A 45930-nucleotide genomic window follows, 5' to 3' on the forward strand; every position below is an offset into this window, starting at 1 on the left:
GCGGCGATCCGACTTGCTCGCGAAGGCGGCCTGTCAGCCGACCAATTTCTTTCGAATGTACCCAGCCCAACTGTGGGAGCGGGCTTGCCCGCGAAGACTGCCTGCCAGCCGACCAATTACTCACAGGTATACTCAATCCAATTGTGCGAGCCTGACAGCCGACGATTCTTTTACGGCTGCACTGGCAATCGTAGCTCCGCACACAACCCGCCACCCTCACGATTGCTCAAGGTCAACGACCCACCAATCGCTATCGCCAGTTGCTGGGCAATCGCCAGCCCCAGTCCGGTGCCGCCGGTGCTGCGGTTGCGGGAGTTTTCCACGCGGTAGAACGGTTCCATCACTTGCTTGAGTTCTTCCTCGGCAATCCCCGGGCCACGATCGAGGATCTTGATCGACAGGTCGCCATCGGCCCGTTTTTCCACCCGCAACTCGGCAGCACCGGCAAACTTCAATGCATTGTCCGTCAGGTTGACCAACACCCGGCGCAAGGCGTGGGGACGAGTGTCGATGACGGCCGCACTCTTGCCGGTGAGCTGAACGCCCTTGCCCATGTCCTGGTAGTCGAACACCAGGCTGTCGAGGAACGAGTCGAGGTCGGTGCGGCGGCTTTCTTCGGTGGCGCCGTGGATGCTGCGGGCGTAGGCCACTCCTTCGCGCACCAGGTGTTCCATCTCGCCCAGGTCGTTCCACAGTTTGTCTTTCTCGCTGGAGTCGTCCATGAACTCGGCGCGCAGTTTCATGCGGGTGATCGGGGTTTGCAGGTCGTGGGAGATCGCCGCGAGCAATTGCATGCGTTCCTTCAGGTACGCCGCGATGCGTGCCTGCATCGAGTTGAAGGCCTTGGCAGCGTGGGCGACTTCGGTCGGGCCTTTTTCGTCCAGGAGCACGGGATGGGCGTTGGGGTCCAGGGTTTCGACGGCACCGGCGAGGCGGGTGAGGGGGCGGATGGCAATTCTGACCGCCAGCCAGGAGCAGGCCAGCATCAGCGCCAGTTGCCCGAGCAACACGATGGGCAGCCAGGGCGACAACGGCACCATCGCCGGGCGGACGTCGATGGTCAGCGGGCTGCCATCGGCCAGGTTCAAGTGCACTTGAAAATGTTTTTTCGGCCCGGGGATGTCGGTAAAGGTCATCGGGTAATCGTGGCCGATGGCGTCCTTGATCGAGGCAATGGCAATGGGTGCATCGGGCATGTCGGTGCGGATGGGCGTGCCCGGCGACCCCTCGTTGAGCATGTAACTGTAATTGCGCCGCTCCAGTTGTTTGAGCCAGGCGGCTCGTTCATCGGCGGGCAAGCGGTCGAGGATGGCAACGGAGGTGGAAACGTCGGTTTCCAGGTTGCCGAGCATGGTGTTTTTCGAGGATTCGTAGCGTTCGTAGTACTGCGCGCCGAAGGACAGCGCCTGGGCGAGGATCAGGCCGATCAGGAAAATCAGCGACAGCCGCGAGGCCAGGGTCCGCGGCCAATGCAGCGCCAGGGTCATGATTGATCGCCCAGGATTTCCACCGGCAGGGAAAACACATAGCCTTCGCTGCGCACGGTCTTGATGTAGGCCGGCTCGCGGGCGTCGTCGAGCAAGCGCTGGCGCAGGCGACTGACCAAAAGATCGATGGAGCGGTCGAACAGGTCGGCGTCGCGGCCCTGGGTCAGGTTGAGCAATTGATCGCGGTTGAGCACCCGTTGCGGATGGTCGAGAAACACCCGCAGCAATCGATATTCGGCGCCGCTCAGGGCGACCATGGTGCCGTCTTCATCGAGCAGGTGACGGGCCGAAGTGTCCAGGCGCCAGCGCCCAAAGGCCAGCAGGCGGCTGGCCTCGGTCACCACCAGATTCGGCGGCAGCATGCGGGTGCGTCGCAGCACCGCGTTGATCCGCGCCAGCAGTTCACGGGCGGCGAATGGCTTGACCAGGTAGTCGTCGGCGCCCATTTCCAGGCCGAGGATGCGATCGGTTTCATCGTTGCGGGCGGTGAGCATCAGTACTGGCGTGGCCTTGTGCTTGCCGGCGCGCAATTCGCGGCAGAGCAGCAGGCCATCGTCCCCCGGCATCATGATGTCCAGCACGATCAGGTCCACCGGGGTGGTTTCCAGAAAAGCGCGCATCTGCCGTCCATCCGCCACGACCGTGGTGCGCAGGCCGTTCTTCTTCAGGTAGTTGCCAACCAGTTCGCGGATTTCGCGGTCATCGTCAACGATGAGGATGTGATCAACGTGATCCATTGGGCCAAACCTCTGGTAAATGGGGAATGCCACACAGTCTATCGAGCCTGGGCGGGCTCGCCTGCCGCCCTTTGTATTGCAGTGTATCTGGCTTGCCTGCGGATACACACGAAGGCAAAAAAGCCGATTTTCAGGGGTTTTGTATTGCTCTGTATCTGCGCCCGGTTCTGATACGTACCGATTGATTCACGCCCATTCCCGACACAGACGAGATACCTCACAGGCTTTTAATAGGTTCCATCGAGGCAAGCCAGACCGCCTCGGATCAACCAACGATCAACCTGTTGAAACCTTGAGGAACTCGCCATGAACACCAAGGCCATCTACGCCGCCTGCCTGTTTGCCGCCCTGAACATCTGCACTCTGTCGGCCCGTGCCGAAGCCGATGTTGCGCCTAAAACCTACACCTATGGCACCCAACTTGACATCAGGAAAGTGGTGTCGCTGACCGAAGACGCTACGCCTTCCTGCGGCGTGGTGAATGCGCGGCTGACGTACCTCGACGCCCAGTCGAAAACCCAGGTGCTGGATTACCGCAAATTCGCCGACAACTGCAACTCGGAAAACTGAGTGTTGCGATCAACCACCGCTGAATCCATTTGAGACAGGAAGGACATCATGAACAACGTTTCCCGCTTTTTGACCGCCATCGCCTTTTCCGTCGCCGGTGCGGCAGCCCATGCCAACGCCGTTGTCGAGCAAAGCGCCTGCGCCAGCAACACCTGCTTCCAGCTCACGCCAGTGGCAGAGAAGGGCACCAATGGCTTCCTTGCGCAAGACGGTTCCAGCCGCACGCCGCAAGGGCAGATGCTCGCCGAGAACGGTTCCAGCCGCACGCCTCAGGGGCAGTTGCTGGATGAACAGACAGCTTGAAAACACCCCAATCCACTGTGGGAGCTGGCTTGCCAGCGAAGGCGGCCTTGCAGGTGACATCTCTATTGAATGTACCGGCCTCTTCGTCGGAACGCCGCCCGGAACAAGCCCGCTCCCACGTTGATTGTGTGTCGCCCTCTGATTTGTCTTAGGTGATCCCATGTTACTCATCGCTTTCCTGGGCGGCATATTGACCGTCCTCAGCCCGTGCATCCTGCCGGTCGTGCCCTTCCTGTTTGCCGGGGCCGACCGTACACGCTCCTCGATCCTGCTCACCCTCGGCGGCATGGTCCTGACCTTTGCCCTGGTCTCCAGCCTGGCCGTGGTCAGCAGCGAATGGGTGATCCAGGCCAGCAACACCGGCCGCCACGTAGCGCTGCTGGTGATGGTGCTGTTCGCCCTGTCGCTGATTTCCGCCCGGGTCGGCGACTGGCTGGCGCGCCCCTTCGTGTTGCTGGGCAATCGCATCGACCCGAACTCGCGCAAGATGTCCGGGCCGCTGGCGTCGATCATGATCGGTGTCGCCACCGGGCTGCTCTGGGCACCCTGCGCCGGGCCGATCCTCGGGGTGATCCTCACCAGCGCCATGCTGCAAGGGGCGAACGCCGGCACCAGTCTGCTGCTGGTGGCCTATGGTGCGGGCAGTGCGTTGTCCCTGGGCACCCTGATCTTTGCCGGGCGCGGCCTGGTCAATCGCTTGAAACCGTCGATTCCGGTCACCGGCTGGTTGCGCCGTGGCGCCGGGGTTGCGGTGCTGTCCGGTGCTGCGGTGATTGCAACGGGGGCCAATGACCTGTTGCTGGCCAACACGTCCTCGGAAGGTGTCAGCAGCGTGGAGAAAGGCGTGTTGGAAACCGTGCCGAAAGTCGTCGATTACCTGGTCAGCAAGGTCAAGGCCGACAGCACCATGGGCGATACCCAAGGCGCCATGCCGTCGCTGTCCGGCGCGGTGGAATGGCTCAACTCACCGACACTGACCAACGAAGCCCTGAAAGGCAAAGTGGTGCTGGTGGACTTCTGGACCTTCGACTGCATCAACTGCAAGCACACCCTGCCGTACGTGAAGGACTGGGCGAAGAAGTATGAAAAGGACGGACTGGTGGTGATCGGCGTGCACACACCCGAATACGGCTTTGAGCGCATCATCGACAACGTCAAGGCCAAGGTGAAGGAATACGGCATCACCTACCCGGTGGCGATCGACAACAACTACGCGATCTGGCGCAACTTCGACAACCAGTACTGGCCGGCGCACTACATCATCGATGCCAAGGGGCAGGTGCGTTACACCCACTTCGGTGAAGGCAGCTACGACACGCAGGAGAAAGTGATTCAGCAGTTGCTGGAGGAGGCCAAGGCCGGCGCGCCGGCGGCGTAACCCGCTCGATCAATGGCTCACAGGTCTTGCCTCGTGGGCCATGGTTTTTTTCTCCTGACCGCGCCGCCATGCCGCCGGTGGCGCACCGTACTCGCGACGGAAGGCCCGGCTGAAGGCGGTATCGGTCTGGTATCCCACTTCTTCGGCGATGCGCGTCAATGAGCTGTTGCTGCTGCGTAACAGGTTGGCGGCGAGCAACATCCGCCATTGCGTCAGGTACTGCATCGGCGACACCCCCACCAGTTGCTGGAAGCGTTCGGCCAACACCGATCGTGAGGTGCTGGCGGTGCGCGCCAATTCGTCCAGCGTCCAGGCGTGGCAGGGTTTTTTGTGCAAGGCGTTGAGGGCGGCACCGACGATGCGGTCACGTACGCCGGCCAGCCAGCCGGTGCGACCTTCGCCCTGTTCGTTCATGTACAGGCGCAACACTTCGATGAACAGCACTTCGGCGAGTTTGGCCAATACCCCTTCGCCGCCAGGGCGGGGCGAGCGGGCTTCGGCGAGGGCATAGCGCACGGAGGACTCCAGCCAGATACCGGCATCCGAGCCGCGCACATTGACCCGCACCACGGCCGGCAAACCCTTGAGCAATATGCCCGCCAGGCGCGTGTCGCACGCCAGGTAACCGCACACCAACCGGGTGACCGCGCCACCTCCGCCATAGCTCAATTGCCGGGGGCGGCGCGCCAGCACCGCGTCCAGTCGCGCACCCGTGGCCGGGGGCAATCCGGGATGTGAGCACATGCGATGGGCATCGCCCTGGGGGAAAATCACCACGTCGCCCGCACTCAGCAGCAGCGGCGGGTCATCGCCCAATTCCACGTAGCACTCGCCCTCGGTGATCAGGTGAAAGATCACCACCCGTTCCGCATCGGGCTCCAGAAACGGCGCGGCGGTGTCGGCGCTGGGCGACTGGTAGCACCAGGGCGCGGTGAACCGGGCGTTGATGAAGATCGCGCCGACCAGGTGCACGACGCGCAGGGTCTGTGACAGAGCGTCCATTGGGGTTTCCCCGTGGGAGGTTCCTGATTGTGAGCGCGCCTGCGCGCTACGTGAAATCTCCGGACGATCGGGCAGGCTTGGCCGACGATCGGACAGGACGCCAGCGCCCGTCAGGACGATAGTTTGTCTACGGGGCCAATACCGGCCCTGCCATCCAGAACAAGAAAAGAGAGGTTGCCATGCCGAAGTTCGTGATTGAGCGCGAGATCCAGGGCGCCGGAGCATTGTCGGACAGGGATTTGAAAGCCGCTTCGCTAAAGTCCTGCCAGGCGTTGCGTGAGTTGCCAGAGGTGCAGTGGCTGCAGAGCTATGTCACCGGTGACAAACTCTACTGTGTGTACATCTCGCCGAACGAGGAGCAGATCAGGGAGCACGCCAGGATCAGTGGTTTTCCCGCCAACCGCATTTCCCAGGTCATGAACGTCATCGATCCGACGACGGCGGAGTAACCGCGACCGGCCCCGACTCGTGTTTCAACCCAGAGACCGTCTCCATGAGTACACCCATTGATCTGACTGCCTTGAAAAACCGCCAGATGGCCTCCTGGGCCAGCGGTGACTACGCCGTGATCGGCACCACCTTGCAGATCGTCGGCGAGCAACTGGCCGAAGCCTGCGACCTGTTGTGCGATGAGCGCGTACTCGACGTTGCCGCTGGCAACGGCAATGCGACCCTTGCGGCGGCACGCCGTGGCTGCCAGGTGACGTCCACCGACTATGTCGCCGCCTTGCTCGAACGCGGAGAAGAACGGGCCCGGGCAGAACGCCTGAAGGTCTCCTTCCAGGTCGCCGATGCCGAAGCCTTGCCCTTTGCCGACGGCAGTTTTAACGCCGTGCTGTCGACCTTCGGCGTGATGTTCACACCGGACCAGCCAAAAGCCGCCGCGGAGCTGGCGCGGGTTTGTCGCCCGGGCGGGCGGATCGGCCTGGCCAATTGGACCCCGGAAGGATTCGTCGGCCAGATGTTCAGGACTCTGGGTCAGCACCTGCCACCCCCTCCGGGTGCGAGTCCGCCATCACGTTGGGGCAGCGAAGCCTGGTTGCACGAGCATTTTGACGAGCGGGAATTTCTGCTGCAGGTGACGCGTCGCACGTTCAATTTCCGCTATCGCTCGGCGGCGCATTTCATCGACACCTTCCGCCAGTGGTACGGGCCGGTGCACAAGGCCTTCGCCGCACTGCCGCCGGACGGCGCCCAAGCCCTGGAGTCGGACCTGACCGAGCTGATCAACCGGATGAACCGGGCAGGCGAAAAGTCGCTGGTGGTGCCGAGTGAATACCTGGAGGTGGTGATCACGCGGCGTTAAGCGATAACAATGCAAAACCCTGTGGTGGTCTTGGCATCTAAATCACTTCGGCGCCGCGGGCTTGCAGCAACTCGCGCAACACTGACCGATGACAATGCGCTTCATCCTCGCAATAACAGCCCACGGCCAGGGACGTCTGATGGGACAACGCGGCCAGAAGGTCCAGCAACTGACTGGCAGCGGGCTCGCTCATCTCGGCCTTGAACTTGCGCCGGAACACCTCCCAGGCCTTGGCATCTTGCGCAGCCTTGGCCTCGGCCACCAGCTGCGCACTGGGCGACAGCAGCGGCTGCCAGACATCGTAAAAATCCCGACGGGCGAATTCGGCTTTCGGTACGCCACGGGGAGGGCGGCGTACTGTGCCCAGACGCAATCCTTCGTTGGGTCGACGGGGTGAGCCGAGTTGAACGATATGGACCGCCATGGCTACTTGAGCCTCGATTCGTCGAACCACTCCAGCGCCGTGCGCCACAGGCAGATGCCCAGAAAGTACGCCGACATCAACAGCCACAGCCCCATCACCAACGGGTTGATCAGCGGATGGTTGAGCACCAGCGACAAACTGCACAGCAACCAGATGGCCGTCACCGCAATGTTGATCGGCATGAACCGGCGCACGCGGAACGGGTGCAGGAATTTCATCCGGGTCACGGTCAGCAGGGCCAGGCCGATGACCGTGAAGAAAGTGATCCACGGAGACGGGGCGATGATGTACAGGCACAGGGCGACCACGTTCCAGGCGGCGGGGAAACCCTGGAAGTAGTTGTCGGTGCTCTTCATGTTGACGTTGCAGAAGCAGAACAGCGACGACACCAGAATCAGCGACACGCTCAGCAGCAAGGTGTAGTCCGGCAACGGGATGTAGCGGTAGATGAACAGTGCCGGGATAAACACGTACGTCAGGTAGTCGATCACCAGGTCGAGGATCGAGCCATCGAAGCTTGGCAACACCGACTGCACGTTGACCTTGCGTGCCAGCGCACCGTCCAGTCCATCGACGATCAGGGCGACACCCAGCCACAGCAGGCAATGGGTCGGCTGGTTATCCAGAAGGGAAAGGGTGGCGAGGAAAGCGGTGACCACGCCAGTGGCGGTAAAGCCATGGGCGCCCCATGCTTTGAGCCTGGCGATGTACAGGGTTGAAATCACGGGGGCGTTCTCCAGTGAATGAAGCAAGCCAGTTGTCGCCCCGCGTACGGGGCGGTGGCAAACCGGGTCGGGTTGCAGGTATCGACCGGGTATCCGGGAATAAGGTTCACCACCTATGAATCTTAGCTGCGCCGCAAAGAAATACCCCGGAGCAATCCGCAGTAGTGCAGGCGGGTCAGCCCAACGGTGCTGGCACATTCGCTTGCGGGGGCTATCGTTGCCTGACTGGATAAACGCCCTTCAAGAGGACAACCGGCATGAACACCAGCGATCTGCTCGAACAATTACTGCGCGCCGGCCAGGGCTCGATGGCGCAACAGGGGGGCGCTGGCGCGTCGGCCCAGGGCGGGCTCGGCGATCTGGGTGGATTGCTCGGCGGCTTGTTGGGCGGTGGTGCTGGTGCTGGTGCTGGTGCAGGTGGTGGTGGCGCAGGGTTGGGCGGTTTGCTCGGTGGTTTGCTGGGTGGCGGTTCGCCGATGGGCGGTGCAGCGCAAAGCCGCTCCGGTGGCGGCACCAATTATGCGGCACTGGCGTCCCTGGGCATGATGGCGTTCCAGGCGTACCAGGCCTGGCAACGCAGCCAGGCGTCGGCTCCGCAGGAAGCGCCACGGACCGTGGACTTGCTGGCCGGCCCGGAGGCCGAAGAGCACAGCCATGGGATCTTGCGGGCATTGATTGCGGCGGCCAAGGCCGATGGCCGCATCGATGAATCCGAAAAGCAGCTGATCAGCACTGAAATCGGCCGTCACACCGACGATCCGCAATTGCAGCAATGGCTGGACGACGAGGTTGCCAAGCCACTGGACGCCAAAGAAGTCGCGCAATCGGCCACCGACCCCGGTATGGCCTCGGAGATGTACCTGGCCAGTGTGATGCTGGTGGACGACCAGCAGGACGCCGAGCGCAACTATCTGGATGAACTGGCCGCGGCGTTGCAGATCGAGCCGGAACTGCAATTGCATCTGGAGCGGCAGGCCAAGGGCAGTGCGGCCTGAATCGCCTTGGGCAACACAAACGTGGGGATGAAGGAGTACTGCAAGGGTCAGGAAGGAACTCCAAGTGGCGAGGGCGCAAGCTCCCTCGCCACAAGGGTGTGTTACTTGAGGAACGCCTGGAAGTCGGTACCCAGTTTGTCGATCGCCGCCTTGAAGTCCTTGGCGGTAATCTTCTGGCTTTCATTTTTCAGGGTAGTGCCAAATACCTTGCGCACCACTTTGGCCACGGTCTGATTGCTCTTCGCGTCGATGAACTCGGCTTCGATGAACAAGGTGGTGTCCTGGTCACGGTGACCGGTAGCAGCCTGTGTTGCCCCGACTACGGCCGCGATGGGAACTACTTCATACCACTTCATGCCTTCGTTCTCGGCGTTCACCCCGGTAATCGCCGCGCGCATGATCAGGGGTCGGGAACCCGCCGGAGCCGCTGAGGAGGACGACACTACACGGTACCTCTGACCCAGCGTGGCCTTGGCCTTGTTGGTCATGTAGTTCTGAATGTCGGTCAGCGTCTGCTGGTTGACCCGCTCATCGGGTTTGGGCGCCGGGTACAGCTCCAGCTTGTTGAACACCACGGTGTCATACGCATTCGGGTTCCACGAAGGGCTGACCCAGCGCATCGCGGTGCCACCGCTCGGCGTTTCGACTTCCTGCAGGTTGTTGTAGTTGGACAGGAAGCCTGAGTACTGTTCCTTCTCAGTCACTTTCGAGGTGCAACCGCCTAGCAACAGACTTGCCAGCGCAGCGCCGACCAGCAGTTTTCGGGACAGATTCATAGTGGTGTCTACTCCTTGGATAAAATCGTCGTTCTTTCGTTTACAAGACATCAAAATCGCCAGGTCATATTCCCGCTCAGGGCTTGAATCCAGGCATTGTCGAATTCACCGGAAATCTGATTGCCCGATACGGACTTGGCCTGGTCAACCGGCATGTCGCCGAGCCAGACCATGGCCCAACTGACGTTGATATCGGTGTCCTGGTTCAGAGCATAGGTGGCTCCTGTTGCAATGCGCCAGGATTCGTTCATCGGCACGATCACGCTGCGGTTGCTGTCCGACACGGCACTGCTGTCGTACGCCACACCAACGTTCCACAGCCATTGCTCGGTGGCCTGGTATTGCGCACCCAGGGACAGGTGCCAGGTGTCCTTGAAGCCGGCGTCGACCGTTGTCGATTGCGCACCCACCGCGGTGGTGTCGACCTGTACCCCGATGTCACCGAATTCCGACCAGTCCTGCCAGTTGACTGAGGCCAGCAAGGCCCATTGCCGGTCCAGTTGCTGGAACAGACTCAGGGTGACGGTTTGCGGCACCTTCATGTCCAGTTCGGTCTTGGTGTTGTTGACGCGCTCGAGCAGTCGGCCATCGCCTTTTACATCCAGGCGGTCCTCGAAGTCCAGATCGACCTGGCTGGTGTAGGTCAGGCCAATGCGCGTGCCGGCTTGCGGGGCGTAGATCACGCCCACGTTGGCGCCATAGCCCCAGGTGCCGTCCTTGTATTTGTACTGGCCGTCGGTGCGGTCGGTGAAACCGAAGGGGGAGCGGTCGATGGCTGTTTGCGCCTGCAACATGCCGTACATGGCCTTGACGCCGAGGCCGACCGACCACTGCTCGTTGAAGCGATAAGCCACGCTCGGTACCAGCGACAGGCCGAGCAGGCTGGAGTTCTGCGCGAAGTAACGACCGGACCAGTCGTTGTCGTAGTTGACCGCCAACCCGAAGTCGCCGTACTGGCCGAAACCGACGCTCCAGTGCTCGTCCAGTTCATGGCTGATGAAAAAGCTGCCGCCGGGAATCGGGTCGAGGGCGTTGCCACTGCCGCTGCCCGAGGTGTTGGTGCCAGCGTCGCGGTCGAAGCTCAAATCACCGTACAGCACCTGCAAGCCGGCGGTGATTTGCGTACCTGGCAGGTAGCTCATGCCCGCCGGGTTGCTGGCGATGGTCGAGGGGCCTTGGGCGCGGGCGGCGGCACCGGCGTTGGCCAGGCCGGCGTTATCGGTGCCGATTTCGTAAAGCATGATGCCGCCGGCCCAGGCTGGCTGGCAGCAAAGGGCGAGTAGCGTACAGGCGGGTAGGGCCAGTGTGCTTGTGCGCATGTAACTACCTCAGCAAATGTCCATTTCGAATGTGGGTGGCCTGTGCCGGCCACCCATGATTTCGGCTGTTTACTTGGCCATGGCTGCCCGGGCCGCTTCGATCTTGGCCTTGACCGCATCAAGGTTGAAGCTCGCGCCTTTCTGCATCGGCGGAAACTCCACGGCTGTTTCGGCCAGTTTGACCACTTGTTGCTGCACAAACACATAACGCCAGAACTGGAACTTGAACCACTCGAAATACTCCAGCGAACCATTGGCCGCCATGTTCTCCGGCCATCCGGCACGTTCGAACGGATCGAGGCGCAGGTTAGTCAGGATCGGCATGTCCAGCGTGACCTTGGCCCCCAGCCAGCCCCCGGGCTGATCGATGAAGCGGTACTTGAAGTCATCGATGCGGATCGCACCCAGGGCGCTCTCTCCAAAGTAGAAGATTTCATGCCGGTTCGACGGACCTTTTCCGGTGATCATTGGAGTTTGATCATAGCCGTCCAGGTGAACTTTGTAGGTGGTGTCGCCCAATTGTTTGCCTTTGAGCAGCTCTGCCGTGATGTTCGGGTTGCCCGCCGCTGCGACCAGGGTAGGGAACCAGTCCATGCCGGACATGATGCCGTTGGCGACCTGGTTGGCCGGTACCTTGCCCGGCCAGCGAATGATCGCCGGCGCCCGGAAGCCACCTTCCATCACCGTGCCTTTGCCCATGGCGAACGGGGTGGTGCCGCCGTCCGGCCAGGTGAAGTTTTCCGCACCATTGTCGGTGGTGAAAATGACGATGGTGTTGTCGTCCATGCCGTCTTTTTTCAGTTTCGCCATGACTTCGCCGACGATGTCATCGAGCTGCGCCATGCCGGCTTCCTGTTCCGACCAGCCATTTTGCGCATTGCGCATGGCTTCGTACTTGTCGGACAGGTGCGTGACGATGTGCATGCGGGTGGGGTTGAGCCAGACGAAGAACGGTTTGTTGTCCTGCTTGGCCTTGTCGATGAACGAGAAGGCCTTGTCGCGAATTTCGTCGTCGACGGTTTTCATCCGCTCCGGATAGAGCGTGCCGGCATCTTCGATTTTTTGCTTGCCGACCTTGCCCCAGCGCGGCATCACGGTCGTGTCATCGGTGGTGGTGGCCCAGCTGTGGACCATGTTGCGTGGGCCAACGGTGGCGAGCAGTTCTTGCGGATAGTTGGGGTGCGCCGGGTCTTCCATGGCGTCGAGGTGATAGAGGTAGCCGAAGAATTCGTCGAAACCGTGGACGGTGGGCAGGAACTGGTTCAGGTCGCCCAGGTGGTTCTTGCCGAACTGGCCGGTGGCATACCCCATGGCCTTGAGAGCGGTCGCGATGGTGACGGCTTCGGCGGGAATACCCACGGGCGAGCCGGCCTGGCCGACGGTGGTCATGCCGGTGCGAATCGGTAGTTCGCCGGTGATGAAGTTGGCGCGTCCGGCGGTGCAACTGGCTTCGGCGTAGTAATCGGTGAAACGCATGCCTTCATTCGCCAGTTGGTCGAGGTTGGGGGTTCTGCCGGCCATCATGCCCTGGTTGTAGACACCGATATTGGACCAGCCGATATCGTCGCCCATGATCACCAGGATGTTGGGGGCTTTGTCGGCGGCCAGAGCCTGACCGGGAAACGCCATTGCGGACAGCAACAGGGGGACCGCAAACATCGAGGATAAGGTTGTCCGGTTCATGTCGAGCTCCTGCGTTCTTGCGTGGGTACAACGAGACGAGCCCCCAACTGCCGTTGAAATTCGTTACCCCCCGCGAAGAGCGTAGGTTTGAATGGCGAAATATCCAGTAATGGACAGTCAGTAAGTTAGTGTTTCAGGCACTTTGCTGCGAAATGGCTTCACGCAAACGGCGCTGTAAGAGAGGAAGGCATCCGCCGGGATTACCAGCGAAACATGGGCAGCGGCCGCAGCGGCGAGCGGAGCAATTGCCGGGCTGAAAGCTTCATCAGCATCGAGTGAAAGCCGTGATCGGGAAAGGTCGACTGCACGGTTTTGATGAGGTTTCGGGGCAGGCCGAAGCGAACCAGGCCCAGGGACACATCCACCAGATCGGCCCGGCGGAAGGGTTCGACGCTGTTGGCGTAGGCGCCGTGATACCGGCGCAGCTTGTGGTGCTCGAGTATCAACGCACTGACTTCATCTTGCAGTTGCGGGCGTTGTCGGCTGTCGAGATATTCAGTGGCCAGTGCAATGGACGGCGGCAGGTAGTCAAGGGTGTCATCGGTCCAGATACCCAGGTCATGAAACGCCGCTGCGATCTGTACGGCATCCGAGGGCAAGCCTTCGGTACCGCTGAGGGCCGCATGGAAATTCAGCACCCGGTAAATGTGGTTGCGGTAGCCCTGAAGGTCGGCGCCGATGGCCAGGGCGAACGAGGTGAGGATCTCGTCGGTGAGGGGGAATTCGAGAATGGGCTTCATCAGGCGTCACGCAACAGGTCGTTGGCATTGAGCAGCTCGTAGGCGATCTCCGGGCGCTTTTCCATGGCACGGCGAATGGCGGCCGGGATGTTGGCGCGGGTCTTGCGGCACAGCCCCGGCAGTTCGCCGATCTGGATGCCGATGCCGCGCATGGTGCGCACCTCATTGAAGCCGGGGGCGATGTCCACGCGGATGCCCAACTGTTCGAGCATACGCCGTTGCAGGTGCTCCAGATCGCTCAGGCTTTGCAGGTTTTCCAGGCGTTCGATCAGGCGTTTTTCTTCGTTGCGGGTCAGAAACAGAATGCGCAGGTCCGCCCCTGGTGTTTCCAGCAATGGGTCACGCCCGCAGTCGCAGGCGCCGGGCGGGCAGGGTGAGCGAATCGCAGCGGTGGTGGTCATGGGGATCAATCATAGAGCGCTGTGATCGAGTTTGCCCATAGGGATTTTGGGGGGAGATGCAATGCAATGTGGGAGCGGGCTTGCTCGCGAAGGCGTCCTGTCAATCGGCAATTGCACCGACTGACACTACGCCTTCGCGAGCAAGCCCGCTCCCACATGGGTACTGCGTTTAATGAAAGTCTCGCTTACCTCACTTCAAGACCAGCATCCGATAAACGCCGTCTTCGACTTCAATCCCGTGGGTGTCATGGGTGAAGCCGGGGAAGGATTTGTCGAAGGCTTCCAGTGCCTTGAGATACGCCAGCAACGGACCGTCCGCAGGGCCTGCGTTCTCACCCGGCATCAGCAACGGGATGCCTGGTGGATACGGTACGATACCGGTTGCGGCGAGACGCCCGGCGGCTTCGTTGAGCGTCACCAGCTCGATGTCGTTGCGCACCAGTTTTTCGTAGGCCTCCACCGGGCTGAACTCGGCTTTTGGCAGGGTGCCGAAGGCCTGGGACATGTTGGCGGTGGTCTTGTGTTTCTTCATGGCGGCGAAGATTTCGTCGGCCAGATCCTTCAGGCCCATGCCGGCATAACGTTGCTGGTTGGCGTTGTACAGGTCGGGCAGGCACAGCTCGAGCTCGGCGTTGTCGTCGTAGTCACGCTTGAAGTCGAGCAGGGCGTTGAGCAGCGTGCCCCACTTGCCTTTGGTAATGCCGATGGAGAACAGGAACAGGATGGTGAAGTCGGTGGTTTTCTCGACCACGATACCCTGACGGCCCAGGTACGCCGTGACCACGCAAGCGGGGATGCCGGAGGCGAGCAGGCTGCCGTCGTCGCCCATGCCCGGGCTGAGCACCGAGACCTTGATCGGGTCGAGCATGCAGTAGCCGTCTTCGATGTCGCCGAAGCCGTGCCATACCGCGTTAGGGTGCAGGACCCAGCAGTTCGGGTCGGTCTTGAGCGTGGCCGGGTCGACCTCATGGAACGGCACGGTCGCTGCGCCAACCTGTACGGTCGGCGGCTGCCAGCAGGTGAAGAACCAGTCGTTCTTGCCCAGCATCTCGTTGTGCATGCGCGAGAGAACCTGGCGGAAGCTGATGGCTTCTTCAATCGACTCGTTGGTGAGGATCTGTCCGCTCGGTGCTTCCATCATCGCCGAGCTGACGTCGCAGGACGCCATGATCGCGTAGTTCGGCGAGGTCGAGGCGTGCATCATGTACGACTCGTTGAAGCGCGCATGTTCGATCGGGTTACGGCCGTTACGCACGTGGATCATCGAGGCCTGGGACAGGGCGGCCAACAACTTGTGGGTCGACTGGGTGGCGAACACGGTCGGCTTGGACTTGTCGTGATCGGCGGGGTTGCCGTGCATGGCATGGCGTCCGCTGTACAGCGGGTTGAAACGCGCATAACCGTACCAGGCTTCGTCGAAGTGCAGACGGTCCACGCTTTCGCCCAACAGCTCTTCGACGCGGGTGACGTTGTAGGTCAGGCCGTCGTAGGTGGAGTTGGTGACGATGGCGTGCACCGGCGTCGGGTCGATGCCTTGCTTGACCAGCGGGTTGTCGGCGATGGCGGCTTTCACGCCTTCGGCGCTCAGGGTCTGCGGCAGGATCGGGCCGATGATGCCGTAGCGGTTGCGGGTCGGCACCAGGTAGGTCGGAATCGCCCCGGACAGGGTCATCGCATGCTCGGCGGACTTGTGGCAATTGCGGTCGCACAGGGCGATCTGGTTGCGCGTGACGCTGGCCATGAGGATGACGCGGTTGGACATCGACGAGCCGTTGGTCACGTAATACGTGCGGTGGGCGCCGAAGACCTTGGCGGCATAACGTTCGCCCTGGCCGATAGGGCCGCTGTGATCGAGCAGGGAGCCCAGTTCGCCGACCGAGATCGACAGGTCGGAACGCAGCAGGTTCTCGCCGAAGAACTCGTAGAAAGCCCGGCCTGCGGTGCTCTTCAGGAACGCGGTGCCGCCGGCATGGCCTGGGGTGTGCCAGGAGTATTCATAGTTGCGGGCGAACTTCACCAGTGCGCCGAACATCGGCGGCAGGGCGGCCTGGCGATAGCGCTCGATGGCCGCCAGGATGCGCCCGCTGAGGAAGCGGGAGGTGTCTTCGGGCAGCCAGATGAAGTCGTCGGCGTGTTGCATGACCAGCAACGGAATGCTCGACGCGGTGGTACGGTCGCTGATCAGGAACACTGGTACGCGGGTGTTGCGCTCACGCAGTTTGACCAGCAGTTTGGTGCAGTCGGCGTGGCCTTCGCTGGTGTCCATTTCCCAGCGGATGAGCACGCATTGAATGGCAGGGTCCGAGCGCAGGATCGAAGCGGCATCGGTGAGGCTTTCCGAGGCCAGTACGCTGACACCACGGCCCTCTACGTCATGGACCAGTTGATCCAGGGCGCGGCCAAACACCGTTCGCTTGTCCGGCGGACTGCTGACCAGTAGCGCCAGCATGCCCAGCGAGTGTTTATATTCCGTCATGCTTGAACCTCCATAGTGGTTTTATTCAGACTGTTCACCGGCACTGGCACGGCAGTGAGGTGCTGCGCGCTGACGGTTTGCGTCGGTACGCTGTTGTTGAGCGCTTCGAGACGGATCAGGCGGTTGTTGACGAAACCGAACAGGGTGTAGCCGACGATCGTGGCCACGCCGCCCAGCATCAGGGCCTGCTCACCGGAACTGTAAAGCGCCAGGTAGCTGTAGGCCGCCGCGATCAGGGCAATGACGTTGGTCGCCAGTGCCTTGCCTTCCGGCACGTTGGAGACTTTCTGCATGGTCATCAGCGCGGCCATGGACAGGATGTACGGCACCAGGTTGGTGACCACCGCGAGGTTGACCAGGGTGTCGAACTGTTTGCTCAGGTCCGGGCTGATGGTAAGCAGGGCCAGCGCGGTCTGTGCCGCCAGCAGCACCAGCATGCCGACAATCGGCGTTCCCGCTTTGTTGCCCTTGGCGAAGATCGACAGGAAGTAACCGGTGTCCGCCGAGCTTTTGTACACCTGGGCGATGGTGAACTGCCAACCCAGCAGCGAGCCGATGCAGGCGAGCACCATGGCCGCCATCACGATGTCGCCGACCATTGGGGTGAACATCTTGGCGAACACCAGGCCGAACGGCGCGGTGGACGCAACCAGTTCTTCGTTGCCGACGATACCGAAGATGACGTTGGTGGAGACGATGTAGATCACCGCCGCCCCCAAGGTGCCGCCCAGCACGGCAATCGGTACGTTGCGCTCAGGGTTTTCCACCGCGTCGGTGTTGGCACAAGCCGATTCCAGACCGAGGAAGGCCCACAGGGTAATTGCCACCGAGGCGCCTGCTGCTTCGAACCAGCCCTTGTCGTGGGGGTTCCAGCCGGCGGCGTAGACACTGCTGTCGAACCAGAACCAGCCCACCGTGGAGACCAGCACCACCGGTGCAATCACCCCCCAGACCGTCACCGCGCCGATACGGCCGGTAATGCTGGCACCGCCAAAGTTGGCGAAGGTGGTGATCCACAACAGGGCAATAGTGGCCAGGCCTACTTGCAGCGAATCAAGTTTTATCCCGAACAACACCTGTATATAGCCGACCGCGGTAATACTGATCGCAACGTTGGCAATCAACAGCGAGAGGCCATAGGTGTAGTTGGTGATGTAGTTACCGGCTTTACCGAAGGTGTATTCGGCGTAACCGCCCATGCCACCGGTCTTGCGGCTGAGCATCCCGCATCGCGCAAAGGCGTAGGCCAGAGCGAGGGAACCGGTGGCCGTTATCAGCCAGGAGAGGATCGAAATTGCACCGACTTCCGCGAGTTTCGTCGGTAGCAGGATAATTCCTGAGCCCAACATGTTGACGGCGGTCAACATAGTCAGTTGCCCCACACTCATTTTCTTTGCGACTGACATTCCGTTGCCTCACTTAGTTGGCGATTGAGAGTCTTAGCTATAGCAAAGGATTGAAAACTCGCAAGAAATGGCCTCAGCCATCTCGTTTTTTGCACTCATTTGCAAAAAAGGCACGATGCTGGCCCCCAAGTTTAAAAATCCCCCGCAAAATTAGTTCATTTTCAACTAGTTAGATAGGTCAAGATGCGCAAGATATGGATCGCGTTAATTCCGCTAGTTGTTGCGGGTATCACCAATTCGACGCAAGCCAAAGAACTGGCCACCCAGGATCAATATATGTGCAGTTGGGGTGCTGGCACCGCTGCAAGGGCGCAGGAACTCAAGCTTTCAGGGGTTTCTCTGTACGCCGCGCGGCAGAAAATCCAGGCCTACAAGTTCGCCAAAACATGGATGCGCATGATGGCACTTGGTATTACAGAACAAACTTATGACAGTTCGTCGCGATTGAAACCGACTGCTGTGCGGCAAAGCTTTTATGAGGACTGCGTCAGGTACAAGTTGGCGCGTAAATAAGGAAGAAGCGGACGCCGGTCGGATTAACCGCGGTGTGGGGCTGCGACGTCTATATTGATTGACCATCCCAGCGACCCGATGGGGTGCAAAACCGGTTTCTTACAACTCAATCAGGAGGTCACCATGAGCCAGATCGATAAAGTGTTGTACACCGCCCAAACCCACACCACCGGCGGGCGTGACGGCGCGTCCCGCAGTTCCGACGGGATCCTCGATGTAAAGCTTTCATCGCCAGGCGCGGGCGGTGGCGGTACCAACCCCGAGCAACTGTTCGCTGCCGGGTGGTCAGCCTGTTTCATTGGCGCCATGCAGGTGGCAGCCAGGGAAATGAAAGTGGCGTTGCCCAAGGATGTGGCCGTCGATGCCGAAGTTGATTTGGGCACCAATGAAGGCGGCTACCTGCTGCAGGCGCGGCTCAATGTCAGTCTGCCGGGGCTGGACCGTGAAACTGCGCAGAAAGTCGTCGACACCGGGCACCAGTACTGCCCGTACTCGAAAGCCACGCGCAACAACATCAACGTCGTGCTCAAGCTTGTTTGAGTTGACGTTAATCTAAAAAAGATCGCAGCCTGCGGCAGCTCCTACACCGATTTTGCAGGAGCTGCCGCAGGCTGCGATCTTTTTGCTGTTGCGAGGAAAATCAATTCATCTTGCTGTGATCATGCGCCATGTTGCCGTGATCCATGGTGCCAATCGCCTTGGCAACGGCTTCAACCTGGATCGACTCTTTCTCGCCCTTGGCGTCTTCGACGGTCAGGGTCAGCGGCACCTTGTCGCCTTCCTTGATCTGGCCCGTCAGGTTCATGAGCATGATGTGGTAGCCATTGGGGTCCAGGCTCACCGCTTTACCAGCCGGCAGTGCCACGGCGTCCACCTGCTGCATTTTCATCACGTCGTCTTTCATGCTCATTTCATGAATCTGCACCAGCCCGGCAACCGGCGTTTGCACGCTCAGCAATTTGCTGTCGCTACTGGCGGTGACGGTCATGAAGGCGCCGCTCGACGGCTGGCCGGCCACGGTGGCGCGGACCCAGGCGTCGTCGACCCGGGTTTGTGCCGATACCTGAAGGGCCAGGCCGATCAGGGACAGGCCCAGTGCCAGTTGCCTGCAACCTTGCACGAAGCGGTTTTTAGCCTGCGGGGCATTCATTTCAGCAAACCTCCATCACGGTGAGCAGGTCTTCTGCGCACTCTTTGGCCGTCAGGGACGCGGACAGTCCCAGGCGCAGATTGCCCCGGGAGTCGAAGACATAGCTGGTCGCGGTATGGGAGAGGGTATAGGTATCGCCGCTCGGGACCTTCTCAAAGAACACGCCGAACTCCTTGGCGGTGGCGGCGGTTTCTTCAAGCGTGCCGTACAGGGCTTCGAAACTCGGGTCGAAAGCCTTGACGTATTTGTCGAGCAACTCTGGCGTGTCGCGTTCAGGGTCCAGGGTGATGAAGATCACCTGCAGCCTTTCGCCATCGCGCCCCATCAGCTTCTTGGCCTGCGCGGCGCGGGCCAGGGTGGTCGGGCACACGGCCGGGCACTGGGTGAAACCGAAGAACACCATCGGCATCAGGCCGCGATAGCTGCCCAGCATCCTGGTTTCGCCCTCGGCATTCGTGAGCTTGAAGTTACGCCCCATGATCTTGTCGCTGAGGTCTTTGCCGTAGTTGAACGACAGCTTGCTGCTGTCGTCGCAACCGGCGAGCAGGCCCAGGCTCAACAGGCCCATGCCTTGCAGGACAGTCCGGCGGGTATACAAAGTACTCATGGAAAAAAGCATCCTGTTGAACAGGCTGAAACTGACAGCGTGGTGACTGTACAGACGAAAAAATCGGGGGGATCTTAACAAACTGTGCCGGTAGCGGCGGGGTGGATACGACCATTGGACCGGCGCAGAGGCGTGACATAGTGTCGCGCCGTCAGGGCGAGAGAGCTCCCTCGCCACAATTAACGACGCAACTTCGCGCAATGATCCTGTTCCGGCTGTGCAGCCGTGTACCACACGTAATCCGCGCTCTCGGCGGTCACGGTCTTGCCCGCTTCGGCGAGGATCAGCACCGCAGTGCCTTCACCGGCACCGAGGTCTTTCAAGTGCAGCGGCACCCCCAGATCCTTGCGCACATGAAAGGCCCCGGCCAGCAGCAACGCCGGCGTCGGCGCGGCCATCAGGCGCTCGGCCATGCGCCGGTCGCGTTGTTGCTGCACGGCGAGCATGGCCGGCATTTGTGATTCGGGCAGCAGACCGCAATGGGATTGGCGGATGTCGTCCAGCAAGGTCGCCTGCACCTGTCGGGTGGTGGACGCTTCGCCTTTCAACTCAGGGCGCTGTCGGTAGATCTGCATGATCTGCGCGCGGTCCAGATTCGCTGCCAGCAGTGGATAGGGTTGGCGCAGCGCGTAGGTGACGAGGGCACCGTAGACGCTCCAGTCCCAATTGGCCTGCCAGGCCAGCGCCTTGAACGCATCCGCCGGCGGCTGGCCAGCGCGGGTCGCGGCTTGCGCGGCATCGACTTTGGCCTGTTGATCGGGGTTGAGCATCTCCATCAGCAGGCTGCCCTGGGCACGCTGTGCCGCCAGCTCGCGCAGCAACCACAATTGCAGGGCGTGGTGGTCCGGGTTGTCGTGCTGTTCACCGACCAGAACCCGAGGCGCGGCGGCCAGACGCCCGACCAATTCCTGCGGGGTCAGCGTGCGACCGCTGGCCAGTTCGCGGATGACGCCGAGATCGGCGTGATCGCGCCCCTGCGGGGCAATCGGCGCCGGGGGCGGCGTTACAGAATGGGTTTGGCAGGCAGCCAACAGGCTGAACGCACACAGCAACAGAAAGCGCATCGGTTTTCCTTAAATAGACAGAAGCCCCCTCGATCAATGAAGGAGGGCGACGGTATCAGCGCGCGATGATCAACGGGTGGCCGCGTTCCGGGTGTTGGTGAATCAGCACCTCCAGGCCATACACCGCCGCCAGCGCCTCGGCGGTCAGCACCTGTGCCGGTGGACCGTAGGCGTGGGGCAGGCCCTGTTGCAACAACAGCAGTTGATCGCAGTAACGTGCAGCCAGATTGAGGTCGTGCAGGATCACCAACACCGCTGCACCGCGCTCGGCGAAGTCGCGCACGGCTTGCAAAATGGTGTGCTGGTGCAACGGATCGAGCATCGACGTCGGTTCATCGAGCAGCAGGGTTTGCCCTTCGGCCCCCGGCCAGAGTTGAGCGAGCACTCGCGCCAGATGCACGCGCTGGCGTTCACCGCCGGACAGGGCCAGATAGCTGCGTCCGGCCAGATGAAGGGCGTCGGCGGCTTTGAGCGCCTCGGCGACGATTTCGGCATCGCGCACTCGGCCGCTGGCGTGAGGCAGGCGCCCCATGCCCACGACTTCATTGACCGAGAACGCAAAGTTCAGGCTCGAACTCTGCGGCAGCACGGCCAGGCGTTTGGCCCGCTCCTGACCCGGCCAGTCGGCGAGTGGGCGCTCGTCGAGGCTGACCCTGCCTTCGCTGGTTGGCAGTTCGCCGCACAAGGCGGCGAGCAGGGTGCTTTTGCCGGCGCCGTTCGGTCCCAGCACGCCGAGTACTTCGCCGGGGCGCAATTGGATATCGATGTTCGCCAGTACCGTGCGGTTGCCACGACGTACCAGCAAGTTGTTTGCCCGCAGCATCAGGAACGCCCTCGTACCAGCAAATAAAGAAAGAACGGCGCGCCGATCAGTGCGGTCACGATGCCGATCGGCAACTCCGCCGGCGCCAACAGCAGGCGCGCGGCCAGATCGGCCAGCAACAGCAGGCTCGCACCGGCCAGCAACGACGCGGGCAGCAACACCCGGTGATCCGGGCCGACCAGCAGGCGCATCAGGTGCGGCACCACCAGGCCGATGAAGCCGATCAGGCCGGCCGCCGCGACGGCCGCGCCGACGCCGAGCGCCGTGCACAACACCAGCTCAAGCTTGATGCGCTCGATGTCGAAGCCCAGGTGACGGGCCTCCGACTCGCCCAGCAGCATGGCGTTGAGTGCCGCCGCACGACGTGGCAACCACAGCGCCACGCCCAGGGTGACGATCAGCAATGGCCACAGGCGCGGATAGCTGGCGCCGTTGAGGCTGCCCAGGTTCCAGAACGTCAGGGTGCGCAGGGTCGCGTCATCGGCCAGGTAGGTGAACAGACCCACGCCGGCACCGGCCATGGCCGTCATCGCCACACCCGCCAACAGCATAGTGGCAACGTCGGTTTGCCCGTTGCGGCGACCGAAGCGATACACCACCGCCGTGACGATCAAGCCACCGGCGAAGGCGCTGACCGACAGCAGATAAGGTTCGATGGCCGGAGGCACGCCACCCAGCAGGCTGCCGCCGACGATGGCGAGGGCGGCACCCAGCGCGGCACCGCCGGAGACGCCGACCAGGCCCGGGTCCGCCAAGGGGTTGCGGAACAACCCCTGCATCGCCACGCCGGACAACGCCAGTACCGAGCCCACGGCGATGCCGAGCAGGCTGCGCGGCAGACGGATCTGACCGAGGATCAGCTCCGCCTGTTGTGTGTCCCCACCGTCAAGCGGTAACCCCAGCAGGCGCATCCCGGCCAGCAAGGTATCGCCCAGCGGCAGGCTCACCGGCCCGAGGGCCAGGGACAGCCAGAACACCAGCACCAGCAACAACAGCAGAAAGATCAAGGTCGGACGCGGCCGGAAAATGGCCGTCATGGGTGGGTCTCGGCTATCTGCGCCTTGACATCCGGATAGAACGCCGTGGACAGACGCGTCAAGGCGTCCGGCACACGCGGGCCAAGGCCACCGACCAGCAGCGTCGGGTCGATCACCAGCACCCGGCCATCACGCCCGGCCTGGGTTTGCGCCAGGATCGGGTTCTGTTCCAGCAGGGCTTTGCGGGCCGCATCGCCTTCCAGTTTTCCACCGGCGAAGATGATCACCTGCGGGTCCAGGCTCAGCATGGCTTCGCTGGAGACCGGTTTGTAGCCGTTGTGCTCACCCAGGCTTATGCCGCCGGCCTGCTGGATCATCCAGGCCGCCAGGGTGTCCTTGCCCGCCACTTGCAGGTTGCCACCGGAATGGCTGAGCAGCATCAGCACCCGGGGAGCCGGTTGCTGTTGCTGCGCCAGCCTGACCCGATCGGCCTGGGTGTGCAGACGCTTGAGGTAGCCTGCCATCAGCGCCTGGGCCTCGGTTTCCTTGCCCAGCAACTGGCCGAGTTCGGTGAGGTTGTGTTGCAGGGCCGGCACGTCGGCCTTGGCCGACAGCAATTCAATGCGCACGCCGGCGGCCTTGAGTTGCTCCAGCACCGGTGGCGGGCCCATTTCGTTGCTGCCCACCAGAATGTCCGGCTTCAGGGCCAGGATGCCTTCGGCCGCCAGCGCACGCTGGTAGCCGACGCCCGGCAGGCTGTGCAGCGATGGCGGGTACTGGCTGGTACTGTCGACACCCACCAGCTTGCTTTCGCCGCCCAGGGTGACCACCCATTCGCTGAATGCGCCGCCGGCGCTGACCCAGCGTTGGGGCAGGGCGTCGGCGACGGCCATCTGGCTGACGAGCACGCCGGCACAGGCCAGCAGTGTTTTGATACGCATCGGGACTCTTCCTTAGCCGATCAGAGGGGTGGCGGTTTCAGCCAGGGCACGCCAGTCGTCACGCTCAGGAATGCCCGGCTTGCGCACACCGAACAACTGGATGACCAGTTCGCCTTCGGCATCGAAACCTTCGTAGCTGGTGATGATGCCATCGACGCTCGGCTTGCGCACACGCCACAACTCGGTCACGCCGGTCGTCTTCAGGTGCAGGTTGAACATCGGGTCGAGCACGTTGAACCAGGTGTCCATCCAGCGCAGGTTGCTGACGGGGCCTGAGTGGATCTGGATGCAATGCTTGTTGCCCACGAAAACCATGATCGGCACTTCACGCTTGCCGGCTTCTTCGATGATGTGGGTCAGTTCGACGGTGGCCAGCGGTTCGGCCCACTCGTGACCGGCCAGACGCAGGGCCTGGGTGCGCGCCACGTCGTTGCGCTTGAGCAGCATGAAGAAGTCGTGGGTGTCCTTGAGCTGCGACCACTCACTGCGCAGGGTGTCGACGTCCACTTCGCTGTCGGCGCGTGGCGCCTTGGCTTGTGGCAGCGGTTGCAGGTCGAGTTCGGCCGTCTGTTGTTCGGCACGGAAACGCTCGACCAGCGGTGCCCAGGCGGCATCGAAGCTGGTGGCGGTCAGGTAGACCTTGTGCACGGCCAGACCCTGGCGGTCGAACACCTGGAGGCTGCGCTGCGGGCCGCGCGGGGTGCTTTCATCGACGGCGAACACGCTGGCCCAGCCGCTGAGGAACAGGCGCAGGTCAATGTCCGGCGAAAGCACCATACCCATCTGGCCGCTGCCCATCACGGTCACTTCGCTGTACACGCCTTTGCGCTCGTGCACGCAATGCTCGTTGCGGGTCAGGGCCATGATGGTGCCCAGTTCGCCCAGTGCCGGCAGCAGTTCCTTCCATTCCGGGCGCAGGCGCACGGTGTCGGTGCCCAGGCGGCTGGCGGTCAGTTCAGCTTCGCTGACACCCAGTTTGGCCGCGGCATCGCGGGCGCGCAGGCCGGGTTGTTCGGCGCGCAGTTGTTGCCAGGTCTGGTACAGGGCCGGGGCGACTGGCAGGGCGGAAGTATTTGCGGTCATGTGATGCTCCTTCAGGATCAACGGTTCGCCGTGAGGGCGAATTCTATTGGTATCTCTACACGGCTGGGCACAGCCCGGCCGTCGACAATTTCGGGACGGAAACGCCAGGTGGTCACTGCTTCGAGAGCGGCCTGGTCAAGGCTTTCTACCCCCGAGGAACGCACCAGCGTCAGCTTGAGTTGCTGGCCGCGCTCATCGAGGCGCACCTCGATCCGCACCACACCCTGCTGGTTGCGACGGCGGGCAGTGTTGGGATAACGGGGCGCCGGGGGAGGGGTGACGAAGGACGGGCGCAGGCTGACCACCGGGGTGAGCATGGGCGCCGGAGCGGCAGCGACGGGGAGGGTCGGGTTGGCGTTCTGTGCGGGCGCGGCGGCGGGCGTCGCTGCCGGTGTCGGTCGAGTCGGGGTCTGCGCCATGGTGGCCGGAAGCTCAACGGGTTCGGCACGACGGGGTTCCGGTTTGGTTTCGCCACGAGGTCTGGCAGGCGGCTGTGGCTTGCCTGGCGCCTTGACCTTGGACGGCTGGGTGCTGACCGGCAGCGGCTTGACCGGTGCAGGCGGTGCGGTGTCGGCTTTCGCCGTTTCAGGTTGCTTCGCAGGTGCAGGTGCAGGCGCAAGTGCTGGTGCCGGCATTGGGGCAGGCGCACGCACGGGCTGCGGCGGGGCAGGTGCGGGCACGGCAATCGGCGCCAGCGTCACCAATTGAATCGCCATCGGCGGCTGAAAGGCCAGCAGTTCGGGCGCGGCCTGAATCTCGCGAACGAGCCATCCGGCGCTCAAATGCAGCGCAATCGATAACCCCAGACAACCCCAGAAGTGCTTCATGCACGCTCGTTCTGATTTTGAAATAGAATGCACATGATAATAATTTGCATTTACAAGTCAAGCTGGTTATCTTCGCCGCCGCTGCCGACAAGCGTTTTTGTATACATCCCTTCGACAGAAAGGGGCCAAACGCTTGGTTCATACAAAACACACGCCGGACAGTGTCCGTCGCCCATGCAGACCCCCTTCAACACCCTGCATGCAAGTGACCACTGTCAGATCCCAGGAGTAAAAGTTAGATGTCGATCCGCCCGCCATTCGCCAAGCGTCCCTGGCTCTGCTTGCTGTTGCTCTCGCCTTCGCTGGCCTTTGCCGCTGAACCCGTTACCCAGTTCGATACCGTCAGTGTGACCGCCACCCGCACCGAGCAGACCCTGCTGAAAGTGCCGAGTACCGTGTCGGTGCACAGCGAACGTGAAATCGATCAGCAGAACGACAAGGACCTCAAGGATGTGGTGCGTTACGAGCCGGGTGTTTCGGTCAGCGGCACCGGCAGCCGTTTCGGTCTGTCCGGGGCGAACATCCGCGGTATCGACGGCAATCGGGTACTGACTCAGGTCGACGGTGTGCGCGTCCCGCAAAGCAACGCTTTCAGCCCGTTCCAGGATGTGCGCAGCAACTACGTCGACCTCGACACCATCAAACAGGTGGAAATCATCCGCGGCCCGGCGTCCTCGTTGTACGGCAGCGACGCCATCGGCGGTGCGGTCAGCTACCTGACAAAGGATGCCGGCGAGTACCTCGAAGACGGCGACGACACCTACGCGCGCTTCAAGACTGGCTACGACGGCAGCGATGACAGCTGGCAGCGCAGCGCAACGTTCGCCGGGCGTACCGGTACCGTCGACGGCCTGCTGCACCTGGGTCGCCGCGACGGTCAGTCCACCGACACCGCAGGCAACGTCGGTGGCGTAGGCGCATCGCGCACCGAAGCCAACCCGCTGAACTACACCACCGAAAACGTGCTGGCCAAACTGGGCTGGGACTACGGCGAGGGCGACCGCCTGCAGTTCACTTACGAGCGCTACCAGGATGACGCCAACAGCAACCTGCTGAGCGATATCGTCACCCGCGCCACCCTCACCAGCCCGGCGATTCTCGGCTCCACGGCCGATGACAGCATCGACCGCACCCGCTACAGCCTGGCCCATACCCTGGCCCTGGACAGCGCGATGGCCGACAAGCTGCAATGGCAGTTGAACTATCAGGAAAGCAGCAACGACCAGGACACTTATCAGCAGCGCCAGACCACCTCGCGGGTCAACCGCGTGCGCACCCGCCAGTCGACTTACGACGAGCGTCTGTGGAGCCTGAACACCCAGCTCGACAAGGAGTTCGCGATTGCCGACACCCGGCACCACCTGATCTACGGTGCCGAGGTCAAACGCATCGAGTCGAGCAACAAGCGTACGGGTAAAGAAGTGCGCCTGGACACCGGCGCCACTGTGCCGGCCACGGAGAACTTCCCGGTCAGCGACTTCCCTGATCCGACCAGCGAATCCCTGGGCCTGTTCGTCCAGGACAGTATCGAGGTCGGCCGCTGGACCCTGTTGCCAGGCCTGCGCTACGACTACTACCGTCAGACACCGCACGTCACCCGGGAATACCTCAACGGTTTGCCCTCGGACACCGATCCCTCGCGCCTCTCCGACGATCACATTTCGCCGAAGTTCGGTGTGACCTATCAGTTGACCGAGCACGAAAGCGTCTACGGCCAGTACGCTGCCGGCTTCCGCGCGCCGAACCCGGTCAACATGTACGGTGAGTTCAGCAACCCGCAATTTGGCTACAGGCAAATCGGCAACCCGAACCTCAAGCCGGAAACCAGCAACAGCTTCGAGACCGGCCTGCGCGGTCGCTACGACCTGGGCAGCTTCGGCATCGCGCTGTTCTACAACAAGTACAAGGACTTCATCGAAACTGTCAGCTTCACTGATCCGACCAGTGACATCCCGCTGACTTTCCAGTCGCAAAACGTGAGCAAGGTCACCATCCGTGGTGCCGAAGCCAAGGGTGACATCAAGCTGGACGCCTTCATGCCGGCAGGTACCCGTGCCCTGGGTTCGATTGCCTATGCACGCGGCAAGAATGAGGAAACCGGCGAGGCGCTCAACAGCGTCGACCCGCTCAAGGCGGTCATGGGCCTGGCCTACGATGCACCGAGCGGCGTGTATGGCGGCCAGGTCATGTGGACCCTGGTTCAGTCCAAGGACCGCGTCGACCACAGCGGCGATGCCGACTTGCTGATCAACCGCCAGTTCGAGACCCCGGGCTACGGCACCCTCGACCTGACGGCCTGGTGGCAGGTGACGCAGGAAGTGTCGATCAACGGCGGCCTGTTCAACGTCACCGACAAGAAGTACTGGAACTGGGGCGACGTGCAGGGCCGCGACGAAAACGCAGCGGGTCTTGATCGTATGACTCAGCCTGGGCGTTATGCGGCGGTCAACCTGATCTGGGAAATCTGATCAGGCAGAAACACTTCCATTGTGGCGAGGGAGCAAGCTCCCTCGACACTGTTTTTTTGCGCTGTGGGCTCAGCGCCTCCGGTCGTAAAACCGCGCAACTGCACGAGGGCTGCCTAGACTTTCTGCTTGATCAGCCTTGGGGAGACTGTCGGTCAAGACAACCAGAGGTTCAATCATGAGCACTCAATCGATAGATACCGAACAGATCCACCTGGTGGTGCGTCATTACGTGGAGGGCATGGTCTTCGCCGATGAAGCACTGTTGCGCAAGGCCTTTCATCCAGACTGTCGCATCATCGGTCACTTCCAGAAGGTGCTTGAATGGGCTTCCCTGGATGAGTTTGTCATCGCCATCAAGGCCGAAATCCCGGCGCCTGCCGGTACGCAGCCGTTTTGGCAGGTGATCAATCTCGATATCACCGGCGATGCCGCGGTGGTCAAGGTCATCGATGATTTTGCCGGGATACGGTTCACCGATTACCTGTCGTTGCTGAAGGTGGACGGTCGATGGGTGATCATCAACAAGCTTTATTACTATCACGAGTAGTGCGTCGCGCCCCGACGTATTCGACGCAAAGGCCTGCGTCTATCTTCATGAAATAAACTCGTGATCATCACGATTTAAATGAGTTTGTCTCACTAGGGCTCAATTACCGACAATGACTCCATTAACCAGATGGAGTTTTATTGTCATGGCATTGGCCCATTCCCTTGGATTTCCGCGCATCGGTCGCGACCGCGAACTGAAAAAGGCTCAAGAGGCGTTCTGGAAGGGCGAACTCGACGAAGCCGGTCTGCGCGCCGTGGGCCGCGACCTGCGCAAGACCCACTGGGACTTGCAGAAAAAAGCCGGGATCGAGCTACTGCCGGTCGGTGACTTTGCCTGGTACGACCAGGTCCTGACCCACTCGCTGATGTTCGGTGTGATCCCGGAGCGGTTCCGCCCGCACGATGGCAAGGCCAGCCTGCAAACCCTGTTCGGCATGGCGCGCGGTGTGAGCGACAGTTGCTGCGGCGGCGCGCACGCCCAGGAAATGACCAAATGGTTCGACACCAACTATCACTACCTCGTCCCTGAATTCAGCGCCGATCAGCAGTTCCAGCTCGGCTGGGACCAGTTGTTCGAAGAAGTCGAAGAAGCCCGGGCACTGGGGCACAACGTCAAGCCCGTCATCATCGGTCCGTTGACTTACCTGTGGCTGGGCAAGGCCAAGGGCGCCGAATTCGACAAGCTGGAGCTGCTGGATCGCCTGTTGCCGTTGTACGGCCAGATCTTCCAGCGCCTGGCGGCACAGGGCGTCGAATGGGTGCAAATCGACGAGCCGATTCTGGTGCTCGACCTGCCACAGGACTGGAAAAATGCCTTTGAGCGGGCCTACAACCTGATTCAGCGTGACCCGCTGAAGAAGCTGGTGGCCACTTACTTCGGTGGGCTGGAAGAGAACCTCGGCCTGGCCGCCAACCTGCCGGTGGACGGCCTGCACATCGACCTGGTTCGCGCACCTGAGCAGTACCCGACCATCCTCGATCGCCTGCCGGCCTACAAAGTGCTGTCGCTGGGCGTGGTCAACGGTCGTAATGTCTGGCGCTGCGATCTGGAAAACGCTTTGGCCACCTTGCAGCACGCCCAAGAACGTCTGGGCGATCGCTTGTGGGTCGCGCCATCCTGCTCGCTGCTGCACAGCCCGGTTGACCTGGGTCGTGAAGACGAGCTCGATGCCGAACTGAAAAGCTGGCTGGCGTTTGCCGTGCAGAAGTGTGAAGAAGTCGCGGTTCTGGCTCAGGCGGTCAACCAGCCGGAGGCGCCGAAGGTGCTTGAAGCGCTGACTCGAAGCCGCGCCGTGCAAGCCAGCCGTGCTGCGTCGCCACGCATTCACAAGCCAGCCGTGCAGGCGCGTGTTGCCGCCATCACCGCCCAGGACAGCCAGCGTCATTCGCCGTTTGCCCAGCGTATCGAGAAACAGCGCGCCGGCCTGAACCTGCCGCTGTTCCCGACCACCACCATCGGTTCGTTTCCGCAAACCGCGTCGATCCGTCTGGCTCGCCAGTCGTTCAAGCAAGGCAAGCTGACCGAAGCCGAATACACCGAAGCCATGCGCAGCGAGATCCGTCACGCCGTGCAAGTGCAGGAACGCCTGGGCCTGGACGTGCTGGTGCACGGTGAAGCCGAGCGCAACGACATGGTCGAATACTTCGCCGAGCAACTCGATGGCTACGTGTTCACCCGTTTCGGCTGGGTCCAGAGCTACGGTTCGCGCTGTGTGAAACCGGCGGTGATCTACGGCGACCTGATCCGTCCGAAAGCCATGACCGTGGCGTGGATCCGCTACGCCCAAGGCCTCACCGACAAGGTGATGAAGGGGATGCTGACCGGTCCCGTGACCATGCTGATGTGGTCGTTCCCGCGCGAAGACGTGACCCGTGAGGTACAGGCCCGTCAACTGGCCTTGGCCATTCGCGACGAAGTGGTGGACCTGGAAGCCGCCGGGATCAGGATCGTGCAGATCGACGAAGCGGCGTTCCGTGAAGGCTTGCCGTTGCGCCAGGCGCAGTGGCAGCACTACCTGGACTGGGCGACCGAAGTGTTTCGCCTGTGCGCCTCGGGTGTGCGTGACGAAACCCAGATCCACACCCACATGTGCTACAGCGAGTTCAACGATGTGATCGAGTCCATCGCCGCCATGGATGCCGACGTGATCACCATCGAAACCTCGCGCTCGGACATGGAACTGCTGGACGCGTTCGAAGCCTTCGCCTACCCGAACGAAATCGGCCCGGGTGTGTACGACATCCACTCGCCAAGGGTGCCGGACTCCTCGGAAATGGCCAACCTGCTGCGCAAGGCCGCCAAGCGCATTCCCGCCGATCGCCTGTGGGTCAACCCGGACTGCGGTCTGAAGACTCGCGGCTGGCCGGAAACCGAAGCGGCGCTGGTGCACATGGTCAACGCTGCGCGCCACCTGCGCAAAGAATGGGCCTGACGCGTTAGTAGCATGAGCGCACCGGAGTACTTCACAGTGCTCCGGCTTCTATGTTGGCTGTGCCGACGCCTTCGCGGGCAAGCCCGCTCCCACAGGTTTTGTGAACACTGAAGAACCTTGTGGGAGCGGGCTTGCCCGCGAAGGCGGTAGATCAATCGCTGATGATGTTGGCCGTGCCGCGCTCCTACAGCCGCGGCTCGGCCACCAACAGCAACGACTGCGGCACAGGGCTTTGCGGGTGCTGCGGTTCCTGCAAGCCGGCCAGCACAAAACCCGCCATGTCCAGCGCATTCAGCCAACTGGACAGGGTGCGGAAATACCATGGCATGGGCTGCCACTGCCCCTTGAAGCCGGCGAAGGTCTCTTCCCGCCAGCCATCCTGATAGTCGCCCGCCGCCGCAGTCCACGGATGCAGCGTCTGGATCACCAGCGCGCCGCCAGGGGTGAGCAGGGTGTTCATGGCGGCGAGCAGGGGGATGATGTCCTGATGCAGCAGGGCGAAGTTGGCGCAGATCAGGTTGTAGTCGCGGCCGATGTCGACTTTCGCGTCTGCCAGTTGTTCATAGCTCGCCAAATGCACCGGCGCAGCGCCCGCCGCCCGCGCCGCCTCCACCAGCGTCCCATCGCCATCCACGCCGACCGCCCCGATACCCCGGTCTGCCAGCGCACGCAACAGCCAGCCTTCGCCGCAACCCAGGTCGAGTACTCGCTCGGGCTGACGCCCCAGCACCGCCAGCAGGATGGCCTGGTCGGTGACCTTCTGGCGGCTTTCGATGCTGCCGCTGCGGATGGCGTCGACCCAGGCCCGGGCGTTGTGGTGCCAGCTGTCGAGGAGGGCGGATTCGGGGGCTGACATGGTCGATGTCCGGCGTGATGGGTTGGATGAAAGGATAGGGCAACAGAGGGTTGATGGTGGTGCCGGTTTTACCCGGCACCACCGACAGCGCATGGCTAGGCGCTTTTGGTGGCTGCCAGATGATAGGCAACCAGCGCATTGGCGTGACCATGACCCATGCCGTGTTCGGCTTTGAGCCAGGTCACCAGTTCCATGTGTTTCTTGTCGCTGACGGTCTTGAGCAGGTCCAGCCAGTGGCTGATCGGCTGCCCATACTTTTTTTCAATGGACGGGAAATACGAAGCCGGTCCTTTGGTTTTTGTCTCTTCGGTCACGATGCAAACTCCCTTTTCGATTTTCCAGGTTCGAAAACAGCACCGGTTACGTTACTTATTTGCCGTCAATGCGTCCATCGGCACGGCGTTCTCAGTCATTCATCCCGTCATCGATCGCGATGCCCTGGGCACGCATGGCCTTGATCAACTCACCACGGGTGCCGGGCAGGTTGAGCATGGTCTTGGCACGCAATACCGTGACCTCTTCGGTGGTGTAAGGCTGATAGTCGGCCGGCAGGCTTTCGCCCGCCATGCCGTCTTTACGCATCAGCCAGTTGAGCAAGTCCGCCAGTTGCGCGTTGTTCAGCGCCGACTGCGACATGCCCGGCACCCGCACGAGGAATTCGCGACCGCCGGGGACTTTCAGGAAGTTGCCGACAAAGCCTTTCATCCGTGGCGTGTCGTTGGCGGCGGAACCGCTGCCGTCGCCCAGGTGGCAACCGGCGCATTGCAGCTGGTAGTTCACGCCGACGCTGTAGCCGGCCTGGGCAATCGGGGTTTGCAGCGATTCATTACCCGGCGCGTGATGCTGGTTCGGGGCGGGAATGGCCCGGGCATAGGCGAGCGGGGCGCCAAGGGTGCAGATGAGACCGAGGAGTAGCAACTTGCGCATGACTGAGCACCTTTTGCTTGTTGCGGGCGAAAGTTAAAAAAGCAGCCGGACAAAATAAAAAAGACGCCGATTGCGCGAACAACCGGCGCAAAGCGCGTTTTTTAAACGGCGACGCCGCGGATGACCGAAACGGTGCAGTGGTAGATGTGCGATTTGGCGGCCAGGCACCAGTTCACATCATTGTTGTTGAACGGGCGGTAGGCCGGTTCTTCACTGTCATTACGGGTGCAGGCGCACTGGGCGCAGCTTTGCTTACCGCAGCAGTCGTTGTACGAAATGATGTAGTCCTTGCCGTCGGCCGGGTTGCGGCAGGTGCCGATCCAGGTTACTTGCGAGGCTTCGGTGCCCGGTGGGCAGGACGTCACCGACCCACCGCAGCAGCTGCACAGAAAGCCGTCGATGGAGCAGTAGCGCCAGTAGTCGCAACTGTTCGGATCACCCGGGTCGCCGGCCTGCGCAGGTTCCGCGGCCAGGGCCTTGCTGGTGCGATCCAGCGGCAGCAGCAGGGGCAGGGCGGCACCGGCGACCATGAGCGAACCCATGCGTGCCAGCAGCTTGCGGCGCGAAGTGGTGTCGGCGACACGGCGGGACGAACGCTCAAACAACAGATCCAGCAGTTTCATAAAGGTCTCCCTGCCTTATCAGTGGCTATGGCCGTGGCCGTGGCTGTGGTCGTGATCGTGGGTGTGCGGTTGGGCATTGAGGTACTGCTGCAGCGTGGCGTGCTTGAGGTGCTCGACTTCGAACAGGCTGTCCAGGTGCTCGCGGGAGTTGACCAGGCCTTTGGCCCGCAGGGTGCCGGCCTTGTCGATCAGCGCGGCGTACGGCAGCTTGCCGATCTGGTAGGTCATGCCCACTTGCGGGCCGACCACGTAGGTGGCGTCTTCGAGTTTGTGTTCGCGGATCAGCGCTTGCTGGGCGTCCATGTCGCCATCGCTGACGAACACCACGTCCAGGCTCGCGGCCTGTTCCTTGGCGATGGATTTGATCGCCGGCAGCAGCGACTTGCAGATCGGGCAGGTCGGCGAAAGGAAGAACAGCAATTGCGATTTTTCACCGGCATAGCCGAAGTTCACCGCACGACCGTGACGATCGCTGGCAGTGATTTGCGGCGCGGGTTCATTGACCGCCACGCCTTTGTCCACCATCAGCGCGCCAGCCGGGGCCAGACGCCCGTGTAGTACGCCAATCTGCCGCACCAGGCCCATGACGACAAACGCCACGGCCACCAGCAGCACCCAGAGCAGAACGTTGGAAACAATCAAGCCTTCCATTTCGATTACCTACCAATCAATTTGAGCAGAAGAGGGGAATTCGCCAGCAAGCCATCGGCCGCGGCGTAGATGAGCAGCGCGACCGCGGCGGCGGCCAGGGTCACGAAGCCATCGAACAGGTTGAGGTCGCGGGCGACCGGCGCCACGCTGGCCACCAGCGCCAGTGCCACCATCGCACTGTTGCGCAGCAGCAGTACCGGGCGCAGCGGTTGTGCCTGGTCGGGACCGGCGCAACCGCAGTCGATGTCGGCGCGACCGCGCCACAGGTTGATGCCGATGGCGGCGGCGTACAGCGCCAACAGGCTGGCGGCGCTCAACGCGGCATAACCACGGCTGACCGGCACCAGCAGGGCAAAGGCGATGGCCAGTTCCAGCAGCGGCACCAGCCGTGCCGTCGGGCGCACCAGCGCTTCGGGCAGCAGTTGATAGTCCGCCAGTTGCCGGGCGAAGCGGGCCGGCGCGCGCAACTTGTGGGTCGCGGCGCTGGCCAGCAACACCGCGATGGCGATGGCGCTGGCAATGATGAAGATCGGATCTGTGTGCATGGCCGAACCTCTTAGTAGCTCAGGACCTGAGTCGCGGTTTTGGCGACTTTCGGCATGCTGCCGGTGAGCTTGTTGGTCTTCAGATCGAAAATCTGCAAACCACCTTCCACATCGGTGCCGAGCAACAACGGCTTGTCGTCGCCAGTGGCCTGCATGCTCCACACCGGAACCGGGGCTTCCAGGGTCGCCACCTTCTTGTGGGTCTTGAGGTCAAACGCCCAGATCAGCGGGCTCGGGTCTTCCCACTTCATCGCTTCGTGGGCGTCGTGCATCAGCACGTACAGGCGGTCCAGCTTCGGTGCCACGGCCATCAACTGCCAGCCCCCCGGCGCCCAACCGGCTTTCTTTTCCTCGTCGGAAACCAGCGACCAGGACGGCAGGACCTTCGGCGCATCACCGGCGAAATCCACCGGGCGTACGGTGCCGGTGGTGGTGGTGAAGTAGTAGGTGTCGCCGACGTTGACCGCGCGCTCTACCAGTTTTTCCGCATTCGGATCAAAGAACGGCGTGCGGCTGCGCGCGGTTTCCTGGCCCTGATCGTTGAGGGTCACCACCTGCAGGCTGCCGTCACCGCAGAGCGAGGCGAAGCGGCGGTTGCCGATCGGGTAGTTGAGCACGCAACCGGGGATGGCGATTTCCGTGGCAACGGCCTTGGCCTGGGTGTCGACCACAGTGACCGAAGTCGATGGCGTGAAGTTGTAGATGTAGACGAACTTGTCGTCGCCGCTTGGCTTGAGTGCATAACGCTGGGTCAGCGATTCGGCGCGCTTGTTCGGAATCAGCACTTCCCAGGCGGGCGACAGGGTCGAACTGTCCCAGGCGGTCAGCACGTCGGTGCGGGTACCGCGGGTGCCTCGGGAATACCAGATGTCCGCACTGTAGAGGGTTTTCTTGTCGTGACTGAGGGTCGACGGCGCAGCGAAACCGGTCGGCACCATACCGAGGACGCGCTTCTGGTCCGGGTCGACCACGGTCACCCGGCCAGCGACGAAACTTTCGAACTCGACGTCGATGACAAACGCACGGTGAGCTTCGGGTGGAAACGCCAGAACGGTCTGGCCAATCGTACCGGCGGGCAAATCCGCGCGGGCACTGTTCAAACCGAGTACAAGCAGGCTCAGGCCTAGCGCTGACTGTACGGAGATCCTGTTTGTTCGCATAAGGGGAACTTCCTGAATTGTTGGTAACGCGGATCGCGGGTGCTTTGGCAGATTTTTACCCTTTGATTCTGCCGTGCCCCGCGATCGGGAGAATTGCCCTGCCTGCCAAGTGTTTGTGTGTCTGTGCCAGTCGTGGGCAAGAGCGAAAAGATCGCAGCCTGCGGCAGCTCCTACAGGGTAATGCGCACCCTGTAGGAGCTGCCGCAGGCTGCGATCTTTGCTTTATGCGAGGGGGAGGGAGAAGCTGAACACCGCGCCGCACGGCTCCAGGTTTTGCGCCCAGATATCGCCACGGTGGCGGCCGATGATGTTCTTGCACAGCGCCAGGCCAATGCCGTTACCGCTGACCTTGGACGAGAAAAAGCCGTCGAACAGTTTCTCCTGCGCCTGGGCCTGGATGCCGCGACCGCAGTCTTCGATGCGCACCAGGGCCACATCGCTCTCGCGGCTGGCATGGATGCGCAGCAACCGACGTTCAGTGGGCAGATCGGCCATTTCTTCGATGGCGTTGAAGGCCAGGTTGAGGATCACCTGGCCGATCAACACCTTCTCGCAACTCACCCGCAGTGGTTCGGGTGCGGTGACGATTTCCACGCGCACCAGGCTCGGATCGGCCCGCAGGCTGATGAAGTAGCGGGTTTCGCGCAGCAGCTCATTAAGGTCGACCAGCTCTTCGGATTGCTCCAGCTTGACCACGTAATCGCGCACGCTCTTGATGATCACCGAGGCATGCTCGATTTGCCGTACCGCACTGTGCAAACCCCAGGCGACGCCTTGATCGGTTTCGCCGGCGTTGCCCAGGCGAATCACCGCACCTTCAATAAAGTTGCGAGTCGCGGCCAATGGCTGACTCAGTTCGTGGGCGATGGCCACGGCCATTTCGCCCATGGCGTTGTAGCGCGCCAGGTATTCGAGTTTCTGCTCGCTGACCCGCCGCGCCTCTTCGGCCAGCACCTGTTCGGTCACATCGCGGAACAGCAGCAGATGGCCGACCAGATCGTCCTCGATCTCGATGTAGCGGCAGGTTGCGTCATGCCAGCGCCACTCGCCATCCCGGCGCTGCACCTTGTAATGCACGTTGAACGGCGCGTGTTCCGGCGTCTCATGGGCAAGCTGTTGCAACAGGCGCTGGCCGGATGCGTCGTCGCACCAGGCCAGGAAGTTCTTGCCCATCAGCTTGTGCACTTCGCTGTTGAGCAGGTGCGCGCCGGAGTCGCTGATAAAACGGATGTCGCCCTCGGGGCCGAGCACCGCCACGCCTTCGGCCAGGTCCTGCATGAAGGCCTTGAGCCGGCTCTCGAAACGCTTGAGGTCGCGCTTGACCTTGTCCTCTTTGGAGATGTCGCGGAACTGCACCATCAGCACATCGCGACCGTCCAGGTGCACCAGGGTCGCCACCGCCTCGGAAAGAATCTCCACCCCTTGCTTGGAGCGATAGCACCACTCGATGGCGCGCTGGCCTGTGCGCGCGGCGCCTTCCAGCCAGCGCAAGCCCACCGAACGGCGGTATTTCGGCGCGTCGCGGGTCATGTCCGGAGCCTTGAGCGGCGTCAGTTCTTCCAGGGTAAAGCCCAGCGCCGCCAGGGCAGCGGCGTTGGCCCAGAGAATTTCCTTGGTGTGCGCGTCATGAAGAATGATGCACAGCGGCATGGCTTCGATCAGCGCATAAAAGTCGTTCGGTTTTGGTTGGTACATCGCACGGCCCCTGGCGGCAGAGATTTGCAGTATGGCGTTTTATACCTGCTCGCACAGCGGGATGCGCTCAGAGGTAATCGGTGGGGGGCTAGGGGTTTTCTTTAGCGAGGGGGTTGCACGCACCAATGGTTGTGCCAGGACGCGGTTTTTACACTGGACTCCAATTCAAGGGCAACCACCGCGGTCTTTGTAGGAACGAGCCTGCTCGCGATGGACGTCAACGATAACGCGCCCCGTCTGAATGACCGCGTTGTCCGGACGTTTTTCGCGAGCAGGCTCTCTCCTACAGGTACCGGTTCAGCCCCACTAACAATAATCAAAACGGAGAACTAGCCCATGCTGCGTTCAGCTGTCGCGCAACAAGACCCTGTGTCCGCCCCGGTCGTGCCAATGGTCGAGAGTCAGCTATTCCAGCAAGTGCTGGATGAAGTCCGCCAACGTCGCGAAGAATTCGACGTCGGCTCCCACGTGCCTCGGGACATGATCGAGCGCTTCAAGCAGGTGGGCATCTACCGCGCCGCCACGCCGAAATGCTTCGGTGGTGACGCCCTGGCACCGTCGCTGTTCCTGCAAATGATCGAGCGCATCTCCGAAGCCGACGGCTCGGCGGGCTGGGTAGCCAGCTTCGGCAGCGCCGGTGTCTACCTGGCCGCCTTGCCGCAGGAAACCCTGGCGCAACTCTACGCCGAAAGCCCGGACCTGGTGTTCGCTGGAGGTCTGTTCCCCTTGCAACCGGCCGAGACCGTGGAAGGTGGCTATCAGGTCAACGGCACCTGGAAATTCGCCAGCGGCTGCAAAGGCGCAGACTTGTTGGGCGTTGGCATTGGCGCCGCTGGCGGTAAGCCGCGCACCGCTGTATTTCGCCCGCAGCAGGTAGACATCGTCGAGAACTGGGAAGTGGTCGGCCTCAAGGGCACCGGCAGCCATGACCTGCGGGTGAGCGATAAACGCGTTGACGAACGCTGGACGTTCATCCGTGGCGGTGCCGCGACCATCGACGAACCACTGTTCCGCTACCCGTCGATCGCCTACGCCGCGCAAGTGCTGGCAGTGGTCAACCTCGGCCTGGCCCGTGCAGCGCTGGACGAAATCAGCCGCATGGCCGGCGGCAGCGGCATCACCGGCGCGCCGAAATTGTCCGACCGCGCCTACGTGCGCATCGAGATCGCCAAGGCTGAAGCCAAGCTCAGCGCCGCCCGCGGTTTCTTCTACAACGCCACTGAGCAGGTGTGGAACTCGATCCTGGCGGGCAACCCGGTCACCCCGGAGCAGACCAGTCTGTTGCGCCTGTCGGCGATTCATGTATCCCAGGCCGGTGCCGAGGTCGTGCAGAGCGCCTACAGCCTGGCCGGCACCACCGCCATTTACCTGCGCCATCCGCTGCAACGCTACCTGCGCGACTCGATGGTGGTGACCCAGCACGCGTTCCTCAGCGAAGGCCTGTACGACGGCGCCGGTTCGGTGTTCCTCGGCGTGCCGCCGTTCCCGGGCTACATCTGAATCCCCATTACTTTGTTCAAGGAATCGCACCCATGTCGCAAACCACCCAAGAGCCTTTGCGCGTCGTCTTCTGCATCGGCATCACCCAGAACTTTTTCGACCTGCCCACCGGCGAAGGCCTGAGCGTGTGGAAAGGCTTCAGCCAGATGATGGGCTCCCTTGGCGCCATGCCCGGCATCACCGTGCTCGGTGCCATGGACGACGACCGCCTGATGGTCGGCCCGTCCACCACCTCGCCCTGGACCGTGTACATCATGGCCGACGTCGACTGCCACCAGTCGGTGATCGACGCCTGCAACCTGTTTCGCACCACGCCGGTGGGCGAGTACAGCCTGTGGCGCTACGCCAGGGTCGAAGCGCGCATCGGTCGCCCTCTGACCATCCCTGACGCGGCCAGGGTGTAAGCCATGAACGAGGCCTTGCTGCAGCGTCTGGCGACGCTCGAAGGGGAGAGTGAAGTGCGCCGCTTGATGGCGCGCTACATGGACCTGTGCGATGTGCCGAGGGCTGTCACCCACGTCAGCGATCTGGCCCGGTTGTTCACTGAGGAAGCGATCTGGGAAGGCATCGGCAGCCAGACCGCGCAGACCTTCGGCCAACACCGTGGACGCGAGGCCGTGGCCGCATTTGTCGGTGGTTACCTGCCGCCTTCGGACCACTTCCGACTGAACCTGCATTACCTCACCAGCGAGTCGATCAGCGTCGAGGGCAGCACGGCGCAGGGGCAGTGGATCATGCAGCAGATTTCCACCTACGACGATGGGCGCAGCGAGCTGTTCGGCACGCGCCTGAACATCGATTTCCGCTGCGTCGACGGCACCTGGCTGATTGCGCATTTCCGTACGCAACGGCTGTTCAACTCGGAGCTGAGTGCATGAGTACTTTCATCAGCGAATTCCTCCTCGGTGGCAACGGCAAGCGCGTCGCCATCAAGGACTCCATCGACATCGCCGGGCATCCGACCCGCTCGGGCAGCCGCGCCTTCGCCGATGCACCGGCGGCGATGAAAAACGCCGAAGTGGTCGATGCGATCCTCGACGCTGGCTGGCAGATCGTCGGCAAGACCAACCTGCATGAGCTGGCGTTCGGCGTGACCGGCATCAACGACTGGACCGGCACACCGATCAATCCGCAAGCGCCCGACCGTGTTCCTGGCGGCTCGTCCAGCGGTTCGGCTTCGGCGGTCGCGGCAGGCCTGGCGGACATCGCCATCGGCACCGACACCGGTGGCTCGGTGCGGGTGCCGGCAGCGTGCTGCGGCATAGCCGGGCTCAAGCCGACTTATGGTCGCGTCAGCCGTGTCGGCGCCCATCCGCTGGAATCGAGCCTCGATTGCGTCGGGCCGTTCGCCAAAAGCATGGACGACCTGATCGCCGCGATGCAGGTGATCTGCCCGGGCTTCACCGCTCAAGGCCTGCCAGGTGATGGCGCCAGGGTCGGCTTTCTCGAAGTGGCCTGCGATTCGCACCTGCAAGCCAGCCTGGGTGCCGCCGCGGACCGCGCCGGATGGCGTCGCGGCAACCTGCACCTGAGCGAGTTCGAAGCGGCGTTCGCCGCCGGCCTGACCGTAATCAATTTCGAAAACTGGGCGGCCTTCGGCCACCTGACCGGCAAAAGCCTGATCGGCATCGATGTGGAAACACGCTTGCTGGCGGCCAGCCGCACCACCCGCCAAGAGCTGGCCCAGGCCGAGGCCGTGCGCACCACGTTCACCCAACAAGTGGACGCGGCGCTGGAGGACTTTGCGGTGCTGCTGCTGCCGACGCTGCCGACCCTGCCGCCGACCCTCAGTGAAGCCCGCGCCGGCAGCAAGGCCGTGGCCGGCATGACCCCGCTGGTTCGGCCTTTCAACCTCAGTGGCCATCCGGCGCTGACGGTGCCGGTGGAGCTCGACTGCGGCGGGCTGAAGGTCGGCCTGCAAATCGTCGGTCGTAAAGGTCAGGACGAACTGGTCTGCGCCTTTGGTGCGCAGCTGCAACAGAGCATGGCCGGTGAACGCGCCGGCGCTAAAAACAAATCATAAAAAGAAGCCATGAGGAGAACCGCATGAGCACTCATGAATACCGGCTGATCGCAACGTCGAAAAGCCCCGAAGAGCTGGTCCGGCATGACCGCGTCGACGTCTCGCTGTACAACGACCCGGCGCTGTTCGAAGCCGAGCTGGACAAGATTTTCTACCGCACCTGGGTGTGGGTTGCCCACGAAAGCGAAGTGCGCAACTCAGGCGACTTCAAGACCGCCACCATCGGCCGTCGCCCGGTGATCGTCGTGCGCGACAAGAAGAACAACATCAACGTGCTGGAAAACCGTTGCCGCCACCGTGGCGCCACCGTGTGCGAGAAGCACAAGGGCAACGCCACCGGCTTCACCTGCCCGTACCACAGCTGGTCCTACGGCCTGGACGGCAAGCTGCGCGCGCTGCCGTATCCGGACGGCTACGAAGGCATCCTGGAGAAATCCGAATTGCCGCTGACCAGTCTGCGCGTCGAGAGCTACGCCGGCATGGTGTTCGCCAGCTACAACGACGAGATCGAACCGCTGGAAGACTTCCTCGGCGGGGCCAAACACTGGATGGATCTGTTCATGAAGCAGGGCGCCGGCTACCCGATCAAGACCCAGGGCGAACACAAGTTCAGCTTCAAGGGCAACTGGAAGATCCAGCTGGAAAACACCACCGACGGTTACCACTTCCCGATCGTGCACAAGTCGTTCATGTCGTCGGTGGATGAAGAAACCTCGGAAATGCTCTCGTTCATGACCGACGAGCAAGCCGTCACCCACTCCCTGGGCAACGGCCACAGCGTGATGGTCATGGTGCCAGAGCACGTCGATCTCGATCACGACGACGGCACCGAGCAGTTGCAGGAGCGCTTCGCCCATGTGACTGAAGAACTGTCGAAAACCATGCCGGCCGATCAGGTCCGTCGCATCGTGCGCTCGCTGCACGGCGCCGGTTTCAACCTGAACCTGTTCCCCAACGTGGCGATGTCGATGTCGTTCTTCCGTGTGCTGCGCCCGGTGTCGGTCACCGAAACCGAGATCCGCCACGTTGCCCTCGGCATGGACGGCGGCCCGGAAATCGCCAACCGCGAACGCATGCGTATCCACGAACACTTCCAGGGCCCGTTCGGTTTCGGCAGCCCCGACGATGCCGAGGCCTGGGACCGCGTGCAGCGCGGCTCGTATGCCGGCGTCGATGCGCCAATCCTGGTCAACCGCGGCCTGAACCGCGAAATCACCGCTGAAAACGGCGACAAGGTCAGCCACGCGACCGACGAAGGCGGCATGCGCGGTGCCTACGACATGTGGAAAAGGATGATGAGCCAATGAGTAATCACGACACCCTGAACGGCTTTTCCGGCCCGTTGGCCCAGGCCATCGAATTCATCTGGCGCGAAGCCGAACTGCTCGACCACAAGAATTACGCCGAGTGGGCGACCCTGTGGAGCGAAAGCGGCAAGTACATCGTGCCGATCGACCCGGACACCGAAGACTTCGAAGCGACCCTCAACTACGCCTACGACGATGCGCGCATGCGTGACCTGCGCATCGAACGCCTGACCGCCGGCTACTCGCCGTCGGCGGTGGACGCAGCGAAAACCATCCGCACGATCTCGCGTTTCCGCCTGGTGGAAGCGGCGGGCGACATCGTCGAAGTCAATTCGGCGCAGTTGCTGTACGCCTACAAGCGCGGCGTGCACACGCCGTTCGTGGCCGACCTGAACCACCGCATTCGGTTCACCGATGGCGTGCCTGCGTTGGAGCGAAAAGTGGTGCGGCTGATCAACTCCACCGACAGCCTGAGCGCGCTCGGCTTCCTTCTGTGAGGGCTACATCATGAGTCGAGTAGCCCTTGTAACGGGTGCCTCGCGTGGACTGGGCGAGTGCATCGCCCGCCGTCTGCATGCGGCGGGTTATCGCGTCGGTCTGGCGGATGTGCGCCTCGAGGGCGTGCAACAGTTGGCTTTGGAACTCGATGGCAGTGGCGTCAGCGCCATGGCCATTGAACTGGATGTGCGCAGCAAGGCCGACTTCCAGCGTGCTCGCGACTTGCTCACTGAGCAGTGGGGCGGGACTGACATTCTGGTGAATAACGCCGGTGTGTCGAAAGTCGCGGCGCTGATGGACATCACGCCGGAAGAATTCGACGAGTCAATGGCGATCAACCTGCGCGGCACTTTTGTGGCCTGCCAGGTGTTCGGCGCGCACTTCGCCGAGCGCGGCTTCGGGCGCATCGTCAACATCGCGTCCCTGGCCGGACAGAACGGCGGCACCGCCACCGGCGCGCATTACGCGGCGGCCAAGGGCGGCGTGGCGACGCTGACCAAGGTCTTCGCCCGTGAACTGGCACCCCAGGGCGTGACGGTCAACAGCATCTCGCCAGGTCCGCTGGACTTGCCGGTGGTGCGCGAAACCGTGGCGCCTGAGCGTCTGGAACAGATCCTCAAGATGATCCCGGCCGGCACCCTCGGTGACCCCGAGTTCATCGCCGACAGCGTATTGCTGTTGATCGCCGATAACGCGACTTCCGTGACCGGCGCGTGCCTGGACGTCAATGGCGGCTTGTTCATGCGCTGAAGCGCAGAGCCTGTAGCAGCTGCCGAGCCCGCGAGGCTGCGTTCGAGGACGTAGTCCTCGCCAGTACTGTATGACGACTGCTTCGCAGCCGAACGCAGCCTCGCGGGCTCGGCAGCTGCTACAGGTCGTGTTTTTTAACCGAAATAAATGTATTCAGGTGATGCAATGATGAAGGTGAAGATCGAAAGGATCGTCGACGAAGCGCTGGATATCCGTTCCTTTCGCCTCGTGCGCAGTGACGGCCAGCCGCTCGACACCTATGAACCGGGTGCCCACGTCGACCTGACCGGGCCGACCGGCGTGACTCGCCAGTATTCACTGTGCAGCCCGCCACAGGATCGCCGTGCGTATCTGGTGGCGGTGAAGAAAGAAGCGCAGTCACGCGGTGGTTCGCTGGCGCTGCACGAGCAAGTGGAAGAGGGCATGGAGCTGGAAATGGGGGCGCCGCGCAACCTGTTCCGTCTCGACGAAACGGCCAGTGAGCACGTGCTGTTCGCCGCCGGAATCGGCGTCACGCCGCTGCTGAGCATGGCCTACAAATTGGCGGAAAGCGGTCAGCCGTATCGCCTGCATTATTTCGCCCGCTCGGCGCAGTACGCGGCGTTTACCGAGCTGTTGGCGATGAATTTTGCCGATCACGTGGAATTTCATTACGGCGTGGAGCCCACCGATCTCGACGCAGCGTTGAGTGAATGCCTGGAGCGTGCCGGCAGCTGCGCCCACGTCTACACCTGCGGCCCGGCACCTTTCATGAACAAAGTGGTGGAAGTGGCGTCCCGCAGTCGCTCGGACGATGCCATCCACCTGGAACACTTCGCCGCAGACCCGGGCGCCAACAGCGCGCCGGCGGGCACGTTCGAAGTGGAACTGGCCAGTTCCGGCGTGGTGCTGCAAGTGCCGGCCAACACCAGTCTGGTGGATGTGTTGCAGGCCCACGGTTGCGACATCGACACCGAGTGCCGCGAAGGCATCTGTGGTACCTGCATCGTCGAGGTGCTGGACGGCTTGCCGGAGCACCGTGACAACTGTCTGTCGAACAAGGAAAAGGCGTCCAACAAGCAGATTTGCGCCTGTGTATCACGGGCGCTTTCCGCTCGTCTGGTACTGGACCTTTAAACCGAAAGTTCACTGGAAAGCTTGGGCTGGAGCCTGTTGAATGGGCGCCCGGCGGCCGTCGAGGGAGGAGATGGCTACAGAAACAACCGTTTTGACGAACCGCTCGATGAAGCGGTCGAAAAATAACAACAAAAACGTGAGGCTTTGCGGACATGATTACAGCATCGACGGTGCGCAACGAGGCGTTCGAAAGTTGGTTGAGCCAGGTGAACCAGGCCTGTGGGCGTTTCGATGCCCGGGCGCTGGACACTGATTTCTACGGCGAACTGGCGGAATTTCGCAGCGGTGCGATCAACCTCAGTGTGGTCGACATGGCGCACGTGCATTTGTACCGCACCAGCAAGGACGTCAGCACCAGCAGCGACGGCCACTATTACGCGGTGTTCCAGATGCGTGGCAGCTCGCAACTGGAGCAGGGCGACAACCGCGCGCAACTGGGCTGTGGCGACATCGCCCTGATCGACGCCAGCCGTCCGAGCGACATGATCTACAACGACGATTGCCGACAGTTGTCGCTGATTTTGCCGCGCCAGGTGGTCGAGCGGGGTTCGCACTTCAATGCCGTCAACTGCGCCACGCGCATCGCGGCCAGCAGCCCCCTGGCGGCGATGGCCAACAAGCTGGTGCTGGACACCCGCCAGCAGGAAGGGCTGGACATGCAGGAAAGCGAGGCCGTACTCGATGCCCTGGCCAGCCTGTTGCTGCCGGGCATCAGCGCTCGCGACTGCGGTGCAGACGCCCATGAGCGGCAATTTCGCAAGATCATCGCCTTCATCGATGCGCACCTGAGCGACGAAGAACTGTGCCCCGAGCTGATTGCCCGTGAAGTGGGGATTTCCGTGCGCGGCCTGTACCGGATGTTCTCCAAGCGCGGCCTGGTGGTGGCGCAATACATCAAGCACCGCCGCCTGGACTTCTGCGCCGAAAACCTGCGCCGCGCCGATGTCGAGCAGAAGCTTTCGGCGCTGTGTTATGCGTGGGGGTTCTCGGATTCAAGCTACTTCTCGTCGGCGTTCAAATCGCGCTTTGGCGTGTCTCCAGGGGCATATCGCAAGCGGTATAGCCAGATCTGACACCCACCATTGATGGTGTGTTTACCGGCCTCATCGCGGGCAAG

Annotated in this window: 48 protein-coding genes; 20 read left to right on the forward strand and 28 right to left on the reverse strand. The window is 62.1% G+C overall.

The window, feature by feature from the left end; genetic code table 11:
• Positions 1-170: 170 nt before the first annotated feature.
• Positions 171-1487, reverse strand: a complete 1317-nt coding sequence (locus tag PMI34_RS12800) for an ATP-binding protein (RefSeq protein WP_008050456.1) — start codon at positions 1485-1487, stop codon at positions 171-173.
• Positions 1484-2224, reverse strand: coding sequence for a response regulator (locus PMI34_RS12795; RefSeq protein WP_008050458.1), 741 nt, complete (start codon positions 2222-2224; stop codon positions 1484-1486). Before PMI34_RS12795 ends, PMI34_RS12800 begins: the two co-directional genes overlap by 4 nt.
• A 306-nt stretch (positions 2225-2530) precedes the next feature.
• Between PMI34_RS12795 and PMI34_RS12790 the strand changes: the two genes are divergently transcribed.
• The 3 genes from PMI34_RS12790 (at position 2531) to PMI34_RS12780 (ending at position 4475) form a co-directional block, all read left to right on the forward strand.
• Positions 2531-2794 carry a DUF2790 domain-containing protein gene (locus tag PMI34_RS12790; RefSeq protein ID WP_008050460.1) on the forward strand — a complete coding sequence of 88 codons (264 nt, stop codon included), beginning with the start codon at positions 2531-2533 and terminating at the stop codon, positions 2792-2794.
• A gap of 48 nt (positions 2795-2842) precedes the next feature.
• Entirely contained in the window at positions 2843-3097 is a 255-nt protein-coding gene (locus PMI34_RS12785; RefSeq protein WP_008050462.1) for a hypothetical protein, read from the forward strand.
• Between the two features lie 160 nt (positions 3098-3257).
• Entirely contained in the window at positions 3258-4475 is a 1218-nt protein-coding gene (locus PMI34_RS12780) for a cytochrome c biogenesis protein DipZ (protein ID WP_008050463.1), read from the forward strand.
• Between the two features lie 9 nt (positions 4476-4484).
• Here the strand turns inward: PMI34_RS12780 and PMI34_RS12775 are convergent, their stop codons facing one another.
• Positions 4485-5477, reverse strand: a complete 993-nt coding sequence (locus PMI34_RS12775; RefSeq protein WP_008050465.1) for an AraC family transcriptional regulator — start codon at positions 5475-5477, stop codon at positions 4485-4487.
• A 179-nt stretch (positions 5478-5656) separates the two neighbouring features.
• Between PMI34_RS12775 and PMI34_RS12770 the strand changes: the two genes are divergently transcribed.
• Complete coding sequence (locus PMI34_RS12770) at positions 5657-5926, forward strand: DUF4242 domain-containing protein (RefSeq protein ID WP_008050467.1); 270 nt, start codon at positions 5657-5659, stop codon at positions 5924-5926.
• 44 nt (positions 5927-5970) lie between these two features.
• The gene (locus PMI34_RS12765; protein ID WP_008050468.1) at positions 5971-6783 is read left to right on the forward strand and encodes a class I SAM-dependent methyltransferase; all 813 of its coding nucleotides are present in this window, start codon (positions 5971-5973) and stop codon (positions 6781-6783) included.
• Positions 6784-6820: 37 nt separating this feature from the next.
• Here PMI34_RS12765 and PMI34_RS12760 read toward each other — a convergent pair whose 3' ends face one another.
• Positions 6821-7207 carry a DUF488 domain-containing protein gene (locus PMI34_RS12760; protein WP_008050470.1) on the reverse strand — a complete coding sequence of 129 codons (387 nt, stop codon included), beginning with the start codon at positions 7205-7207 and terminating at the stop codon, positions 6821-6823.
• 2 nt (positions 7208-7209) lie between these two features.
• Entirely contained in the window at positions 7210-7932 is a 723-nt protein-coding gene (gene pcsA / locus PMI34_RS12755) for a phosphatidylcholine synthase (protein WP_008050472.1), read from the reverse strand.
• A gap of 257 nt (positions 7933-8189) precedes the next feature.
• Here pcsA and PMI34_RS12750 point away from each other — a divergent pair, with 257 nt between their 5' ends.
• Positions 8190-8927, forward strand: coding sequence for a tellurite resistance TerB family protein (locus PMI34_RS12750; protein ID WP_008050474.1), 738 nt, complete (start codon positions 8190-8192; stop codon positions 8925-8927).
• A 101-nt stretch (positions 8928-9028) separates the two neighbouring features.
• Here PMI34_RS12750 and PMI34_RS12745 read toward each other — a convergent pair whose 3' ends face one another.
• The 7 genes from PMI34_RS12745 to potE form a co-directional block, all read right to left on the reverse strand.
• Positions 9029-9703 carry a DUF3313 domain-containing protein gene (locus PMI34_RS12745; protein WP_008050475.1) on the reverse strand — a complete coding sequence of 225 codons (675 nt, stop codon included), beginning with the start codon at positions 9701-9703 and terminating at the stop codon, positions 9029-9031.
• A gap of 50 nt (positions 9704-9753) precedes the next feature.
• Complete coding sequence (locus tag PMI34_RS12740) at positions 9754-11022, reverse strand: OmpP1/FadL family transporter (RefSeq protein WP_008050477.1); 1269 nt, start codon at positions 11020-11022, stop codon at positions 9754-9756.
• A 69-nt stretch (positions 11023-11091) separates the two neighbouring features.
• Positions 11092-12705, reverse strand: coding sequence for an arylsulfatase (locus tag PMI34_RS12735; RefSeq protein ID WP_008050478.1), 1614 nt, complete (start codon positions 12703-12705; stop codon positions 11092-11094).
• A gap of 200 nt (positions 12706-12905) precedes the next feature.
• Positions 12906-13445, reverse strand: coding sequence for an HD domain-containing protein (locus tag PMI34_RS12730; protein WP_008050480.1), 540 nt, complete (start codon positions 13443-13445; stop codon positions 12906-12908).
• Positions 13445-13846, reverse strand: a complete 402-nt coding sequence (locus PMI34_RS12725; protein ID WP_008050481.1) for a hypothetical protein — start codon at positions 13844-13846, stop codon at positions 13445-13447. Before PMI34_RS12725 ends, PMI34_RS12730 begins: the two co-directional genes overlap by 1 nt.
• A gap of 190 nt (positions 13847-14036) precedes the next feature.
• The gene (locus PMI34_RS12720; protein WP_008050482.1) at positions 14037-16322 is read right to left on the reverse strand and encodes an Orn/Lys/Arg decarboxylase N-terminal domain-containing protein; all 2286 of its coding nucleotides are present in this window, start codon (positions 16320-16322) and stop codon (positions 14037-14039) included.
• Complete coding sequence (gene potE, locus PMI34_RS12715; protein WP_008050483.1) at positions 16319-17728, reverse strand: putrescine-ornithine antiporter; 1410 nt, start codon at positions 17726-17728, stop codon at positions 16319-16321. Before potE ends, PMI34_RS12720 begins: the two co-directional genes overlap by 4 nt.
• A gap of 183 nt (positions 17729-17911) precedes the next feature.
• Here potE and PMI34_RS12710 point away from each other — a divergent pair, with 183 nt between their 5' ends.
• Positions 17912-18241 (forward strand): hypothetical protein, encoded by a 330-nt coding sequence (locus PMI34_RS12710; protein ID WP_008050484.1) that lies wholly within the window; start codon positions 17912-17914, stop codon positions 18239-18241.
• Between the two features lie 123 nt (positions 18242-18364).
• The gene (locus tag PMI34_RS12705) at positions 18365-18781 is read left to right on the forward strand and encodes an organic hydroperoxide resistance protein (RefSeq protein WP_008050485.1); all 417 of its coding nucleotides are present in this window, start codon (positions 18365-18367) and stop codon (positions 18779-18781) included.
• 100 nt (positions 18782-18881) lie between these two features.
• Here the strand turns inward: PMI34_RS12705 and PMI34_RS12700 are convergent, their stop codons facing one another.
• From PMI34_RS12700 to PMI34_RS12665, 8 genes are all read right to left on the reverse strand, one after another.
• Positions 18882-19391 (reverse strand): copper chaperone PCu(A)C, encoded by a 510-nt coding sequence (locus PMI34_RS12700; RefSeq protein ID WP_008050486.1) that lies wholly within the window; start codon positions 19389-19391, stop codon positions 18882-18884.
• A gap of 1 nt (position 19392) precedes the next feature.
• Positions 19393-19998 (reverse strand): SCO family protein, encoded by a 606-nt coding sequence (locus PMI34_RS12695; protein ID WP_008050491.1) that lies wholly within the window; start codon positions 19996-19998, stop codon positions 19393-19395.
• Between the two features lie 179 nt (positions 19999-20177).
• Positions 20178-21062, reverse strand: a complete 885-nt coding sequence (locus PMI34_RS12690; RefSeq protein WP_008050493.1) for a ChaN family lipoprotein — start codon at positions 21060-21062, stop codon at positions 20178-20180.
• A gap of 55 nt (positions 21063-21117) precedes the next feature.
• Positions 21118-21885 (reverse strand): heme ABC transporter ATP-binding protein, encoded by a 768-nt coding sequence (locus PMI34_RS12685; protein WP_008050494.1) that lies wholly within the window; start codon positions 21883-21885, stop codon positions 21118-21120.
• Positions 21885-22868 (reverse strand): FecCD family ABC transporter permease, encoded by a 984-nt coding sequence (locus tag PMI34_RS12680; RefSeq protein ID WP_162130359.1) that lies wholly within the window; start codon positions 22866-22868, stop codon positions 21885-21887. The genes PMI34_RS12685 and PMI34_RS12680 overlap by 1 nt, the downstream gene beginning before the upstream one ends.
• Positions 22869-22918: 50 nt before the next feature.
• The gene (locus tag PMI34_RS12675; RefSeq protein ID WP_008050496.1) at positions 22919-23803 is read right to left on the reverse strand and encodes a heme/hemin ABC transporter substrate-binding protein; all 885 of its coding nucleotides are present in this window, start codon (positions 23801-23803) and stop codon (positions 22919-22921) included.
• Positions 23804-23815: 12 nt separating this feature from the next.
• Positions 23816-24886 (reverse strand): hemin-degrading factor, encoded by a 1071-nt coding sequence (locus tag PMI34_RS12670; protein ID WP_008050497.1) that lies wholly within the window; start codon positions 24884-24886, stop codon positions 23816-23818.
• 17 nt (positions 24887-24903) lie between these two features.
• On the reverse strand, positions 24904-25713 hold the full coding sequence (locus PMI34_RS12665) for an energy transducer TonB (RefSeq protein WP_008050498.1): 810 nt from the start codon (positions 25711-25713) through the stop codon (positions 24904-24906).
• 239 nt (positions 25714-25952) lie between these two features.
• Between PMI34_RS12665 and PMI34_RS12660 the strand changes: the two genes are divergently transcribed.
• From PMI34_RS12660 to metE, 3 genes are all read left to right on the forward strand, one after another.
• Entirely contained in the window at positions 25953-28181 is a 2229-nt protein-coding gene (locus tag PMI34_RS12660; protein WP_008050499.1) for a TonB-dependent hemoglobin/transferrin/lactoferrin family receptor, read from the forward strand.
• Between the two features lie 175 nt (positions 28182-28356).
• Positions 28357-28728 carry a nuclear transport factor 2 family protein gene (locus PMI34_RS12655; RefSeq protein WP_008050500.1) on the forward strand — a complete coding sequence of 124 codons (372 nt, stop codon included), beginning with the start codon at positions 28357-28359 and terminating at the stop codon, positions 28726-28728.
• A gap of 145 nt (positions 28729-28873) precedes the next feature.
• Positions 28874-31162, forward strand: coding sequence for a 5-methyltetrahydropteroyltriglutamate--homocysteine S-methyltransferase (gene metE, locus PMI34_RS12650; RefSeq protein ID WP_008050501.1), 2289 nt, complete (start codon positions 28874-28876; stop codon positions 31160-31162).
• A 184-nt stretch (positions 31163-31346) separates the two neighbouring features.
• Here the strand turns inward: metE and PMI34_RS12645 are convergent, their stop codons facing one another.
• The 8 genes from PMI34_RS12645 to PMI34_RS12610 all read right to left on the reverse strand — a co-directional run bounded on the left by PMI34_RS12645 (position 31347) and on the right by PMI34_RS12610 (position 37619).
• On the reverse strand, positions 31347-32018 hold the full coding sequence (locus PMI34_RS12645) for a class I SAM-dependent methyltransferase (RefSeq protein WP_008050503.1): 672 nt from the start codon (positions 32016-32018) through the stop codon (positions 31347-31349).
• A 95-nt stretch (positions 32019-32113) separates the two neighbouring features.
• On the reverse strand, positions 32114-32332 hold the full coding sequence (locus PMI34_RS12640; protein ID WP_008050504.1) for a DUF4287 domain-containing protein: 219 nt from the start codon (positions 32330-32332) through the stop codon (positions 32114-32116).
• A gap of 91 nt (positions 32333-32423) precedes the next feature.
• Entirely contained in the window at positions 32424-32945 is a 522-nt protein-coding gene (locus tag PMI34_RS12635; protein WP_008050505.1) for a hypothetical protein, read from the reverse strand.
• A 101-nt stretch (positions 32946-33046) separates the two neighbouring features.
• Positions 33047-33568 carry a methylamine dehydrogenase light chain gene (locus tag PMI34_RS12630; RefSeq protein WP_008050506.1) on the reverse strand — a complete coding sequence of 174 codons (522 nt, stop codon included), beginning with the start codon at positions 33566-33568 and terminating at the stop codon, positions 33047-33049.
• 18 nt (positions 33569-33586) lie between these two features.
• Positions 33587-34219: a methylamine dehydrogenase accessory protein MauD gene (mauD, locus tag PMI34_RS12625; protein WP_008050508.1), complete on the reverse strand. Its 633-nt coding sequence runs from the start codon at positions 34217-34219 to the stop codon at positions 33587-33589.
• A 5-nt stretch (positions 34220-34224) separates the two neighbouring features.
• On the reverse strand, positions 34225-34764 hold the full coding sequence (locus PMI34_RS12620; protein ID WP_008050510.1) for a MauE/DoxX family redox-associated membrane protein: 540 nt from the start codon (positions 34762-34764) through the stop codon (positions 34225-34227).
• Between the two features lie 11 nt (positions 34765-34775).
• Positions 34776-35924, reverse strand: a complete 1149-nt coding sequence (locus tag PMI34_RS12615; RefSeq protein WP_008050511.1) for an amine dehydrogenase large subunit — start codon at positions 35922-35924, stop codon at positions 34776-34778.
• A gap of 222 nt (positions 35925-36146) precedes the next feature.
• Positions 36147-37619, reverse strand: a complete 1473-nt coding sequence (locus PMI34_RS12610) for a PAS domain-containing sensor histidine kinase (protein WP_008050514.1) — start codon at positions 37617-37619, stop codon at positions 36147-36149.
• Between the two features lie 336 nt (positions 37620-37955).
• On the opposite strand from PMI34_RS12610, the gene PMI34_RS12605 reads away from it, so the two are divergent.
• From PMI34_RS12605 to feaR, 9 genes are all read left to right on the forward strand, one after another.
• On the forward strand, positions 37956-39119 hold the full coding sequence (locus PMI34_RS12605) for an acyl-CoA dehydrogenase family protein (protein WP_008050516.1): 1164 nt from the start codon (positions 37956-37958) through the stop codon (positions 39117-39119).
• Positions 39120-39151: 32 nt separating this feature from the next.
• A complete protein-coding gene (locus PMI34_RS12600; protein WP_008050517.1) occupies positions 39152-39523 on the forward strand; it encodes a hypothetical protein in 372 nt (123 codons plus the stop codon).
• A gap of 3 nt (positions 39524-39526) precedes the next feature.
• Positions 39527-39997, forward strand: a complete 471-nt coding sequence (locus PMI34_RS12595) for a nuclear transport factor 2 family protein (RefSeq protein ID WP_008050519.1) — start codon at positions 39527-39529, stop codon at positions 39995-39997.
• Positions 39994-41142: an amidase gene (locus PMI34_RS12590; RefSeq protein ID WP_008050520.1), complete on the forward strand. Its 1149-nt coding sequence runs from the start codon at positions 39994-39996 to the stop codon at positions 41140-41142. The genes PMI34_RS12595 and PMI34_RS12590 overlap by 4 nt, the downstream gene beginning before the upstream one ends.
• 23 nt (positions 41143-41165) lie before the next feature.
• Positions 41166-42449 (forward strand): aromatic ring-hydroxylating oxygenase subunit alpha, encoded by a 1284-nt coding sequence (locus PMI34_RS12585; protein ID WP_008050521.1) that lies wholly within the window; start codon positions 41166-41168, stop codon positions 42447-42449.
• Positions 42446-42946 (forward strand): aromatic-ring-hydroxylating dioxygenase subunit beta, encoded by a 501-nt coding sequence (locus tag PMI34_RS12580; protein WP_008050522.1) that lies wholly within the window; start codon positions 42446-42448, stop codon positions 42944-42946. The genes PMI34_RS12585 and PMI34_RS12580 overlap by 4 nt, the downstream gene beginning before the upstream one ends.
• Before the next feature lie 10 nt (positions 42947-42956).
• Entirely contained in the window at positions 42957-43697 is a 741-nt protein-coding gene (locus tag PMI34_RS12575; RefSeq protein WP_008050524.1) for an SDR family NAD(P)-dependent oxidoreductase, read from the forward strand.
• Positions 43698-43862: 165 nt separating this feature from the next.
• Positions 43863-44813 (forward strand): PDR/VanB family oxidoreductase, encoded by a 951-nt coding sequence (locus PMI34_RS12570; protein ID WP_008050525.1) that lies wholly within the window; start codon positions 43863-43865, stop codon positions 44811-44813.
• A gap of 152 nt (positions 44814-44965) precedes the next feature.
• The gene (gene feaR / locus PMI34_RS12565) at positions 44966-45886 is read left to right on the forward strand and encodes a transcriptional regulator FeaR (protein WP_008050526.1); all 921 of its coding nucleotides are present in this window, start codon (positions 44966-44968) and stop codon (positions 45884-45886) included.
• Positions 45887-45930: the final 44 nt, after the last annotated feature.

This window comes from Pseudomonas sp. GM74, assembly GCF_000282455.1.
GTDB lineage: Bacteria > Pseudomonadota > Gammaproteobacteria > Pseudomonadales > Pseudomonadaceae > Aquipseudomonas.

Coding starts and splice junctions, on each gene's coding strand:
- PMI34_RS12615 (WP_008050511.1), bottom strand. CDS start 35,924: ATGCGAACAAACAGGATCTCCGTACAGTCAGCGCTAGGCCTGAGCCTG.
- PMI34_RS12665 (WP_008050498.1), bottom strand. CDS start 25,713: ATGAAGCACTTCTGGGGTTGTCTGGGGTTATCGATTGCGCTGCATTTG.
- PMI34_RS12655 (WP_008050500.1), top strand. CDS start 28,357: ATGAGCACTCAATCGATAGATACCGAACAGATCCACCTGGTGGTGCGT.
- PMI34_RS12740 (WP_008050477.1), bottom strand. CDS start 11,022: ATGCGCACAAGCACACTGGCCCTACCCGCCTGTACGCTACTCGCCCTT.
- PMI34_RS12720 (WP_008050482.1), bottom strand. CDS start 16,322: ATGACGGAATATAAACACTCGCTGGGCATGCTGGCGCTACTGGTCAGC.
- PMI34_RS12595 (WP_008050519.1), top strand. CDS start 39,527: ATGAACGAGGCCTTGCTGCAGCGTCTGGCGACGCTCGAAGGGGAGAGT.
- PMI34_RS12700 (WP_008050486.1), bottom strand. CDS start 19,391: ATGAATGCCCCGCAGGCTAAAAACCGCTTCGTGCAAGGTTGCAGGCAA.
- PMI34_RS12605 (WP_008050516.1), top strand. CDS start 37,956: ATGCTGCGTTCAGCTGTCGCGCAACAAGACCCTGTGTCCGCCCCGGTC.
- PMI34_RS12695 (WP_008050491.1), bottom strand. CDS start 19,998: ATGAGTACTTTGTATACCCGCCGGACTGTCCTGCAAGGCATGGGCCTG.
- PMI34_RS12735 (WP_008050478.1), bottom strand. CDS start 12,705: ATGAACCGGACAACCTTATCCTCGATGTTTGCGGTCCCCCTGTTGCTG.
- potE (WP_008050483.1), bottom strand. CDS start 17,728: ATGTCAGTCGCAAAGAAAATGAGTGTGGGGCAACTGACTATGTTGACC.
- PMI34_RS12585 (WP_008050521.1), top strand. CDS start 41,166: ATGAGCACTCATGAATACCGGCTGATCGCAACGTCGAAAAGCCCCGAA.
- PMI34_RS12590 (WP_008050520.1), top strand. CDS start 39,994: ATGAGTACTTTCATCAGCGAATTCCTCCTCGGTGGCAACGGCAAGCGC.
- PMI34_RS12635 (WP_008050505.1), bottom strand. CDS start 32,945: ATGCGCAAGTTGCTACTCCTCGGTCTCATCTGCACCCTTGGCGCCCCG.
- PMI34_RS12600 (WP_008050517.1), top strand. CDS start 39,152: ATGTCGCAAACCACCCAAGAGCCTTTGCGCGTCGTCTTCTGCATCGGC.
- PMI34_RS12750 (WP_008050474.1), top strand. CDS start 8,190: ATGAACACCAGCGATCTGCTCGAACAATTACTGCGCGCCGGCCAGGGC.
- PMI34_RS12775 (WP_008050465.1), bottom strand. CDS start 5,477: ATGGACGCTCTGTCACAGACCCTGCGCGTCGTGCACCTGGTCGGCGCG.
- PMI34_RS12745 (WP_008050475.1), bottom strand. CDS start 9,703: ATGAATCTGTCCCGAAAACTGCTGGTCGGCGCTGCGCTGGCAAGTCTG.
- PMI34_RS12730 (WP_008050480.1), bottom strand. CDS start 13,445: ATGAAGCCCATTCTCGAATTCCCCCTCACCGACGAGATCCTCACCTCG.
- PMI34_RS12725 (WP_008050481.1), bottom strand. CDS start 13,846: ATGACCACCACCGCTGCGATTCGCTCACCCTGCCCGCCCGGCGCCTGC.
- PMI34_RS12780 (WP_008050463.1), top strand. CDS start 3,258: ATGTTACTCATCGCTTTCCTGGGCGGCATATTGACCGTCCTCAGCCCG.
- PMI34_RS12760 (WP_008050470.1), bottom strand. CDS start 7,207: ATGGCGGTCCATATCGTTCAACTCGGCTCACCCCGTCGACCCAACGAA.
- PMI34_RS12570 (WP_008050525.1), top strand. CDS start 43,863: ATGATGAAGGTGAAGATCGAAAGGATCGTCGACGAAGCGCTGGATATC.
- PMI34_RS12705 (WP_008050485.1), top strand. CDS start 18,365: ATGAGCCAGATCGATAAAGTGTTGTACACCGCCCAAACCCACACCACC.
- PMI34_RS12710 (WP_008050484.1), top strand. CDS start 17,912: ATGCGCAAGATATGGATCGCGTTAATTCCGCTAGTTGTTGCGGGTATC.
- PMI34_RS12685 (WP_008050494.1), bottom strand. CDS start 21,885: ATGCTGCGGGCAAACAACTTGCTGGTACGTCGTGGCAACCGCACGGTA.
- PMI34_RS12800 (WP_008050456.1), bottom strand. CDS start 1,487: ATGACCCTGGCGCTGCATTGGCCGCGGACCCTGGCCTCGCGGCTGTCG.
- PMI34_RS12660 (WP_008050499.1), top strand. CDS start 25,953: ATGTCGATCCGCCCGCCATTCGCCAAGCGTCCCTGGCTCTGCTTGCTG.
- PMI34_RS12575 (WP_008050524.1), top strand. CDS start 42,957: ATGAGTCGAGTAGCCCTTGTAACGGGTGCCTCGCGTGGACTGGGCGAG.
- PMI34_RS12645 (WP_008050503.1), bottom strand. CDS start 32,018: ATGTCAGCCCCCGAATCCGCCCTCCTCGACAGCTGGCACCACAACGCC.
- PMI34_RS12785 (WP_008050462.1), top strand. CDS start 2,843: ATGAACAACGTTTCCCGCTTTTTGACCGCCATCGCCTTTTCCGTCGCC.
- PMI34_RS12765 (WP_008050468.1), top strand. CDS start 5,971: ATGAGTACACCCATTGATCTGACTGCCTTGAAAAACCGCCAGATGGCC.
- PMI34_RS12670 (WP_008050497.1), bottom strand. CDS start 24,886: ATGACCGCAAATACTTCCGCCCTGCCAGTCGCCCCGGCCCTGTACCAG.
- metE (WP_008050501.1), top strand. CDS start 28,874: ATGGCATTGGCCCATTCCCTTGGATTTCCGCGCATCGGTCGCGACCGC.
- mauD (WP_008050508.1), bottom strand. CDS start 34,219: ATGGAAGGCTTGATTGTTTCCAACGTTCTGCTCTGGGTGCTGCTGGTG.
- PMI34_RS12675 (WP_008050496.1), bottom strand. CDS start 23,803: ATGCGTATCAAAACACTGCTGGCCTGTGCCGGCGTGCTCGTCAGCCAG.
- PMI34_RS12580 (WP_008050522.1), top strand. CDS start 42,446: ATGAGTAATCACGACACCCTGAACGGCTTTTCCGGCCCGTTGGCCCAG.
- PMI34_RS12795 (WP_008050458.1), bottom strand. CDS start 2,224: ATGGATCACGTTGATCACATCCTCATCGTTGACGATGACCGCGAAATC.
- PMI34_RS12690 (WP_008050493.1), bottom strand. CDS start 21,062: ATGCGCTTTCTGTTGCTGTGTGCGTTCAGCCTGTTGGCTGCCTGCCAA.
- PMI34_RS12790 (WP_008050460.1), top strand. CDS start 2,531: ATGAACACCAAGGCCATCTACGCCGCCTGCCTGTTTGCCGCCCTGAAC.
- PMI34_RS12610 (WP_008050514.1), bottom strand. CDS start 37,619: ATGTACCAACCAAAACCGAACGACTTTTATGCGCTGATCGAAGCCATG.
- PMI34_RS12770 (WP_008050467.1), top strand. CDS start 5,657: ATGCCGAAGTTCGTGATTGAGCGCGAGATCCAGGGCGCCGGAGCATTG.
- feaR (WP_008050526.1), top strand. CDS start 44,966: ATGATTACAGCATCGACGGTGCGCAACGAGGCGTTCGAAAGTTGGTTG.
- PMI34_RS12630 (WP_008050506.1), bottom strand. CDS start 33,568: ATGAAACTGCTGGATCTGTTGTTTGAGCGTTCGTCCCGCCGTGTCGCC.
- PMI34_RS12620 (WP_008050510.1), bottom strand. CDS start 34,764: ATGCACACAGATCCGATCTTCATCATTGCCAGCGCCATCGCCATCGCG.